Origin of the sequence: Aliarcobacter vitoriensis (genome assembly GCF_048320235.1) — a bacterium.
Lineage (GTDB): Bacteria > Campylobacterota > Campylobacteria > Campylobacterales > Arcobacteraceae > Aliarcobacter > Aliarcobacter vitoriensis.
Genome location: NZ_CP182882.1, coordinates 2,131,826 through 2,189,496 on the forward strand (window position 1 = coordinate 2,131,826; position 57,671 = coordinate 2,189,496).

Annotated in this window: 59 protein-coding genes (2 of these 59 running past the window's edge); 32 read left to right on the forward strand and 27 right to left on the reverse strand. The window is 27.2% G+C overall.

Annotated elements, in window-relative coordinates; translation table 11 throughout:
- Positions 1-726: the 3' portion of a leucyl aminopeptidase gene (locus ACNSOS_RS10600; RefSeq protein WP_418185266.1), read on the forward strand. 702 nt of this gene lie to the left of the window's left edge; only the last 726 of its 1,428 coding nucleotides appear in the window; its start codon lies beyond the left edge, outside the window; it ends in the stop codon at positions 724-726.
- A gap of 26 nt (positions 727-752) precedes the next feature.
- Here ACNSOS_RS10600 and ACNSOS_RS10605 read toward each other — a convergent pair whose 3' ends face one another.
- From ACNSOS_RS10605 to exbB, 3 genes are read right to left on the reverse strand one after another with little or no spacing between them, the layout of a single operon-like run.
- Positions 753-1,424: an energy transducer TonB gene (locus ACNSOS_RS10605; RefSeq protein ID WP_418185267.1), complete on the reverse strand. Its 672-nt coding sequence runs from the start codon at positions 1,422-1,424 to the stop codon at positions 753-755.
- A gap of 3 nt (positions 1,425-1,427) precedes the next feature.
- Positions 1,428-1,805: a TonB system transport protein ExbD gene (gene exbD, locus ACNSOS_RS10610; RefSeq protein ID WP_113893355.1), complete on the reverse strand. Its 378-nt coding sequence runs from the start codon at positions 1,803-1,805 to the stop codon at positions 1,428-1,430.
- Positions 1,786-2,214 (reverse strand): TonB-system energizer ExbB, encoded by a 429-nt coding sequence (gene exbB, locus ACNSOS_RS10615; RefSeq protein ID WP_418186316.1) that lies wholly within the window; start codon positions 2,212-2,214, stop codon positions 1,786-1,788. Before exbB ends, exbD begins: the two co-directional genes overlap by 20 nt.
- Positions 2,215-2,376: 162 nt before the next feature.
- On the opposite strand from exbB, the gene ACNSOS_RS10620 reads away from it, so the two are divergent.
- The 4 genes from ACNSOS_RS10620 to ACNSOS_RS10635 are packed head-to-tail and all read left to right on the forward strand — an operon-like array spanning position 2,377 to position 6,768.
- Positions 2,377-3,591 carry a TolC family protein gene (locus tag ACNSOS_RS10620; RefSeq protein WP_418185268.1) on the forward strand — a complete coding sequence of 405 codons (1,215 nt, stop codon included), beginning with the start codon at positions 2,377-2,379 and terminating at the stop codon, positions 3,589-3,591.
- A 6-nt stretch (positions 3,592-3,597) separates the two neighbouring features.
- Complete coding sequence (locus ACNSOS_RS10625; protein ID WP_418185269.1) at positions 3,598-4,863, forward strand: efflux RND transporter periplasmic adaptor subunit; 1,266 nt, start codon at positions 3,598-3,600, stop codon at positions 4,861-4,863.
- The gene (locus ACNSOS_RS10630; RefSeq protein ID WP_418185270.1) at positions 4,853-5,557 is read left to right on the forward strand and encodes an ABC transporter ATP-binding protein; all 705 of its coding nucleotides are present in this window, start codon (positions 4,853-4,855) and stop codon (positions 5,555-5,557) included. Before ACNSOS_RS10625 ends, ACNSOS_RS10630 begins: the two co-directional genes overlap by 11 nt.
- Positions 5,557-6,768: an ABC transporter permease gene (locus ACNSOS_RS10635; RefSeq protein ID WP_418185271.1), complete on the forward strand. Its 1,212-nt coding sequence runs from the start codon at positions 5,557-5,559 to the stop codon at positions 6,766-6,768. The genes ACNSOS_RS10630 and ACNSOS_RS10635 overlap by 1 nt, the downstream gene beginning before the upstream one ends.
- Before the next feature lie 65 nt (positions 6,769-6,833).
- Here ACNSOS_RS10635 and ACNSOS_RS10640 read toward each other — a convergent pair whose 3' ends face one another.
- A complete protein-coding gene (locus ACNSOS_RS10640; RefSeq protein WP_418185272.1) occupies positions 6,834-7,211 on the reverse strand; it encodes a DUF1360 domain-containing protein in 378 nt (125 codons plus the stop codon).
- A gap of 146 nt (positions 7,212-7,357) precedes the next feature.
- Between ACNSOS_RS10640 and ACNSOS_RS10645 the strand changes: the two genes are divergently transcribed.
- Together ACNSOS_RS10645 and ACNSOS_RS10650 are read left to right on the forward strand one after the other, a co-directional pair.
- The gene (locus tag ACNSOS_RS10645) at positions 7,358-7,813 is read left to right on the forward strand and encodes a MarR family winged helix-turn-helix transcriptional regulator (RefSeq protein WP_418185273.1); all 456 of its coding nucleotides are present in this window, start codon (positions 7,358-7,360) and stop codon (positions 7,811-7,813) included.
- A 235-nt stretch (positions 7,814-8,048) separates the two neighbouring features.
- Complete coding sequence (locus ACNSOS_RS10650; RefSeq protein WP_418185274.1) at positions 8,049-8,837, forward strand: hypothetical protein; 789 nt, start codon at positions 8,049-8,051, stop codon at positions 8,835-8,837.
- 51 nt (positions 8,838-8,888) lie between these two features.
- Here ACNSOS_RS10650 and ACNSOS_RS10655 read toward each other — a convergent pair whose 3' ends face one another.
- Positions 8,889-9,278 carry a phenolic acid decarboxylase gene (locus tag ACNSOS_RS10655; RefSeq protein ID WP_418185275.1) on the reverse strand — a complete coding sequence of 130 codons (390 nt, stop codon included), beginning with the start codon at positions 9,276-9,278 and terminating at the stop codon, positions 8,889-8,891.
- 59 nt (positions 9,279-9,337) lie between these two features.
- The gene (locus tag ACNSOS_RS10660) at positions 9,338-9,889 is read right to left on the reverse strand and encodes a ribonuclease HII (protein ID WP_418185276.1); all 552 of its coding nucleotides are present in this window, start codon (positions 9,887-9,889) and stop codon (positions 9,338-9,340) included.
- A gap of 119 nt (positions 9,890-10,008) precedes the next feature.
- Here ACNSOS_RS10660 and ACNSOS_RS10665 point away from each other — a divergent pair, with 119 nt between their 5' ends.
- From ACNSOS_RS10665 to ACNSOS_RS10700, 8 genes are all read left to right on the forward strand, one after another.
- A complete protein-coding gene (locus tag ACNSOS_RS10665) occupies positions 10,009-12,588 on the forward strand; it encodes an ATP-dependent Clp protease ATP-binding subunit (RefSeq protein ID WP_418185277.1) in 2,580 nt (859 codons plus the stop codon).
- Positions 12,589-12,659: 71 nt separating this feature from the next.
- Positions 12,660-12,794 (forward strand): 50S ribosomal protein L34, encoded by a 135-nt coding sequence (gene rpmH / locus ACNSOS_RS10670; RefSeq protein WP_004509857.1) that lies wholly within the window; start codon positions 12,660-12,662, stop codon positions 12,792-12,794.
- On the forward strand, positions 12,782-13,117 hold the full coding sequence (rnpA, locus tag ACNSOS_RS10675; RefSeq protein WP_418186317.1) for a ribonuclease P protein component: 336 nt from the start codon (positions 12,782-12,784) through the stop codon (positions 13,115-13,117). The genes rpmH and rnpA overlap by 13 nt, the downstream gene beginning before the upstream one ends.
- The gene (gene yidD / locus ACNSOS_RS10680; protein ID WP_418185278.1) at positions 13,114-13,440 is read left to right on the forward strand and encodes a membrane protein insertion efficiency factor YidD; all 327 of its coding nucleotides are present in this window, start codon (positions 13,114-13,116) and stop codon (positions 13,438-13,440) included. The genes rnpA and yidD overlap by 4 nt, the downstream gene beginning before the upstream one ends.
- A 1-nt stretch (position 13,441) precedes the next feature.
- Positions 13,442-15,034 (forward strand): membrane protein insertase YidC, encoded by a 1,593-nt coding sequence (gene yidC, locus ACNSOS_RS10685; RefSeq protein WP_418185279.1) that lies wholly within the window; start codon positions 13,442-13,444, stop codon positions 15,032-15,034.
- A 13-nt stretch (positions 15,035-15,047) separates the two neighbouring features.
- Complete coding sequence (locus ACNSOS_RS10690; RefSeq protein ID WP_418185280.1) at positions 15,048-15,917, forward strand: Jag N-terminal domain-containing protein; 870 nt, start codon at positions 15,048-15,050, stop codon at positions 15,915-15,917.
- Positions 15,910-17,262 carry a tRNA uridine-5-carboxymethylaminomethyl(34) synthesis GTPase MnmE gene (gene mnmE, locus ACNSOS_RS10695; RefSeq protein WP_418185281.1) on the forward strand — a complete coding sequence of 451 codons (1,353 nt, stop codon included), beginning with the start codon at positions 15,910-15,912 and terminating at the stop codon, positions 17,260-17,262. The genes ACNSOS_RS10690 and mnmE overlap by 8 nt, the downstream gene beginning before the upstream one ends.
- A gap of 1 nt (position 17,263) precedes the next feature.
- Positions 17,264-17,674, forward strand: coding sequence for a hypothetical protein (locus tag ACNSOS_RS10700; RefSeq protein ID WP_113893383.1), 411 nt, complete (start codon positions 17,264-17,266; stop codon positions 17,672-17,674).
- Between the two features lies 1 nt (position 17,675).
- On the opposite strand, the gene ACNSOS_RS10705 is transcribed toward ACNSOS_RS10700, so the two are convergent.
- Complete coding sequence (locus ACNSOS_RS10705; RefSeq protein ID WP_418185282.1) at positions 17,676-18,149, reverse strand: SixA phosphatase family protein; 474 nt, start codon at positions 18,147-18,149, stop codon at positions 17,676-17,678.
- Between the two features lie 199 nt (positions 18,150-18,348).
- Between ACNSOS_RS10705 and ACNSOS_RS10710 the strand changes: the two genes are divergently transcribed.
- Positions 18,349-18,951 (forward strand): TIGR02117 family protein, encoded by a 603-nt coding sequence (locus tag ACNSOS_RS10710; RefSeq protein ID WP_418185283.1) that lies wholly within the window; start codon positions 18,349-18,351, stop codon positions 18,949-18,951.
- 3 nt (positions 18,952-18,954) lie between these two features.
- Here ACNSOS_RS10710 and ACNSOS_RS10715 read toward each other — a convergent pair whose 3' ends face one another.
- Positions 18,955-19,428 carry a helix-turn-helix domain-containing protein gene (locus tag ACNSOS_RS10715; RefSeq protein WP_113893387.1) on the reverse strand — a complete coding sequence of 158 codons (474 nt, stop codon included), beginning with the start codon at positions 19,426-19,428 and terminating at the stop codon, positions 18,955-18,957.
- 123 nt (positions 19,429-19,551) lie between these two features.
- On the opposite strand from ACNSOS_RS10715, the gene ACNSOS_RS10720 reads away from it, so the two are divergent.
- Entirely contained in the window at positions 19,552-22,626 is a 3,075-nt protein-coding gene (locus ACNSOS_RS10720) for a flagellar hook-basal body complex protein (RefSeq protein WP_418185284.1), read from the forward strand.
- An 85-nt stretch (positions 22,627-22,711) separates the two neighbouring features.
- Here ACNSOS_RS10720 and ACNSOS_RS10725 read toward each other — a convergent pair whose 3' ends face one another.
- From ACNSOS_RS10725 to ACNSOS_RS10760, 8 genes are read right to left on the reverse strand one after another with little or no spacing between them, the layout of a single operon-like run.
- Positions 22,712-23,779, reverse strand: coding sequence for an AAA family ATPase (locus ACNSOS_RS10725; RefSeq protein ID WP_418185285.1), 1,068 nt, complete (start codon positions 23,777-23,779; stop codon positions 22,712-22,714).
- On the reverse strand, positions 23,776-24,699 hold the full coding sequence (gene pdxA, locus ACNSOS_RS10730; protein WP_418185286.1) for a 4-hydroxythreonine-4-phosphate dehydrogenase: 924 nt from the start codon (positions 24,697-24,699) through the stop codon (positions 23,776-23,778). Before pdxA ends, ACNSOS_RS10725 begins: the two co-directional genes overlap by 4 nt.
- Entirely contained in the window at positions 24,696-25,478 is a 783-nt protein-coding gene (locus ACNSOS_RS10735) for a pyridoxine 5'-phosphate synthase (RefSeq protein WP_418185287.1), read from the reverse strand. The genes pdxA and ACNSOS_RS10735 overlap by 4 nt, the downstream gene beginning before the upstream one ends.
- 9 nt (positions 25,479-25,487) lie before the next feature.
- Positions 25,488-26,900, reverse strand: a complete 1,413-nt coding sequence (locus tag ACNSOS_RS10740; RefSeq protein ID WP_418185288.1) for an anthranilate synthase component I family protein — start codon at positions 26,898-26,900, stop codon at positions 25,488-25,490.
- 10 nt (positions 26,901-26,910) lie between these two features.
- Positions 26,911-27,915, reverse strand: a complete 1,005-nt coding sequence (locus ACNSOS_RS10745) for an SPOR domain-containing protein (protein WP_418185289.1) — start codon at positions 27,913-27,915, stop codon at positions 26,911-26,913.
- A 21-nt stretch (positions 27,916-27,936) separates the two neighbouring features.
- On the reverse strand, positions 27,937-29,451 hold the full coding sequence (gene lysS, locus ACNSOS_RS10750) for a lysine--tRNA ligase (RefSeq protein ID WP_418185290.1): 1,515 nt from the start codon (positions 29,449-29,451) through the stop codon (positions 27,937-27,939).
- A gap of 12 nt (positions 29,452-29,463) precedes the next feature.
- Complete coding sequence (locus tag ACNSOS_RS10755) at positions 29,464-30,168, reverse strand: CvpA family protein (RefSeq protein ID WP_113893403.1); 705 nt, start codon at positions 30,166-30,168, stop codon at positions 29,464-29,466.
- Between the two features lie 58 nt (positions 30,169-30,226).
- Positions 30,227-32,290: a sensor histidine kinase gene (locus ACNSOS_RS10760; RefSeq protein WP_418185291.1), complete on the reverse strand. Its 2,064-nt coding sequence runs from the start codon at positions 32,288-32,290 to the stop codon at positions 30,227-30,229.
- A gap of 113 nt (positions 32,291-32,403) precedes the next feature.
- On the opposite strand from ACNSOS_RS10760, the gene ispG reads away from it, so the two are divergent.
- From ispG to ACNSOS_RS10795, 7 genes are all read left to right on the forward strand, one after another.
- The gene (gene ispG / locus ACNSOS_RS10765; RefSeq protein WP_113893407.1) at positions 32,404-33,465 is read left to right on the forward strand and encodes a flavodoxin-dependent (E)-4-hydroxy-3-methylbut-2-enyl-diphosphate synthase; all 1,062 of its coding nucleotides are present in this window, start codon (positions 32,404-32,406) and stop codon (positions 33,463-33,465) included.
- On the forward strand, positions 33,465-34,910 hold the full coding sequence (locus ACNSOS_RS10770) for a replicative DNA helicase (protein WP_418185292.1): 1,446 nt from the start codon (positions 33,465-33,467) through the stop codon (positions 34,908-34,910). The genes ispG and ACNSOS_RS10770 overlap by 1 nt, the downstream gene beginning before the upstream one ends.
- Positions 34,911-34,975: 65 nt before the next feature.
- Entirely contained in the window at positions 34,976-35,371 is a 396-nt protein-coding gene (locus ACNSOS_RS10775) for a type II secretion system protein (RefSeq protein ID WP_418185293.1), read from the forward strand.
- A gap of 85 nt (positions 35,372-35,456) precedes the next feature.
- Positions 35,457-36,854, forward strand: a complete 1,398-nt coding sequence (gene fumC, locus ACNSOS_RS10780; protein WP_418185294.1) for a class II fumarate hydratase — start codon at positions 35,457-35,459, stop codon at positions 36,852-36,854.
- 18 nt (positions 36,855-36,872) lie between these two features.
- On the forward strand, positions 36,873-37,118 hold the full coding sequence (locus ACNSOS_RS10785) for a hypothetical protein (protein ID WP_113893415.1): 246 nt from the start codon (positions 36,873-36,875) through the stop codon (positions 37,116-37,118).
- A 429-nt stretch (positions 37,119-37,547) separates the two neighbouring features.
- The gene (locus ACNSOS_RS10790; RefSeq protein WP_418185295.1) at positions 37,548-39,461 is read left to right on the forward strand and encodes a TonB-dependent receptor; all 1,914 of its coding nucleotides are present in this window, start codon (positions 37,548-37,550) and stop codon (positions 39,459-39,461) included.
- 513 nt (positions 39,462-39,974) lie between these two features.
- Positions 39,975-41,258 (forward strand): class I SAM-dependent methyltransferase, encoded by a 1,284-nt coding sequence (locus tag ACNSOS_RS10795; RefSeq protein ID WP_418185296.1) that lies wholly within the window; start codon positions 39,975-39,977, stop codon positions 41,256-41,258.
- Positions 41,259-41,304: 46 nt separating this feature from the next.
- On the opposite strand, the gene ACNSOS_RS10800 is transcribed toward ACNSOS_RS10795, so the two are convergent.
- Genes ACNSOS_RS10800 through ACNSOS_RS10825 form a run of 6 tightly spaced genes read right to left on the reverse strand, consistent with a single transcriptional unit; the run spans position 41,305 to position 46,920 of the window.
- Positions 41,305-41,610 carry a hypothetical protein gene (locus ACNSOS_RS10800; RefSeq protein WP_113893419.1) on the reverse strand — a complete coding sequence of 102 codons (306 nt, stop codon included), beginning with the start codon at positions 41,608-41,610 and terminating at the stop codon, positions 41,305-41,307.
- Positions 41,611-41,658: 48 nt separating this feature from the next.
- Positions 41,659-44,115, reverse strand: coding sequence for a ferrous iron transport protein B (feoB, locus tag ACNSOS_RS10805; protein ID WP_418185297.1), 2,457 nt, complete (start codon positions 44,113-44,115; stop codon positions 41,659-41,661).
- Positions 44,112-44,336, reverse strand: a complete 225-nt coding sequence (locus ACNSOS_RS10810; RefSeq protein ID WP_113893423.1) for a FeoA family protein — start codon at positions 44,334-44,336, stop codon at positions 44,112-44,114. The genes feoB and ACNSOS_RS10810 overlap by 4 nt, the downstream gene beginning before the upstream one ends.
- Positions 44,337-44,346: 10 nt before the next feature.
- Entirely contained in the window at positions 44,347-45,960 is a 1,614-nt protein-coding gene (locus ACNSOS_RS10815; protein WP_418185298.1) for a DUF4857 domain-containing protein, read from the reverse strand.
- The gene (locus tag ACNSOS_RS10820; RefSeq protein ID WP_418185299.1) at positions 45,960-46,829 is read right to left on the reverse strand and encodes an ATP-binding cassette domain-containing protein; all 870 of its coding nucleotides are present in this window, start codon (positions 46,827-46,829) and stop codon (positions 45,960-45,962) included. The genes ACNSOS_RS10815 and ACNSOS_RS10820 overlap by 1 nt, the downstream gene beginning before the upstream one ends.
- Positions 46,795-46,920, reverse strand: a complete 126-nt coding sequence (locus ACNSOS_RS10825) for a FeoB-associated Cys-rich membrane protein (RefSeq protein ID WP_418185300.1) — start codon at positions 46,918-46,920, stop codon at positions 46,795-46,797. The genes ACNSOS_RS10820 and ACNSOS_RS10825 overlap by 35 nt, the downstream gene beginning before the upstream one ends.
- A gap of 144 nt (positions 46,921-47,064) precedes the next feature.
- On the opposite strand from ACNSOS_RS10825, the gene ACNSOS_RS10830 reads away from it, so the two are divergent.
- Both ACNSOS_RS10830 and ACNSOS_RS10835 read left to right on the forward strand, forming a co-directional pair.
- The gene (locus ACNSOS_RS10830) at positions 47,065-47,730 is read left to right on the forward strand and encodes a DUF4198 domain-containing protein (protein ID WP_113893431.1); all 666 of its coding nucleotides are present in this window, start codon (positions 47,065-47,067) and stop codon (positions 47,728-47,730) included.
- Positions 47,731-47,741: 11 nt separating this feature from the next.
- Entirely contained in the window at positions 47,742-48,971 is a 1,230-nt protein-coding gene (locus ACNSOS_RS10835; RefSeq protein ID WP_418185301.1) for a PepSY-associated TM helix domain-containing protein, read from the forward strand.
- Positions 48,972-49,086: 115 nt separating this feature from the next.
- Here the strand turns inward: ACNSOS_RS10835 and kcuS are convergent, their stop codons facing one another.
- A complete protein-coding gene (gene kcuS / locus ACNSOS_RS10840; RefSeq protein ID WP_113893435.1) occupies positions 49,087-49,284 on the reverse strand; it encodes a KCU-star family selenoprotein in 198 nt (65 codons plus the stop codon).
- 2 nt (positions 49,285-49,286) lie between these two features.
- Positions 49,287-51,386 carry a carbon starvation CstA family protein gene (locus tag ACNSOS_RS10845; protein WP_418185302.1) on the reverse strand — a complete coding sequence of 700 codons (2,100 nt, stop codon included), beginning with the start codon at positions 51,384-51,386 and terminating at the stop codon, positions 49,287-49,289.
- Positions 51,387-51,556: 170 nt separating this feature from the next.
- Here ACNSOS_RS10845 and ychF point away from each other — a divergent pair, with 170 nt between their 5' ends.
- Together ychF and ACNSOS_RS10855 are read left to right on the forward strand one after the other, a co-directional pair.
- Positions 51,557-52,660, forward strand: coding sequence for a redox-regulated ATPase YchF (gene ychF, locus ACNSOS_RS10850; protein WP_418185303.1), 1,104 nt, complete (start codon positions 51,557-51,559; stop codon positions 52,658-52,660).
- A 23-nt stretch (positions 52,661-52,683) separates the two neighbouring features.
- On the forward strand, positions 52,684-53,514 hold the full coding sequence (locus tag ACNSOS_RS10855; protein ID WP_418185304.1) for an HDOD domain-containing protein: 831 nt from the start codon (positions 52,684-52,686) through the stop codon (positions 53,512-53,514).
- Here the strand turns inward: ACNSOS_RS10855 and recO are convergent.
- Positions 53,509-54,123 carry a recombination protein RecO gene (recO, locus tag ACNSOS_RS10860; protein ID WP_418185305.1) on the reverse strand — a complete coding sequence of 205 codons (615 nt, stop codon included), beginning with the start codon at positions 54,121-54,123 and terminating at the stop codon, positions 53,509-53,511. The two genes, ACNSOS_RS10855 and recO, sit on opposite strands and share 6 nt — an antisense overlap.
- Positions 54,124-54,126: 3 nt before the next feature.
- Entirely contained in the window at positions 54,127-54,396 is a 270-nt protein-coding gene (locus ACNSOS_RS10865) for a hypothetical protein (RefSeq protein WP_418185306.1), read from the reverse strand.
- Between the two features lie 101 nt (positions 54,397-54,497).
- Here ACNSOS_RS10865 and ACNSOS_RS10870 point away from each other — a divergent pair, with 101 nt between their 5' ends.
- The 4 genes from ACNSOS_RS10870 to ACNSOS_RS10885 all read left to right on the forward strand — a co-directional run bounded on the left by ACNSOS_RS10870 (position 54,498) and on the right by ACNSOS_RS10885 (position 57,245).
- Positions 54,498-54,812, forward strand: a complete 315-nt coding sequence (locus tag ACNSOS_RS10870; RefSeq protein WP_113893447.1) for a pyrimidine/purine nucleoside phosphorylase — start codon at positions 54,498-54,500, stop codon at positions 54,810-54,812.
- 114 nt (positions 54,813-54,926) lie between these two features.
- Entirely contained in the window at positions 54,927-55,769 is an 843-nt protein-coding gene (locus tag ACNSOS_RS10875; RefSeq protein WP_418185307.1) for a thiamine-phosphate kinase, read from the forward strand.
- Positions 55,770-55,778: 9 nt separating this feature from the next.
- Positions 55,779-56,840, forward strand: coding sequence for a tRNA pseudouridine(13) synthase TruD (gene truD / locus ACNSOS_RS10880; RefSeq protein ID WP_418185308.1), 1,062 nt, complete (start codon positions 55,779-55,781; stop codon positions 56,838-56,840).
- A gap of 54 nt (positions 56,841-56,894) precedes the next feature.
- Positions 56,895-57,245 carry a hypothetical protein gene (locus ACNSOS_RS10885; RefSeq protein ID WP_113893453.1) on the forward strand — a complete coding sequence of 117 codons (351 nt, stop codon included), beginning with the start codon at positions 56,895-56,897 and terminating at the stop codon, positions 57,243-57,245.
- An 11-nt stretch (positions 57,246-57,256) separates the two neighbouring features.
- Here ACNSOS_RS10885 and ACNSOS_RS10890 read toward each other — a convergent pair whose 3' ends face one another.
- Positions 57,257-57,671 carry the end of a methyl-accepting chemotaxis protein gene (locus ACNSOS_RS10890; protein WP_113893456.1) on the reverse strand. 1,772 nt of this gene lie beyond the right edge of the window, so 415 of the gene's 2,187 nt are visible here — the last part of the coding sequence; its start codon lies off the right edge, out of view; its stop codon occupies positions 57,257-57,259.

Consider the following 57,671-nt stretch of genomic DNA (forward strand, 5'->3'; position numbering starts at 1 on the left):
AAAGGATTAACTTATGATAGTGGAGGATTGTCTTTAAAACCAAGTGATTTTATGGTTACAATGAAAGCTGATAAATCTGGAGCAGTTGCTGTTTTAAATAGTATAAAAGTAATTGCTGAATTAAAACTACCAATAGAAGTTCATGCAATTATTGGAGCAGTTGAAAATATGATTGGTGGAAATGCTTATAAACCAGATGATATTTTAAAAGCAAAAAATGGTAAAACAATAGAAGTTAGAAATACTGATGCTGAAGGAAGATTGGTTCTTGCAGATTGTCTTTGTTATGCACAAGATACAATAAAAAATATAGATTATATTTTAGATTTTGCTACATTAACTGGAGCTTGTGTAGTTGGTCTTGGAGAGTATACAACTGGAATTATGGGAAATAGTGAAAGCTTAAAACAACAAGCTTTGAATTCTTGCCAAAGTTCAGGTGAATATGCTACTAAATTAGATTTCAATAGATATTTAAATAAATGTATAAAATCTGAAATAGCAGATGTTTGTAATGTTTCAAATACTAGATATGGTGGAGCAATAACTGCTGGAATGTTTTTAGACAACTTTATTTATGAAGAAAATAAAAATAAATGGATACATTTTGATATCGCTGGACCTGCTTTTGTAGAAAAACCTTGGGGATATAATCCATATGGAGCAAGTGGTACAGGTGTAAGAATGGCGGTACAATTTGTTAAAGATTTAGTAGAAAAAGTGTAGTTTTTAACTACACTTTTTAATATTTTTTATTGAATTTGATAATCTACAGGAATAGTTATATTCCAAACTTCTCTATCTAACTCATCAGGTATTGGTTCAAACATAGCAATTTTAATTAATAATTCTAATGTTGCTTCATCTAATTTATCAAATTTAGATTTTTTAACTATTTTTACATTTTTTACATGACCTTTTTTAAATACATCAAAATTAACTTCAACTTTTCCTGTCTGATTTAATCTTTTTGCTACTCTTGGATACTCTTTATGTTTCTCAACTTTTGCTTTAACTCTAGCTAAATAAGCATTTTCCAAATTTTGTGTTTGAGCAGGATTTACATTTTTCTTAATAGGAACATCTGCAACAGGAACTTCTTGTTGTACAGGAGCTGCTTCTACAACCTTCTCAACAGGTTTTTCTATAGGTTTTTGTTCTTTTTTTGGTTTTTTAGGCTTAGGAGGGACTTTTACGGGTGTTGGTTTCTCAACAACTGGCTCTGGTTCAGGTTCAGGCTCTGGTGGAGTTGGCTCTGGTTCAGGTGGAGGAGCCATTTCTATTGTTGATAAAGAGATTGTTGTAACCTCTTCAGTTGCTTTATCTGTTATAACAAAAGCATTCGCAAAAACAAAAAATGCAAAAAATCCAACTATTGCATAAGTTATACTTGTAATTATGAATGAACTTTGATATCTATTCATTTTTTACTTCTTTGTCACTATTGAAATATTTGAGTATGTATTTTTTTTCAGCATATCTAATATATTTACAAATGATTCAAATTTTGTATTTTTATCTGTATGTATATGTACAGGTGTTTCTACAGATTTTTGTAAAATTTGTTTTTCTAATTCTTCAAGTACAATAGGAGTATCTTCTAAGAAAAACTCACCATTTTCATTGATTACTATCACTATTTCTTTATCTGGTTTAAGTTGTTCTGCACTACTAGAATTTGGCAAAGCAACAGGGATAATACCTCTTGTAATAAATGTTGAAGTTAATAAAACTATGGCTAAAAGTACAAGTAAAACGTCAATAAACGGAATTACATTTATTGAATCATATTTCTGTAGCTTCATAATCACTCTCCAAAACTTCTGCTGATCTTCCTAAAATATTATACATAACCATTGAAATTATAGCAACAACAAGTCCAACAGCAGTTGCTTTTAATGCTAAAGCTAAACTTTCCATAATTTTGGCTGCATCAATTTCTCCACTTCCCATTGTCATAAATGTAAGCATAATAGCTAAAACAGTTCCTAATAATCCAATATAAGGAGCATTTGACGCAATTGTCCCAATTATAGTTAAGTGTTTTGTTAAAGCCACATCCAAAGCTTTTTTAGTTTTATATGTTTTCACATCAATCTTTTTATAAAATAGTACTCTTTCTACAAAAAAGAAGAATGCAACAAAGCTCATTACAACAAGTAAAGCTATAACTCCATAATCAACTAAATGCTTTAGTGTCTCTATATTTTCCATCATAATTTTTTTCCTCTACGCTAAAATTTTTGTAATTATAATCAAAAAACTTTAATTTTATATTAATGATAACTATCATAATGTAAGGATGAATTAAAAATTTGTTAAAATACCGTTAAAAATCAAAACTTATAATTCCACATCAAAATTTAAGGACAAAAATTGCATAAAATATTTTTATTTTCAATATTTTGTAGTATTGCTTTAGCAAATACAAATAATTTGGATATTTTACAAAAAGATAAAAAAGAGTTAAGAGAACTTGAAAAAGAGTCAATACAAACAGATTATGATATTTTGAAAAACGATTGGATAGGAACTATCGATATAAGTTCAAGTGTAAATAGAAATCATAATTTTGATAAAGATAGAACAGATGATAGTAGATATGGTAAATCTGCAAGGATAGGTTTTTCTCAAGATATTTTTAGGTCTGGAGGAATTTTACTTTCAATTGACTATGCAAAAGATAAATTAAAGTATGATTTATTATCTTGGGAAAATCAAAATCAGCAAATTCTACAAACTATTTATACTACTTTGTTGGATATTAAAAAACTAAAGTTACAAATTGCACAAAGTAAATATAGATTAGAAAATAGGGATATTGAATTAATAATCAAAAAAATTCAATATGAAGCTGGAAAAACTGATATTATTGAATTGAATAATGCAGTTATGTCAAAAAATAACCAATACAAAGAAAATATCAGTTTAGAAAATTCTTTAAAAGAAAAAGAGTATGAATTATCTAAATATACTGAACTTAAATACGATGAGATAGAAATCTTGGATTTTAGTGAAGTTTCAAAAGATGATTTTATAAATAGCAATTTGGATATTTTACAAGAAGATTCAAAAGTTGAGATGTTAAACACAAATTACAAAAAAACAAAAACAAATTATTTGCCAAAAGTTTCGCTTTCAACAAATGCTAATTACAATTCTAGTGATAGTGATTTTAGTAGAATGTCAAGAGATACAAGAAAAGATGATGCACAATCAACTGCTAGCTTGACTCTTTCTATGCCACTGTTTGATTATAATCGTTCAAATAAAATACAATTAGCTAAAATTGATTATTTAAAACAGAAAATACAAGTAAATGATTTAAAGAACGAAGTAGCATATGATTATGAACAGATTTTGAATCAAATTGATACTTACGAAAAACATATCAAAACAATTGAAGAAAATATCAAATTATATGATGATTTGATATCAGCAAATCAAATTTCAAATGATGCTGGAATGACTTCAGAATTTGATTTAGATATTCTAAAGAATACAAAACTGATAAACGAATATGATATGATAATAAACGATATAAATATCAAACTTCAATATGCAAAATTATATTTCAAAATAAAAGGTTAATCAACAATGAGCAATGAAAATTTAATAAATGAACTAAATAGTTATGAAACAAAAAGTTCAAAAAAATTATATATTTGGGTAAGTACAGCAATAGTTGTAGCTTTTATTTTTGCATATTTTTTTATATTTAATTCAGCAAATAAAACAACAAAAGTTGAGTATGTAACAAAGGCTGTTGAAAAAGGTGATTTATCTGTAATTGTAAGTGCAACAGGAAATATAAATCCAACAAATAGTGTTGAAATAGGAATAGAAGTTTCAGGAACAATAAAAGAGATTTTTGTTGATTACAATGATGAAGTAAAAGTTGGACAAGTTTTAGCAAAGCTTGATACTGTAAAACTACAATCACAAGTTGATAGCTCTTTGGCAGCTTTAGCAATAGCAAGAGCAAATTTGAAAGAGAGTGAAGTAAATGTGAAAAATAAAAAGGTTTTATATGATAGAACTTTAAAAATGTACAATGAATCAAATGGAAAATATCCATCAAAAAATGAACTTGATGATTCTAAATTTTCTTATGAAGCAGCTTTGGCTTCTCTTGAAGCAACAAAAGCAAAAGTTTTACAATCTGAATCAAATGTAAAAACAGATAAACAAAATCTTGAAAAAGCTTCTGTAAAATCTTCTATTGATGGAATAGTTTTAAATAGAGAAGTTGAAGTAGGGCAAACTTTAGCTGCAACTATGTCTGCGCCAAAACTTTTTACATTGGCAAAAGATTTGAAAAGTATGGATTTAATAGTAAGTATTGATGAAGCTGATGTTGCTGATATTAAAAAAGATTTACCAGTTACATTTACTGTTGATGCATATCCAAATAGAACATTTTATGGGAAAATCAAGCAAGTAAGATTAAATCCTATTGATTCAAATGGAGTTGTAACTTATGAAACAGTTGTTGAGGTAAATAATGAAGATTTAGTATTAAAACCAGGTATGACAGCAACAGCAAAAATTGTTACAAAAGATAGTAAGGATAATATTTTGGTTCCAAATAGTGCATTGAGATTTAAGCCAAGAATTCAAGAACAAGCAAGTAGTGGTCCTGTAAAACTTGCTGGTCCAAATATGCCAAATAGACCAGGACCTGTTACAAAAGATTTAAGTAAACAAAATTTATCTCCTATTTTTATATTGGAAAATGGGCAACCAAAAAGAGTTATGGTAAAAATTTTAGATACAGATGGAAAGTCATCAGCTATTGAATCAAAAGATTTGAATATTGGAGATTTAGTAATAATTTCACAAAAGAGTGATAATGCAAAATAAAAAGACAATAATTGAATTTAAAAATATTGTTAAAAGTTATGGAAGTGGACAAAATATAACACATGCTCTAAATGGAGTAGATTTAAAGATATATGAAGGTGAATTTGTTGCTATTATGGGAGCTAGTGGAAGTGGAAAATCTACATCTATGAATATGATTGGTTGTTTGGATAAACCAACAAGTGGAGAGTATTTATTCAATGGAATAAATGTAGAAAAACTAAACAGAAATCAAATGGCTCTTTTAAGAAGAAATTATTTAGGATTTGTTTTTCAAGGGTTTAATCTCCTTGGAAGAACTTCAGCTTTAGAAAATGTAGAACTTCCTTTGATATATAGAAAAGTTCCAGCAAAACAAAGAGAAATTTTAGCTACTGAAGCTTTAAATAAAGTAGGGCTTGGAAGTGTTATAAAAAATACTCCCGCAGAACTTAGTGGTGGACAACAGCAACGAGTCGCAATAGCAAGAGCAATAGTTACAAACCCTTTAGTTTTACTAGCAGATGAACCAACTGGAAATCTTGATAGCATAAAAAGTATAGAGATTATGAATTTATTAAAAAAGTTAAATGAAGAGTCGAAAATAACTGTTATTATGGTAACTCACGAAGAAGATATGGCAGCTTATGCAAATAGAATAATCTATTTTAGAGATGGTCATATAGAAGATAGTTTGAAAAAAGGATTTAAATAATGTTAGTGAATGCTTTTTTAATAGCTATAAAAGAGATAAAAAGAAATATTCTTAGATCAGTGCTTACTATTTTAGGAATTGTTATAGGTGTTGCTTCTGTTATAGCTATGGTTATGATAGGTGATGGAACAACTCAAAATGTACGAGATAGTATTACAAAACTTGGAAGCAATATGCTAACTTTACGAGTGGGGCAAGAAAGAAGAGGTATTCCAAGAGAAGATAATAGTTCAAAACCATTTACAAATGAAGATATTGTAGCTATAAAAAGTGAGGTTGCAAATATAAAAGCAGCTACATCTGAAGGCTCTTCACGAATGAATATAGTTTTTGGAAATAAAAGCCATGCTGCAAGTGTTATAGGTACAGATAATGACTATTTTATAATTAAAGAGTGGGCTTTACAAGATGGACGAACTTTTGAAGATAGTGAAATCGCAAGTGGAAAATCATCTTGTATAATTGGAACAACAATAGTAAAACAACTTTTTGGCGATGAAAATCCAATAGGTGCAAATATAAGATTAAAAAATATTACTTGTAATGTAATAGGTGTTTTAGAGTCAAAAGGAGCAGCGGCTTTTGGAAATGATCAAGATGAGATAGTTATTGTTCCTGTAAGTATGTTTCAGCGAAAAATTTTGGGTAAGAAAGATGTTTCATCTGTAATTATATCAATTACACAAGAGCAATATATTGAAGACGCAAAAACAGATATAACATCGTTAATGCAAGAGCGTAGAGCGATAAAAATAGGAGAAGCAGATAATTTCCATATTCGAGATATGAAAGATATTTTAGAAACAATGACATCAACTACAACTATGCTTACATATTTGTTGGGTTCTATTGCTGGTATTTCTTTACTTGTTGGTGGAATTGGTATTATGAATATTATGCTTGTTTCTGTAACTGAACGAACAAGAGAAATAGGTACTCGACTTGCTATTGGAGCTATGGAAAATGAAGTTTTAATGCAGTTTTTAGTTGAAGCGATAGTTTTATCAACTTGGGGTGGGATTATCGGTATTTTCTTGGGGCTTGGAATTGGATATGGAGTTGTAAATGTTATGCAATTACCATTTATCATAAATGAGCAAATAATATTGATTTCCTTCGTATTCTCTACATTAATAGGAGTTGTGTTTGGATATTTTCCTGCACGAAAGGCTGCAAGATTAAATCCTATCGAAGCTTTAAGATATGAGTAAAACATATTAATCTCTTTAAAATCATTCATTTCCAAAATATAACTTGTAAATGAATGATTTAATTATTAGTTAGTTTTCATTTTCTCTAACATGGCTATTTCTGCTTTATGTCGATTCATTGCAAGAATTTTAACTTTAAAAACAAACCCACTAAATAGTGTAGAAAGTCCTATTATAAAGAAACTTGTTACTACAAAATTTATAAAGAAATTTTCAGATGGAACTAATTGTATATGATATAAATATACAAATATAAAAACAATCCAATGTGAAAGACAATAAAAACAAGAAAATAGGTATCCAAAGAATTTACTTTTTTTATTTAGAAATTCTCTTAACGGACGAGTTACTTCTGTTTGTGTAACGGTAATAGATATAATACTTGTAGCAATAGCTAATATACAGCTTAACCAAATACTTTCCAATGTAGGTACGAATAACATAATTATATTCCTTATATTAAAATTAACTATAAAATAATAGTTGATAGAATTATATCAATATTTAACTAAATAGTTAACTCATTAACTATTTAGTTAAATATATAATAGAAATTAAAGTTTAATTTTAAAAAATGTATACTCCAGATATGAAAAATAATTTAAAAATTCAAGATTGTATAATAGATAGTGTTTCGAATGTTTATCTAAGATTTAAAAAAAATATGACACAAAAGCTTAAGAAATATAATTTGACATTTGAACAAAGCCAAATATTAAAATTATTATTTGACAATCAAGCAATTAGCCAGAGCGAAATTTGTAAAAAAACTTCATCAGATGCTTCAAATATAACTATGATATTAAAAAGAATGAATGAAAATGGGTATATTGAAAAGTCTCAGCACCCAAAAGATAAAAGAACGACTATTATATCAGCTAGTCAAAAAGCATTGGATTTAAAAGATGAATTAGATAGAATTTCGGATCATAATTTATGTTGTTTCCTTGATAATATTTCAAAAGAAGAATACCAAATTGCATTAAAAGTTATTAGAGAAATGAATAGACAATTATTACAAGAAGAATTTAATAAACTAATATAATTATTTTAAATATATTTTTCCAAATTAATATTTCATATTTATATAAAACTCATCTTGATTATAAGAACTTTACTGGAGTTATAGATAAAAAATAAAATTTATTTATTTGATTTAGAATATTAACATTAGGAATCTATATAAAAGAAATTAATAAATTTGTTAATCTTAAAGACTTACTTTTTATTAAACTTTAGCTTTAAAACAAAATGATTAGTAGCACTTATAGGTATAAAAAATGAAAAATCTAGTAGTATTAATTTTAATAAGTTTTTTATTTGTTGGTTGTGTAGTAAAAGAAGAAGGATATTTATCAACTACAAATATGCTTGATAATATAAGGATTTCTAGTAAAAGACAAGTTTTGTCTGTAAGTGCTCCAAATAATATGAGCATACCATTTACTGGGAAAGTTATCGATCATTTAGATAGAATTGTTTTGATTCGAGATATTCCAGATGAGATGAAAGAGATGGTGCATATCAAACATTCATCAGAAACATATCTTTTTCATTCTAATAAATATTTCAACAAAGAAAATCTTGAACTTTTTGAGAAAGAAGTTAATGAAAATAAAAATATTATAGAATATACTAAACGCTATGGAAAAAGATACAATAGAGCTTTTGTAGATTATATAGATGGAATGAAATGTAGGACATTAGAGTGGAATGAACTTTCTAATATATATAACACTTCTACTGGTAAAAAGAAAATAGTTACTCAACTGTTTGAAACTTATTGTAGCTTTTATAGTTTAGAACCAATCCAAAATACATACGAACAACTTTTACATTTATCATATTCATACAGCTATAATCCTGAGAATAGTATATTTAAAAATAATAATGAAACAAAAGAACAAATTTTAAAAAATATGCAAAATCAATTTAACCAAGATATATATGAAATATTTAACTCTATAAAAATTGATGTTATGGATAGAGAAAGAATGAAAAAAGAAGGTTTACTATACGATAGAAAGTATGAAATAAGAAACTACATAAAGGAAATATCTGAAAATTAGTTTTGATTTGAATAATTCCAGAGTTAAAACTTCAGAATTATTCAAAATAATTTATTTTAGAATAGTTACTGTTCCATTCAAAGGAATAATCTCTCTATCAATTTTCAAAAAAGCATTAACTTTTTTATCTTTAAGATTCAGAACGATACTTACACCAAGTCCATCTGCTTCAACCCAAGATACAAAATATACATTTTCACCAAGCTTTTGCATTTTATATGCTTCATCAGATTCTCTACCAGTTTCTTCGCCTTTGATAGCTTTCCAGTGAAGTACATCATCTGATTTATACTCTACACGATAACCAGCTGTTCCATAATCATATTCGAAAATTTTACCCGCTAAACTTACTTCATCTTTTGTTTCAATTTTATTATCACAACCACTAAAAGCTAACATTACAATTAAAAGAATTGTATAAATATTTATTTTTGATTTCAAATTTGCTCCTTAATAAAATAAAATTTAATAACTATAACCAAACTTAATATAAAATATTATTAAGTTTCACCTAAAGCTTTTAATTTAAAAGTGTGTCTATGGATATCACTTCTTCCAAACTCTCTTATAGCGTCAATATGAGCTTTTGTCCCATAACCTTTGTGTTTATGAAAATCATATTTAGGATAAAGTGGTGAAATATTGTCCATAAATCTATCTCGACTTACTTTTGCTAGTATTGAAGCAGCACTAACTTGGGCATATTTTGCATCTGCTTTTATCTCTTTTTGTAAAGTTTGTATCCCAAAATTCGTATTTCCATCCATCAAAAATGAGATTGTAAACTCTTTTAGATTTTCCATTATCTCTAAAATAGAGTTTTTTATACAATAGCTTATACCTTTTTCATCTATTTCTTTTGCATTACTAAAAACTATATGATATTTTGATTTCTCAATTATTTCATCAAATAATTTTTCTCTTTTTTTTTCACTTAAAACTTTTGAGTCATTTAATCCAATAATCTCTTCTAAAAGTATAACTCCAGCAACTACCATTGGACCTGCAAGTGGTCCTCTTCCAGCTTCATCAATTCCACATAAATTTTTCATAAAAGCCTTTAAATATTTTTTAAAAAGTATTATAATAAAAGATATATTTCTATTAAGACTTGACAAAGATAGACTAAAGTTATATAATTTTATTGGCAGTTAAATATAAGGAGTGCTAAATGAATGAAAATATATTTGAAAAAATGACAAATCAACTAGCTGAAACAATAGATTCTAGTGTTGCTTTAGCCTTACATAATAAAAATCAAGAAGTACAAATTGTGCATATACTTTGGGCTTTATTGACAAATACAAATTCAGTATTAAATCAACTACTAAATAAAATGAATGTAAATAAAGTAGCTATTGAACTTGAAGCAAAATCAAATGCAAGTAAACTTCCAAGTGTAAGTAGTGTTACAAAAGAGAATATAAAACTTTCAAGGGAGCTGTATGAAAGTTTTCAAAAAGCACAAGGACAAATGGCTAGTAATGGAGATAAATTTATAGCTATTGATACTTGGCTTGTTTCAAACTTTGATAATCAAACAATAAAAGATGTTTTAGGAAAATATATAGATTTAAAAGAGGCAAAAAAAGAGCTTGAAGCTATGCGTGCAGGGAAAACTATAGATAGTAATAGTGGCGATGATAACTTAGAAGCTTTAAGCAAATATGGAATAGATTTAAACAAAAAAGCAATTGATGGTGAACTTGACCCTGTTATTGGAAGAGATGAACAAATCACTAGAATGATGCAAATTTTGATAAGAAAAACAAAAAATAATCCAATACTTTTAGGAGAACCAGGAACTGGAAAAACTGCAATTGCAGAAGGTTTAGCACAAAGAATAGTAAATAAAGATGTTCCTACTTCACTTTTAAATAAAAGAGTTGTAAGTCTTGATATGAGTGCTTTAATTGCAGGTGCAAAATATCGAGGAGAGTTTGAAGATAGACTAAAATCTGTTATTGATGAGGTTAAAAAAGCTGGAAATATAATTTTATTTATTGATGAAATTCATACAATCATTGGTGCAGGTGCAAGTGAAGGAAGTATGGATGCAGCAAACATCTTAAAACCTAGCCTTGCTCGTGGTGAACTTCATACAATTGGTGCAACAACTTTAAAAGAGTATAGAAAATATTTTGAAAAAGATGCAGCAATGCAAAGAAGATTTCAACCAGTTAAAGTTGATGAACCAACTGTAAATGAAGCTTTACAAATTTTAAGAGGTATAAAAGAGAGACTTGAAACACATCATAATGTAACTATAAATGATAGTGCATTAGTTGCAGCAGCAAAACTATCAAATAGATATATAACTGATAGATTTTTACCTGATAAAGCAATAGATTTAATAGATGAAGCAGCAGCAGAACTTAAAATGCAAATTGAGAGTGAACCAACTGCACTTTCAATAATTAAAAGAGAGATTCAAACTTTAAATGTTGAAAAAGAAGCTCTTAAAATGGAAAAAAACAAAAAAAATGAAGAAAGACTTGTTGAAATAGAAAAAGAGTTAGCAAATAAAAATGAAGAGAAACAAAATCTTGAGGCTAGATTTGAAAATGAAAAACAAACATTTAATGCTACAAGTGAGCTAAAAGCAAAAATTGAAGAGTTAAAAACAAAAGCAAATATTGCAAAACGAGAATCAAAATTTGAAGAAGCAGCAAAAATAGAGTACGGAGAAATCCCAGCACTTGAAACAAAAATCAAAGAAAACTCTGAAAAATGGGATAGAATGCAAAAAGAGGGAACATTGTTGCGAAATAGTGTTGATGAAGAATCAATAGCAAGTATAGTTTCAAGATGGACAGGAATTCCAGTTAATAAAATGATGGATAGTGAAAAACAAAAAGTTTTAAAAGTTGAAGAAGTTTTAAAACAAGATGTTATTGGACAAGATGAAGCTATAAAAGCAATTAGCAGAGCAATTAAAAGAAATAAAGCAGGACTTAGTGAAACTTCAAGACCAATAGGAAGCTTTTTATTTTTAGGACCAACTGGAGTTGGAAAAACTGAAAGTGCAAAAACTTTAGCAAAATTCTTGTTTGATGATCCAAAATCTCTTATAAGATTTGATATGAGTGAATATATGGAGAAACATGCTGTTTCAAGACTTGTTGGAGCAGCTCCAGGTTATGTTGGATATGAAGAAGGTGGACAATTAACTGAAGCAGTACGAAGAAAACCTTATAGTGTTATTTTATTTGATGAGGTAGAAAAAGCACATCCAGATGTATTTAATATTTTACTTCAAGTTTTAGATGATGGAAGATTAACTGACAATAAAGGTGTTACAGTTGATTTTAAAAATACAATTATTATTTTAACTTCAAATATAGGAAGTGCAAGAATAATCGAAATTAACGATAAAGAACAAAGAAAAAAAGCAGTTTTAGATGAATTGAAATCTCATTTTAGACCTGAGTTTTTAAATAGGCTTGATGATATTGTGATATTTGAACAATTAAATTTAAGTGCTATTACAAATATTGTAGATATATTATTTAACAATATAAAAGAGAAAGTAAAAGAGAAAGATATAACTATATCTTTAACATCAAAAGCAAAAGAATATATTGCTAAAATAGGCTTTGACCCAGTTTATGGAGCAAGACCATTAAAACGAGCTATTTATGAAATAGTTGAAGATAAACTTGCTGATTTAATCTTAGAAGATAAGATTTTTGAAGGAAGTAAAGTGGAATTTGATATAAAAGATGATGAAGTTGTTGTAAAAATATCTTGAAACTAAAGATAATTTAAGTAAATTTTACCTATAATCCACAACTTATTTCGCAATTTTGAGGAAAAACTAAGATGAAAAGAACATATCAACCCCATAATACTCCTAGAAAAAGAACTCACGGGTTCAGAGTAAGAATGGCTACAAAAAATGGTAGAAGAGTAATTAATGCTAGAAGAGCTAAAGGTAGAAAAAGATTAGCTGTTTAAGCAAAGAGTATAGATTAAATACTCAAAGAGATTTTTCAAAACTATACAAAAGCGGCAAAACTTGGCATACGCCAAGCTTTGTCGCTTTTTTTAATTTACAAACTACAACAAAAATAGCTTTTGTTGCTTCTAAAAAAGTAGGAAATGCCGTTGCACGGAATCTTGCAAGAAGAAGAATGAGAGCTGTACTTTTAACTTATGACAATAAAATAAAAAATGGTAATTATATCTTTGTTGCAAAATCATCAATCAAAGATAGAAATTTTATAGAACTAAAAAAAGATTTTGATTTTGCTATAAAAAGATTAGAACTCCTTAAATGAGAGCCTTTTTTAAATATTTAATAAGGTTTTATCAAAAATATTTATCAGTAATTTCTTTTGGCTCGTGTAGATATTATCCAACTTGTTCACAATATGCACTATGGCAACTAGATAATAATGGGTTTTTTAAGGCATTTTATTTTACAATAGTACGCATTTTAAAGTGCAATCAACTTTTTGATGGTGGATTTGATTATCCAGTTATAAATAAGTTGAGATTTAATCAAAATATCAATTATAAAAAAATAAGAATAATATATTGGTATGTTCCATTAAAAAATGGAAAGTATTTAGTAGTAAAAAACAGGGAGTGGAAGAAATAGAATGAGTAATTTGAATCAAAGTAATGGTATGCAAAAGCGACTTATACTAATGACAGTATTGGTTTTTGTATTTTTTATAGCGTATGAGTTTTTGGTTTTAAAGCCACAAAAAGAAGAGAGAATGGCTCAATCTAAAATTGAGCAAGAGCAACAACAAAATCAAGCACCAGAAGTAGTTAGTACAAACACTACTACTCAAGTAAATAGTGCAGATGCACCAATAGTTGATGATAAAGCTAGTCAAAATATCATTACTACAATAAAAACAGCAAAAAATATTATTGAAATAGATAATTTAGGAAGAGTTGCACAAGTAACTTTAATGGAACATCAATATAAAGATGAGAATTCAAATCAGATTAAATTATTTAAATCTAATCAATTAAAACCATTAGAAGTTAGATTTAGCAATAGAAATATTAATAACGAAGCTTTTAAAGTTGATATGGTAGCAACTTCATCAAATGTTGATGCAACAACACAACAACAAGAATTAACTTTAACACAAAATCTAAGTGGTACAGTTTTAACTAAAAAATTTATTTTCTATCCAGATGGACATTATGATTTAGAAGTTACTTCTACAAATAATGAACAATTTTTTATCACAAATGGATTTAGACCAGATGTAATTGCAGATATGTATGCAGTTCATGGCTTTATGGCAAAATTAAATGATGATAGTCTAGAAGTTATAGAAGATAGTGATTTAAAAAATAATAAAGATTTAATAGGACTTAAATTTATATCAAATTTTGATAGATATTATGCAACTGTTGTTTATAATTTTCAAAAATCTTTAGCTATTACTCTTATGCCTGATGAGAACAATAATCCACAAGCATTTATTCACGGAAATAGTGCGATTAGTTTTAGTGGATTTATGGGACCAAAAAATTATAAAGATTTAGAAGCTTTAAACAAAGAGTTGATAGATGTAATTGATTATGGTTGGTTTACATTTATTGCAAAACCTATGTTTACTCTTCTTCAATTTATTCAAAGTTATGTAGGGAACTGGGGTTGGACTATTGTTATTTTGACTATTTTGATAAAACTTGTTTTATATCCTTTATCTTATAAAGGTATGGTGTCTATGCAAAAACTTAAAGAATTAGCACCAAAAATGAAAGAGATTCAAGCTAAATATAAAGATGACAAACAAAAACAGTCTATGCATATGATGGAACTTTATAAAAAACATGGTGCAAATCCAATGGGTGGTTGTTTGCCATTGCTTTTACAAATTCCAGTGTTCTTTGCAATATATAGAGTTTTAATTAATGCTATTGAGTTAAAAGGTGCAGAGTGGATTTTATGGATACAAGATTTAGCAGAGATGGATCCATATTTTGTATTACCAATTTTGATGGGTATTACAATGTATATTCAACAAAAAATTACACCAACAGCAGTACAAGATGAATTACAAAAGAAAATATTCCAAATGCTACCAATCATATTCACATTCTTCTTTATATGGTTCCCAGCAGGATTAACTTTATATTGGTTTGTAAATAACTTATTTACTATTGCTCAACAATATACTATGAATAGAATATTTGAGAAAAAAAGAGTCGCAAAAGCTAATTAAGTAGGAAAAATTGATGAAGAAATTTGAAGCTGAAAGTTTAGAAAAGGTTTATGAACTAGCGACTTTGGAGTTTAATTGCTCGATTACAGAACTTGTAATCGAAGTAATTCAACAACCAAGTAGTGGATTTTTAGGGTTTGGAAAGAAAAAAGCAATTATTTGTGCTTATTGTAAAACTCAAAAAGAACAAGATAGTTTAGTTACAAAATCTTATAAAAATAAAAATGTAAAAATAGAAGATGTAAGTTCAAGAATAGAGAGTTCAAATCAACATATATATGAAGAACCAATAGTTGAAAAAGATTTGGAAATTGTTACAAAAGTTCCAAAAGTTGAATCAAAAGAGAAGATTTTTGATAATTTTTATGGAGATAATTCAGAAAATGAGATTTCAAAAATTATTATAAAAAAGTCTAAAGAAGATATTTTAAAAGAGGTAAAAGATGGTTTAAATCTTTTATTTGATACAACTTGTTTTAAATTAGATGATATAAGAGTCTCTTTTTATGATAATGAAACTTTGTATATAGAGTTTTTAGGTGAAGATTCAGCTTTACTTATAGGAAAAGAAGGTTATAGATATAAAGCTCTATCATATATTTTATTTAATTGGATAAATGATAAATATGGTCTTATGTTAAGACTTGAAGTTGCAGAGTTTTTGAGAAATCAAGAAGAAGCTATATGTGCATATCTTGATCCTGTAATTGAATTGATAAAAGAGAAAGGTAGTTTTAAAACAAAACCTTTAGATGGTATTTTAGTTCATATTGCACTAAAAAGATTAAGAGAAGAATTCCCTAATAAATATGTTGCGGTTAAAACAAATATAAAAGGTGAAAAATATGTACTTGTAAATGAGTACAAGCAAAAAGATGAGTGAATATACTTTAGATGACACTATTGTAGCTATTGCTACTGCTTCTGGAATAGGCTCTATCTCAATAGTGCGAGTTTCAGGAGAAAAAGCTCTTGAAATAGCTTTAAAAATATCGAAGAAAGATATTTTAAAGCCTCGTTTAGCAACACTTTCATATCTACATAATACTAATGATGAACTAATAGATGAAGCTTTGATTATATATTTTAAAGCTCCTTTTTCTTTTACTGGAGAAGATATTGTTGAGTTTCAGTGTCATGGTGGGATTGCTATTGCAAATTTAGTAGTTGATACTGTCTTAGATTTTGGTGCTAGAATGGCAAATGCTGGGGAGTTTTCAAAAAGAGCTTTTTTAAATAATAAAATTGATTTGAGTAAAGCAGAAGCAATATCAAAAATAATAGAGGCAAAAAGTAGTGATGCTGTAAAGTTGTTGGCTAGACAACTAAAAGGTGAGTTAAAAGATTTTGTCGAAGATATAAGAGAAGATTTACTTTTTATGTTAGCTTATACTGAAGTTAGTATTGATTATGCTGAAGAAGATTTACCAACAGATATATTTGAAAAAATAAATCAAAAGATTGAAAATATCACAATAAAATTATCAAACACTTTAGATGCTAGTCGTAGAAGAGAAGGTATGTTAAGTGGCTTTAAAGTTGCAATTATTGGAAAACCAAATGTTGGAAAATCAAGCCTTTTAAATAAACTTTTAAACTACGATAGAGCAATTATTAGTGATATTGCAGGAACTACAAGAGATACTATTGAAGAGAGTGTCAAAATGGGAACTCATATTATAAAAATAGTTGATACCGCTGGTATTAGAGAAAATACAAGTGATATAATAGAGCAAATTGGTATTGAAAAATCTATTCAAGCTATAAATGAAGCTGATATTGTGGTTGCTTTATTTGATAATAGTAAAATTTGTGATGATGAAGATGAAAAAATTTTAAATCTTTTAAAAGATAATAGTGATAAAAATATTATAAAAGTTTTAAATAAATCTGATTTAGAAAACTCTTTTGATAAAAGTAAAATTATTGATTTTATAGAGATTTCAACAAAAGACAATATAAATTTACTTATTAAAAAAGTTGAAAAAATATTAGATGAAAATACACAAGAAGATGAATTAACTTTAGTTTCAAAAAGACAAATAAAAAGTGTTGAAAACTGTTTAGAAAATATAAACTTATCTAAAAATCCACTGCATAGTGGAGAATTAGAGTTTTTTGCACATTTTATAACAGAAGCATTGTATGAAATATCAAACATTACAAGACCTTATGAAAATGATGAGATGCTAGATGTAATGTTTGGTGAATTTTGTTTAGGAAAATGATATGAAAAAATTTGTAATTTTTATTTTACTTTTGACTTCAACAACTCTATTTGCAGATAAATGGGATAAATTTTTAAACGATAGTGGTTTCCCAAAAAAAGTTGTTGATGATGGAAGCTTAGTAACTGGTAAGATTTTTGATGCGGTTGTAAGTTATCAAATCAAAAATAATGATGGTATAAAAGGCAATTTTGAAAATAGTGATAGTGCAAAAATAACTATTAAAAATAAAAAAGGTGAAGTTTTGACAACAAATGAGTTTTTAAATGTCAAAGAACTTAGAAACTGGGGTAAAGATAACTTTGTAGAAATCTTCTCTTTTGTAATTGGTGATAGACAACTCGATACAAAAACTTTGATGGAACTTACAAATTTGGCAACAATTGCATTGATGGATAAGAATATAAAGTAAGCTATTTTTTATAGCTTACTAAATTTGCATTTGTTTTATCTATATCTATCCAACTATTGCAATTAAAATCTATTTGCATAATAGCACCTTCTTCAAACTTCTCTTTAAATCCAACTAAAGTTAAAGCTAAAGCTGTTAAAGATGGATTATGACCAACTAAGAGCATAGTATCAACAGTGTCATAAGTGTAAGTGATAGTTTCGATTAGTTCATTTACAAATGCCATATATAAAACTTCATTTAGCATAATCGTTTTATCATAAGACAACTCTTGTGCAAAAATTTCAGCAGTTTGTCTTGTACGTATAGCTGGACTTGCTACGATTAAATCAATATTGTGATTTGACAAAGCTAACTCTCTTGCCATATCTTGAGCTTTTTGTTTCCCTTCTTGGGTTAGTTCTATATCATAATCATATTCGTTCAGATTTTCACGATTTTTTGTAGTATGTCTTACGATAAAAAGTCTTTTCATTTTCCCCTCAAATTAATAAAAATTACTGATTTAGCTTGTATTTTGTCATTTTAACCATACTTTTATAAATAAAATATAAAAATTAAGTAAACAATTATTAGAAAGTGAGATTATCTTGAAAAATCTTTTAAAAACAATATTTTTTAGTTTGATATTTATATTTTTATTTGTGATTTTATATATTTCAAGTGAGTTTATATTGTCAAGAATTAGTCAAAATTATGAATTAGGTGGTAGTGATTATAAAATTTTTATAAAATCAAATGGTGTTCATACAGATATTGTACTTCCTTTACAAAATGATATTTTTATTTGGAGTGAATATTTTCCTTTTGAAGATACAAAAAGTAAAAGTGATGATTTTGAATATATCTCGATTGGATGGGGAGATAAAGGGTTTTATTTGGATACTCCAACTTGGGCTGAACTAAAAGTTTCAACAGCACTTATAGCTGGAACAGGACTTGGAAATGCAGCTTTTCATATCACATTTTATAAAGAGATTTTTGAAGATGATTTAACTTACTCTATAAATATTTCCAAAGAGCAATATTTGTCAATAGTACAAAGCATAAAAGAGTCTTTAAAATATGAAAATGATAAACCAATAAATATAAAAACAACTGCACAATATGGAGAAAATGACTCTTTTTATGAAGCTAGTGGAAGTTATAGCATATTTCATACTTGTAATACTTGGACAAACAGTGTTTTAAAAAAAGCAAAGCTACCTGCTTCAAAATGGGTGGCTTTTGATGATGGAATTTTGTATCAATATGAGAAATTTAAAAATAGTAAGTAGTTTTTATTTAAAATCTATATTATCCAATGTTTTAAATTCTTCTAATCTATCAATTAGCTTATTTATAAAACTAGTTGGAGCATATTTTAAAAGTTCTTTTAACTTATAAAAATCTACATTAGAATCTTCTTTTAAATTATTATTTATTTTATTATCAATTAAATTCTTAAAATATTCAAAATCAACTTTATCGACTTTTTGAATATTTTTTACAAAATAATTGATATATCTTTTTTTTGAATAATTTGAGGTATCAAAAAGTTCTTGTTCTGTTATATTTAAAACATCTGCAATATATGGTATTAATTCTATTGGAATAGTTATCCTTCCTGATAAATAACTATAAATAGTATTTTCAGATGGTATATTACCAGTTGTTTTTAATTTTGGCTCTAAATCTCTTAATTTATTTGAAAAATTTCTTTTACTTATCTTTTGTTCTTTTAAAATATAGTTTAGTTTCTCATAAACTTCCATTTTACACCCTATTTTTATAAGTATACTAATAAAATAAATTTGCTTATTAGTAAAACTATATTTGCTTTATAGCCCAATAAATTTTGCAATTATTATAAATATCTAAAAAATAAAGGATAAATTATGATAGGTGCATTATGGACTGGAATATCAGGATTAGCTTCACATCAAACAGCTTTAGACAATGAATCAAATAATATAGCTAATGTTAATACAGTTGGATATAAATCAGGAAGAGTTTCTTTTGCAGATCAAGTTTACCAAAATAGTATTGGTAAAGGATCATTTGTACAAGATGCAGAAAAGATTTTTGAAACTGGAAGTTTCAAACAAACTGGAGTTTCTTATGATATGGCACTTTTAGGTGATGGATTTTTTAAAGTCATAAATAAAAATACTCTAGGAACAGCCGAAACTTTTTATACAAGAGCTGGAAATTTTAGAATGGGAGAAAGTGGTACTTTACAAACAGCTGGAGGAGATGAAGTTCAAGGTTGGATAATGAATGCTATTGATCCAAAAAATGATGTAAAAAGTACAAATCACAATATATCAAGATTTACATCTGATTATGTTAAAAATGTTGGAGATGCTATAATAAGACACAAAGATTATATAGAAACAATAGCTGGAAAAACTACAAACTTTAATGAAACATCAAAATCAGATGCTGTTGCAGTATTTAGTGGTGCTGGTCAAAAAACACAATCATCAAAATTGAAAGATATAGCTTTAGCACAAGAAAGTTATGATAAATGGCTTCAAAAATATCAAGAAGACCCAAATGCTATATCTAAAAATTCAACTTCACAAATATCTCAAATAAATTTTAAAACAGGATTGCCACCAGTATCTCTTATAGGTAAAGATGGAGATCAAATAGAAGTGACAATTAATGGTACAGTATATAATCAACCTTTTGTATTAACAAAAACAACAGAAGATTATAGACAAAAAATTTGGGACTCTTTAAGTGGAAGTGAGAGAAGTTTACATGGATTACAAGAACCAAGTTCTATTTTATCTTTATCAGATATAGATGCACAAATAGCAATTGCAGCCTATGATAAAGCATCAGGTAAAATAGAAACATATAAAGCTTTAGCAGATAAAATATCAAATTCAGGAGAAGGTGGATTAGTTGCATATATGTCTGTAAATACTTCTAATCCAAAAGCTGATGTTTTATATCCTAATGGAACATATGAAGAGTCTACAAAAATATCAGATATGCTTCAAGGTGTTATCCAAGTTGAATCTTTAATTCCTGGAAAAGAGTTTAAAATAACTTCTGTTAGTGAGATATTAGGAGGAAGCAAAACAACTGTAAAAGGTTCATATCAATCTACAGCATTGGCTATTGAAGGATCAGGAAAAGCAGCTCTTGAAAATGCAAGAGATGCTCTTTCACGATTGGTTAGTGGAAATCAACAAAGTGTATATACAACACAGGATTTATATGGAAGTGCTGGTATGCCAACTTTAGATAGAAGTTATACTTTTAGCATAGATGTATATGATAAAGATTTAGAGATGGTTATACCTGTACCAAATGATGGAGGAACACCTCCAAATGCAGTTCCTATTACAATTCCAGCAGGTGCAACAATTGATGAAATAGTAGATTCTATAAACAATCTTACAACTACAACTGGAAATCAAATAGGTGATTATATAGTTGCTAAAAATCAGAATGGGTATTTAGTACTTGAAACTACTAAATCGAATTATGATTTAGAGTTTGAACCAAAATTAAATATTTTACCAACAGTGAATTTAAATGCTTTGGTTGATAATGCTGAATATAGTTACAATATTAAAGTAAATGGTCAAACAATTTCAGTATCACCTATTACAGTTGGAAATATATTAGATAATACAGCAAAACAAACTATATATGATCAAATAAATGCAGCAATAACTGCTTATAATTCTTCAAATCCTGGACATACAATAGAAGTTAGTCCATTGACAAATGGCACGTTTACATTGACTTCAACAGATAGTTTAGAAGCAAATTTAGTAGTAACAAATCAAGGTACACCAATTAATCCCACAACTACTGGTCATATAGCTGGAACGGCTACTCAACTTGAGACTAGTACTTTGACATTTACTCCTGTTACTCCAGGTGTAAATACACTTACAGTTGCTGGAAAAACATTTAACTATAATGCTACTGCGACATCTACTGTATCAGAGATAAGAGATTCTTTATTAGCACAGATAAATAATGACTCTGATTTAGCAAATTTAGTTACAGCAACTTCATCTGGAACTGATAGTATACGATTTGTTCAAAGAAGCTTAGGAAATCCATCAATTCCTAGTGATTTAGGACTTTCTGGAAGTGGAACAGCTACACCTGATATAGCATTTAATGCTGGTACTCCTTCACAAATAGATGTTGATTTTGATTTAGACCCAGCTAGATCTAAATCTGTATTTACTTTAAATCTAGCTGGAGTTCCATCTATTGAAGTTGAAACATCTGACTCTGATACAGTTGCAAATGTTTATTCAAAAGTTATGGCTGAGCTTGGTAAATATGGTTCAAGAGTAACAGATAGATATACTATAACTCAAACTGCTTCTGGTATGCAAATTGTTGAAAAAGCTTCACCTACTGGTTTCTCACAAGCTGTTAATCCAAGCACTGTAAGTCCGAGTGCAACTTTGGTTGATTATCCACAATGGAAATTAAATGCAGATTTAATAGAGACAAATCCTGATTATTCAGGAAGAAAAGGAGCAGGGGCTGAATTTATAGAAATTACAACTAGAGTTGATCAAATATCTTCGCACGATAGTTTACAACTAAGACTTGATAAACTAAATATTTCAGATAGTAAATTTGGTGCATTTAGAGTAGATTCAACAGGCTTAGTTACTATCAATGATAATGGAGTAGAAATCGCAGTTGGACAATTGGCAATTGCAAGATTTACAAACAATCGTGGACTTGAAGCAGTTGGAGAGAATAATTTTAAACAAACTAAAGAGTCTGGAACAGCAGTATATAGTATAAATAACAATAATACTGATGGAGTAAAAGGACAAGCTTTAGAGTTAAGTAAAGCAGATTTAAGTGAAAGCTTAGTAAACCTAATGGTATTTCAAAGAGCTTTTGAAGCAAATGCAAAGTCTATTACAACCTCAGATGAGTTATTAAGTACTCTTATCAACTTAAAAAGATAATTTTTAGCATAAAAAAAGCAACCCTTGACCAAAGAGTTGCTTTAAGCTGAAATATTATCAAAATATTTTAAAATCTATCTTAATTTTACCCTAAAGCCCACTCATAAAATGGAATAATATCTATTTTTATATCACTATTTTTGATATTTTCTTGGTTTGAAATGGTTACTATTTCTATTTTTTTAACTTGTAGTTCTATTGCAATTTTTATAACTTTTTTTAGTAAATTTGCATTTAGATTTGAGTTGAAAAATGGTATAGCTATAACAAAGAGATTTTGTGATTTTATATAAAAATCTACATTATCCAAATAGTAAATATCTTGCTCTTTTAAGAGTTCTAAAAAGACCATATTTGTAAACTCATTTTTAAATTTTTTTGTAAAGCTTATTGCACTGAAAAAAGCATGATTGTAAGAGTATATTTTTTTTAGTGATTTATCCTGATTGTACTTTGGTATAAAAAATATTGTTCTTTTATCTTCAAACTCTTTACATACCTCATAAAATCTATCTTTTGAAACTCTTATTTTTGTTTTTAAAGAGTTGAAAAGTTGAAATATTGATTTTTTCTCATCTATATTCTCTATTAGAATTTTAAATATTTCATAATCTACACTATCTTTTACTCCTAATTTTATTATCTCTTGAAGTCGTTGATTTCTTTTTTGTTCATCTATATTTATCAGTTCTGCAAAATTTCCATATTTTAAAAAGCTATTAAAACTTTGTGTTATATTTTGGTGTTTATTGTCAAAAAGTAAATACTCTTCAAAATCTAAAGCAAACAAATTTATCTTTGAAAAGCCTTCTATTTTAATATTTTTTGATGATGATATGATAATGTTCTCACAATTTGGTAAGCTAAAAATATCATCGATATTTTCTAAAACTAAAACTTTGATACTATTTTTATCTATAAATTCTTGTAAAAATTGTAGTTCATTTTTTATATAGCTATTTTTTAAATCATTAAAGTCAATATAAAGATATTCATCTGTTTTGAAGTTTGATAAAAAATCATAAATTAGATAGCTTTTCCCAGTTTTCCAAGCTCCACAAATTATAGTTTTGTTTTTTGTTATCTTCTCTTTTCTTTCTAAAAAGTTTATTTTTGAGAAGTTTATTTCATAATTTTCTTCTAAAAGCTTCATCTTTTGCTTAAATTTATAGCCTCTTTTACTGCATTTATGTAGCTTTGAGTATTTATTTTCTCATTTTTATAAGCTATATTAAAGGCTGTTCCATGATCAACACTTGTTCTTATAATTGGTAAATTCAAACTTACATTGATACTTTCATCAAAGTACAAAGCTTTTAGTGGAGCTAATCCTTGGTCGTGATACATCGCAACAAAATATTTAAAGTTTTTTCTTGACATTGGAGAAAAAGCTATATCAGGTACTAAAGGACCTTTAAATATATTTTTATCACAATATTTATTTGCTTTTTTTATAGCTTTAAAAATTTCTACTTCTTCATCCCCTAAAACACCATTATCTCCAGCATGAGGGTTCAATCCTAAAACGGCAATATTATCACTTTTTACATTTTTGTAAAAATCTACTAAAAATTTTGTTAAATCTTCAGATTCTATTTTTTTTGATACTTTTTTTAAAGGGATATGTTCTGTAAAAAGTGCAACAAACATTTTTTCACATCCTAACATCATAATTGCATGTTTTCCAAAATAATCTCTTAAAACTTCTGTATGACCTTTGTATCTTATATCTGCTTTGTTCCAAGACTCTTTATTTATTGGAAGGGTACAAATAGCATCTACCTCTTTTTTACTTGCTAATTTTATAGCATCCATAAATGAATTATAAGAGTATTTACCAGATTTTTTTGAAACAATTCCAGCTTTTATATCAAATTCACCTTTTGTCTCAAAAAGTTCAAAATTTTCTGGAATTTCAATATTTAATAGTTTTGAAGCTTGAAGAAGCATATTTTTATTTATACAATATATTGGTTTACAAATAGGAGATATTTCACTGTGTGATTTTAGAGCTATTTCTATACCAATACCATTTAAATCACCGATGCTTATAGCAATTTTTGGTAAATTCACTTTGAAATAATCTCTTTCATATCTTTTATAGCACTTGCCAAACCTGTAAAAACTGATTTAGCTATGATACTTTGTCCTATATTTAACTCTATAATTTCTGGAATTTGGCAAATTAAACTAACATTTTGATAATTTAATCCATGTCCAGCTGCAACTTTTAATCCTAGATTTGAAGCAAAATTTGAAGCACTTTTTAAATCTTCTAAACTTTTATCAAGTCTGTTTTTTAACTCTTCTTTACTTAATTCCAACTCTTTTATACTATGATGAGTTGATTTTATGTTTGTATAAAGCATAGCATAAATATTTGCAAAACTTCCAGTATGAAGTTCTACAAAATCAGCTTCTAGCATATTTGATAACTCAATTGATTTTATAGTTGGGTCTATAAACAAAGATACTTCAATCTCGTGTTGTTTTAACTTTTCTATTGTTGCATTTATTTTATCAAAATTCTTTTCTAAATCAAGCCCACCTTCAGTTGTAACTTCATCTCTATTTTCAGGGACTAAAGTTGCTCTATAAGGTTTAAGTTTACAAACTATATCTATTATATCTTCATTTATAGAGCATTCCAAATTTACTGGAAGATTTGATTGTTCAATTATAGCTTTTGCATCATTGTCATGAATATGTCTTCTATCTTCTCTTAAATGTATAGTTATTTGGTCAGCACCATTTAACTTGCAAATACTCAAAGCATCAAGTGGATTTGGGTCATTTATCTTTCTAGCTTCTCTCAAAACTGCAATATGGTCTATGTTTACACCTAAAAGCATAATTTTCCTTTATGATAAATCTTTTAATGTTGCAATATTTGCTGCAAGTTTATTGTGAACTTCTAAGTATTCATCTTCATTCTTTGAATCTGCAACAACACCAGCTCCTGCTTGAAAAATTACTTTATCTTTTGTAAGCATTGTTGTTCTAATAGTTATAGCACTATCCATATTTCCATCAAATCCAAAGTAAGCTACACTTCCAGAATAAAAACTTCTTTTTATTCCTTCAAAGTATGCTATTAATTCCATTGCTCTTATTTTAGGAGCTCCAGTCATAGTTCCAGCTGTGAAAGTTGCCATAAATAAATCAAACATATCATACTTTTCATCAAGTATTGCTTCTACATCTGAAACTATATGCATAACATGAGAGTATCTCTCAATTCTCATCAAATCTGTTACTTTTACACTTCCAGCACGAGCTACTCTTCCTACATCATTTCTTCCTAAATCAACAAGCATCAAGTGTTCTGCACGCTCTTTTTTATCATTGATTAGTTCATCTTCCATAGCTAAATCTTTTTGTGGTGTTGAACCTCTTTTTCTAGTTCCTGCAATTGGACTTAAAAGTATTTGACCATCATTTAATCTAACCATTGATTCCGGAGAACTTCCTGCAATAGAAAAATCTTCAAACTCAAGAAAATACAAATATGGACTAGGATTTTTACTTCTTAATGCTCTGTAAAAACTAAAATGATCAACAATAGCACCTTGAATAAATCTATTTGACATCAATATTTGAAAAACATCACCACTTTTTATCATCTCTTTTGATTTTTCAACCATAGAAAAAAACTGCTCTTTTGAGTAGTTAAATTTACCTTCATCTAAAATTTGTGCTTTTTTTACTGAAGTATAAGAGTATGGTTTTAAAAGTTCATTTTCTATTTTTTCTATGTAATTTTTATATTTTTCAACAGAAGTTAAAATAACTAATTTTGAAGTTTTATGTGAATAGGCTAGGATTATATTTGGACGAATTAAATCCAAATCAGGAATATTAAACTCATCTTTTAAATTTTGCATAGAAACTTTTAGCTTTGGTTCAAACTCTTTACTTATGTCATAACCAACATTCCCTATAAATCCATCTATTAGACCAATTCCTAATTCATTTGATTTATTTTTGTAAATCTCTTTATCAAAATTTTTATAATATTTTTGTAAAAATTTTAAAGGATTACTCTCTACAATATTTGTTTGTCCATTTTCATTTAGAAAATAGCAAGTATTATCCTTGTACCAAATTCGCTCTCTTGCTCCGATGATAATATAAGAAAAATTACCATTATTTGAAGAGCTTATAGTACTTTCAAATAAAAAAGTAATTTCATCTTTATAGATATTTTTTACTTTTTCATATATTGATACAGGAGTAAATTGGTCTAAAAATAGTGTTTTATTATAAAAATTCATAAAACTATTCTTACTGATTTACTATAAAAGTATTTTGTATATTCAATCTACTTTTTATAGATGAAACTTCATTTTGTGCTGCTGTTCTTGAGTTATAAGGACCTATTAACACTTTATTGAAAGTTTTTCCATTTACAGTATCTTGAATAATCTTGTATGAAAAACCATTTTTAGAAATACTTTGCAGATAACTATCATTTGGTCTTTTTGAAAATGCTCCAATTTGTACAAAAAAACCACTTGCAGATGAAGATACCTCTGAACCACCTTTCCCTTCAACTAAATCTCTAATAGATTTTTTAGGTTCACTTGTAGTTTTAGCAGTTGGTTGCTTTGGTGTTTCTACAGTTTTTGGAGTTGAAGCTTTTTTTTCTTCTATTTTTTTAATAGTATCTTCGATAGCTTCATTTGATATTCCATCTTCTTGTTTTATCTCATTTAAAGGTGCTTGTATAGAAGAAGTTGTTGTACTTTCTTGCTCTTTCATTGCATCTAATTTATCTGTTGAAGTGCTAGTATCGTTTATATTATCACCATCTTTTTTTGCTCTATCATCAAGAATTCTTTGATATCTATCTTCTATACTATTACTATTTTCAGATAATGTTTTCATTTGAGAAGAATCAGTATTGTTTGATGTAAATGAATCTTCTTTTTTACTATCACCAGATAAAAGTCTTATAATAATAATTGTTAGTAAAAATAATACTACAAGTACAATACCTAATATTAAGTATTTTTTCTTGTTATCTTCTTGATTACCTAATGGCTGATTTAACATAATATTATCAAATTCATGATTGCTTTCATCAAATTCAATATTTCTTTGTAATCTATCCATCTCATCTATATCATTGTTATTCATACCCTTATATGCATTGTTCAGGTTGTTTGTAAGATTTATATTACCCATAGATATCCTCGTTTCATCAAGTTCATTTAATTTTTTCTCTAGTTCATCTTTTTCTTGTTTTAGTTGAACTTTTTTTAAAAAATCATCTCCACTTATTTGCATAGCGTATCCTTGAATTAAATTTTACTCTTCATCTGCTAGAAGATCTATTTCTTGTTTTATTGGTTTCATAGCTGGGAATAATAAAACATCTCTTATTGAGTGTTGATTTGTAAGCATCATTACAAGTCTATCTATTCCTATTCCTTGTCCAGCTGTTGGAGCCATACCATAAGATAGTGCATTTACAAAATCTTCATCCATTTCGTGTGCTTCATCATCTCCACTATCTTTTGCAGCCATTTGACCTTCAAATCTTTGAAGTTGATCTAGTGGGTCATTTAACTCACTAAATGCATTTGCTATTTCACGACCTGCAATAAATAATTCAAATCTATCTGTTAAATGTGGTTTTTCATCACTTCTTCTTGCAAGTGGTGAAATCTCAACTGGATATTCTGTAATAAATGTAGGATTTATAAGTTTACTTTCAACAAACTCATCAAAAAGAACTCCTTGAAGTTGCCCTAAATTTAATTTATCATTTGCTTCAAGTTTATTTGATTTTAAAAACTCTAAAATTTTTGTTTTATCTTCAACTATATCTTTTGGAACATCACCAATTTCATATAAAGATTTAATTAGTGGAATTTCACTAAACTTTGTAAAATCTATTTTTAAATCTCCATAAGGCAATGTTGTAGGAAGATTTAAATGTTCAAATAAATATTCAAAATATTCAATTGTCAATTCAATTAAATCTTTATAAGTTTTATAAGCCCAATAAAATTCAATAGATGTAAATTCTGGATTATGAGTTGCATCCATTCCCTCATTTCTAAAATTTCTGTTTATTTCAAAAACTGCTTCAAATCCACCAACTATTAATCTTTTTAAGTATAGCTCAGGTGCTATTCTTAAAAATCTATCAATACCCAAAGCATTGTGATGAGTAACAAATGGTTTAGCATTTGCTCCACCTGCGATTGGGTGCATCATAGGAGTTTCAACCTCTAAAAAGCCTTTGTTTTCAAAAAATCTTCTAGTTAAAGATATAACTTTACTTCTTATGTGAAATGTTTTTCTTACTTCACTATTCATAATTAAATCTAAATATCTTTGTCTATATCTTAGCTCTTTATCTTGAATTCCATGAAATTTTTCAGGAAGAGGAGAAATAGCTTTTGTAAGAATTTTTAAATCATGAACATGAAGAGATAATTCTCCTTGCCCTGTAACAAATGGATATCCACTAACTTCAATGATATCACCAACTTCTATATATTTTTTAAAAACATCATTATAAAAACCCTCTTGAAGATTGTCTCTTGCTACATAAACTTGAAGCATTCCACTTTCATCTTCTATTTTTAGAAAACTTGCTTTTCCCATAAGTCTAAAAAATTTAATTCTACCTGCAATTGTATAGTTTCTATTTTCATCTCTTTTTGATTCAGTTTTAAATATATCACTATTTACATTTATATATTTAGAAATAGTACAATCTCTATGACTATCATTTGCATAGGGATTTACTCCTATTTCTTTTAAGTTTTGTGCTTTTTCTATTCTTTGTTGTATAAATCTATTTTCAAACAATTTTAAAATCCTTTATTCATTTTCTTTATTTTGATTTGCTATATCTCTTAATTGTTCTTTAGCATCATCTATATTTTCTTTGATATTATCTTGAATTATCTCTTGAGTTGAATCTTTTATATCATTCAAATTTGAATCAATACTCTCTTTTATTTCTTCTTGAGTTGTAGATATATCAACTTCTCCATCAGTAACATTTTGTATAGTTTGATCAACACTATTTATTAAAGCAGAAGTATCAAGTTTGATGATATATGAACCAACATCTAGTAAATATGGCATCATAATAGAATCTTTCGTTTTTTCTTCAATCAATTTTTTAAATGAATTAACTTGATATAGTGCGTAAGCTATGATTGAAAAAACTAAAAATATTTTTAACATTCCAAATACAAGTCCAAAAATTCTATCAATTATTCCTAAACCACTTGCACTAAATATTTTACTTACAACAATACCAGCAGCATAAACTATAAGAAAAATAGCTACAAAACCAACTATGAATCCAATTAGCTTTATAGTTGCTTGGTTCTCTAAAGCTAAGATAGGTGCTACAAGTCCACCAACTTCACCTGAAATCCTTGAACCTACAAAAACAGCCCCAACAAGCCCTAATATTCCAAATACCTCTTTTATGAAGCCTCTAAAAAGTCCTTTGATACCAAGTAATAAAGTAAAAAGTATAATAACTAAATCAAAAATTGCAATATCATGCATAGAACAGTCCTTTTATCAATAATGCGAATATTTTATCTAAAAAAATCAAAAGAGAAGTTTAACTAAAATCTATAATAAAGTTTAATCCTATATTTTTTACTCCATTGTAATCAAATATCTCATTTTTTAAATCAATTTTGAAGTTAAGATTTTTTACAAATACTTCTTGAACTATATATAATCCTAATCCTGTACCAAATGATTGATGTTTTGTAGTAAAATATGGTACAGTGATTTTTTGTATTATACTTTCATCTACTCCACCAGCATTATCTTTTATAGATAGTTTATTGTTTTTTAAATTTATAAAAATAAATCTATTATCTTCTTTATTATTTTGTATAAGAGCATAAATTGAATTATCAAGGATATTTAAAATTGCTTCTGTAAAGTTTCCATTGTTACAAGTTATCATCAAGTCTGTATCGTGATTGAATTTACAAATAATAGAGTTTTTTTCAAAAACCGAAGATAAAAACTCTATTATTTGTTCTGTTGATTCAACAATTGATATATTAGAAGTTTTAGTATCTTTTGTAAAAAAATCAGTAAAATTTTCTATTGTATTTGATAATTTTTGTGTATTTTCTATAATTTTTTCACAAGATTCATCAAATTCGGTTTTACTTAGATATTTCAGATGGTTTTTTAGTTTAATTCCACTAGCAATTGTAGATATTATTCCTAAAGGTTGTCGCCATTGATGAGCAATATTATTCAATGTATTTGTTACAGCATTTATTTTTGATTGTTGAAATATAGCTTTTTGTTCATTTATCTCTTTTTCTCTTTGTAATATTTCTTTTGTAATATCAATAAAAGTAATTACAATAGTTAAGTCTATCTTAACTTGAGATGTTTTTACATTAAAATGTCTTAGCTCATTATTAGAATCTTTTATAGCTACTTTAAAACTTTTATCTTGATTTTCAAATAAATACTCTGCCCAATTTTTACCATTATAATCCTTATGAACTATGTACTCTTCACTATCTAAATTCTCAAAAGAATTACAAATACATACATATTTATTCCTAAATTCTTCTATATTTTTTACTAAAGGAAAGAATTTAAAAAGTTGATTGTTTGCATCAACTATTTTTTTACCATCAGTGATGATAATTATGTTTGGTTGAGAATCTAACAAAATCTTATTTTTTTTGTCTTGGTATTTTATTTGTTTAATGTAATAGGCTAATATGAATGTAAATATAACAATAAGTGCTATTATAGAAGCCATTATACTTTGTATTTTTATATATCTTATATTTTCTATATCAATGCTACTTAGTTCAATAAAATTTAGTATGTAAGCTAACTCTTTCTTATCTTCATCAAAAAGTGGATATTTTGAAATTAAATAATTATTTTCTACAATATAATCATCTATTTTTATATATTTTTCAATTCCATTGTTGATTATATAATCATATATATTTTTATTTATATTTGGATTTACAACATAATAATCATCAATAAAAAGATTTGATAATATAGGGTATTTCAAATTTTTATTAATTTTTTTGTCACCGATAATTATAGTATTAACTCCATTTTTTTGTAAATCGTCTGAAATTGAATCAAAATGTGTAATAACTTCTAAAGCTCCATAAAAATTGTTATTTTGATCAAATATAGGAGTTCGTGCTTTTATTCCTACATTAAATAATCCTGCACTTATTGAAGTTGAAATATTTTTTATAGCAGATATTTTTTGTAAATCACCTCTAAATTGAATTCCATCTTTTATTTTTGTCCACGATCTATAGATACTATTTCTATCTTTATCAAAAATTTGAATCCAAATATTTTTATATTTAGAATTGATTTCTATTAATTTTGCAATCTCCTTGTAATTTAACTTATGAAACTCTTTGTTTTCTATATTTTTGTATAGATTTTCATCTTTAGATAGTGCTATGGCAATGGCTAGAGATGTATTTTGTTTATCACTTATTAAATTTTGAGTTTTTTCAAAAATATTTTTATGTTGAGAGTCATATACTGATTTTAGAAGTTCTTTTTGTTTGTTATTTATGTAGATATTTGTTAAAAAAATTGCAAATATAGTTGATATAATGAATGCTATTCCAATTAAATAAAAGTTCTTTTTTCTTTCCAATATTGTTCACTTATAATAAATTTTTTTCTTTCATTTATAAGCATATAGAATAACATCTTATTAATAAATTAAACTTCACTTTTATTTAATTTATTTTAGATAAAATCCCACTTATGATAAAAAGATACCCAACAAAACAAATAAAAGTAGGAAATGTCCTAATTGGTGGTGATGCACCAATAAGTGTACAATCAATGACATTTACAAAAACATCAGATGTTAAAGCAACTGTTGAACAAATTACAAAATTACATTTTGCAGGAGCAGATATTGTAAGAGTTGCAGTTCCTCATATTGAAGATGCTAATGCACTAAAAGAGATAAAAAAACAAGTAAGTTTACCAATAGTTGCAGATATACATTTTCACTATAAATTGGCATTGATTGCTGCTGAAGTTGTAGATTGTATTAGAATAAATCCAGGAAATATTGGAGATAAAAAAAGAGTTCAAGAAGTTGTAAAGGCTTGTCAAGAACGAAATATTCCAATAAGAATTGGAGTAAATAGTGGAAGTTTAGAAAAACAGTTTGAGCAAAAATATGGGCAAACTCCGCAAGGTATGGTAGCTTCTGCTGATTACAATATCAAATATCTTGAAGATTTAGGATTTACAGATATAAAAATTTCACTAAAGGCTTCTGATGTTCAAAGAACAGTTGAGGCATATAGAACTTTAAGACCTATGAATAATTACCCTTTTCATCTAGGTGTTACAGAAGCTGGAACACAATTTCACTCTACGATAAAATCATCTATTGCTTTAGGAAGTTTACTACTTGATGGAATAGGGGATACTCTAAGAGTTTCTATGACAGGAGAACTTGAAGAAGAGATAAAGGTTGGACGAGCAATACTAAAAGATGTTGGAATTTCAAAAGAGGGATTAAATATAATATCTTGCCCAACTTGTGGAAGAATAGAAGCTGATTTAGTAAATGCTGTTTCTGAAGTTGAAAAACGAACTGCACATATAAAAACTCCACTTGATGTATCTGTTATGGGATGTGTTGTAAATGCTATTGGTGAAGCTAAAAGTGCTGATGTTGCTATTGCTTTTGGTAAAGGAAGTGGTTTAGTGATGAAAAAAGGTGAGATAATAGCAAAATTAAGTGGAGATGCTCTAATAAATAAATTTATTGAAGAAGTTGAATTCGAAGCAAAAAGAAAATCATAATGGATAGTATTTATAGTATAAATATTGAAAGAGCAGTTTTAAGCTCAATCTTTTTTAATCCAGAAGAACTTGAAGATATTCTAGGTGTTTTAAAACCAAAAGATTTTTATCTTCCTGCGCATAAATCTATTTTTGAAGCTATGATAAAGCTTCATAATGATGGTATGCCAATAGATGAAGATTTTATAAGAAATAAAGTAAATTCTAAAGATGTTGATGATTCAGTTCTACTTGAAATTTTATCTGCAAATCCTATTACAAATACTCAAGCTTATGTAAAAGAGATAAAAGATAGTGCTGTAAAAAGAGAGTTGGCAACTTTAGCTACAACTATCAAAAAAGTTGCTATTGAAGAAGAAGTTAGTGCAAATGAAGCACTTGATACTATTCAAAGTGAATTATATAAAATTTCTACAAATAGTGCTACAAGTGAACTAAAAGATATGCAAACAGTTACAAATGATACTTTGGCATATATTGAAAAGATGAAAAAACTTGGAAATAAATATTTAATAGGACAAACAACAGGTTTTGACTCACTTGATAAAAAAACAACAGGTTTTAATGAGGGGGATTTGGTAATAATTGCTGCACGTCCTGCTATGGGTAAAACAGCACTTGTTCTTAATATGGCACTAAAAAATGTTGAAAAAGGAAAAGGTGTAATATTTTTCTCTCTTGAAATGCCAGCAGAACAACTGATGCTAAGAATGTTATCAGCAAAAACTTCTATTCCATTACAAAATCTTAGAAAAGGTGATATGGATGATAATCAATGGACAAATTTAAGTGCTGCATTTGAAGATTTAAACTCAAAAAAGCTTTTTGTTGATGATGGTGGAAGCATAAATATAAACCAACTTCGAGCAAGAGTTAGAAAATTAGCACAAAATGAAGACAATAATATAAGTTTAGTAATCATTGATTATTTACAACTTATGCAAGGACTTGGAAATAAAGATAGACATCAGGAAGTTTCAGATATCAGTAGAGGTTTAAAGATGTTAGCAAGAGAGTTGAAAATACCAATTGTTGCTTTATCTCAATTAAATAGGGGACTTGAAAGTAGACCAGATAAACGACCAATGTTAAGTGATTTAAGAGAATCTGGTGCTATTGAGCAAGATGCTGATATTATTATGTTTGTTTATAGAGATGATGTTTATAAAGAAAGAGATGAAGCACGAAAAGAAAAAGAGGCTAAAGATAAAGGAGAAGATTATAAATCAAAATTCCAAAATCGACCTGTTGAAGAAGCTGAAATTATAATTGGAAAGCAAAGAAATGGACCAATAGGTACTGTTAAACTAGATTTCCATAAGACTTTAACTAAGTTTATTGATAAAGATAGTTTTGGTGGTGAAGCTCCAATTGAAGTAGTGTTTGAAAATATAGCAGATATTCAAAAAGAAACAAATATAGAAATACCAATAATTGATATTTAAAATTAATATTTTATTAAGAAATAATCATTTAAAATGAAAATGCCATTTTAATTCAAGGAAATTATATGAAACAGGCATTTTCGTTGCTAGAAATAATTTTTGTTATAGTTATCTTAGGGATAATTGTATCTTTTGCTGCTCCAAAACTTATGGATACAAAAGATAGTGCATTGGTTTCTACTCTTAAAAGAGATGTAAATACAGCTGTAAACTCTATTCAAAGTTATTATTTATTAAATCAAAAAATTGAAGATCTAAACGATACTATGAATATAAGTAGTACAAATTGGAATATTGAAAAATTAAAAATGAGTGATAAAAACGCTTGTATTACTTTGGAAGTAAAAACTGTATCAAATAATGTAGTGATTGATTTAAAAATAGATGGTCTAAAAGATAGCACTATTTGTAAGAAAATAAGAGATAGTGGATTGGTTTCAAAAGAATATGAAGTTTATTAAAAAATAGATTTCATCTAATGAAGATTTAAGAAAAAATGTACAATAATGATAATGTATATTACAACTTAGAATAAATAGGAATAACATGGATTACAGAATAGAAAAAGATACGATGGGTGAAATCAAAGTGCCAAAAGATAGATATTGGCAAGCACAAACAGAAAGAAGTTTAGAAAACTTTCCAATTGGTGATGAAAAGATGCCAAAAGAGGTAATCGAAGGTTTTGCATATTTGAAAAAAGCTTGTGCAATTGTAAACAATAAATTAAAAAGACTTGATGATGTAAAAACAAAAGCTATATCTCAAGCTTGCGATGAAATCATTGAAAAAAAACTTGATGGTGAATTTCCTCTAGTTGTTTGGCAAACTGGTTCTGGAACACAATCAAATATGAATGTAAATGAAGTTGTTTCTTCAAGAGCTAGTGAGATCTTAGGTGAAGATTTTAGAATTAAAAAAATTGTTCATCCAAATGATGATGTAAATAAAGGACAAAGTTCAAATGATACTTATCCAACTGCTATGAGAGTTGCTTTTGTACTTGATGTAGAAAAAAGACTTATTCCTGCAATAAATATTTTAAAAACTACTTTAGAAAAAAAAGTTAAAGAATTTGAAAATATTGTAAAAATAGGAAGAACACATTTACAAGATGCAACTCCACTTACTTTAGGACAAGAAATATCTGGGTATGTAGATATGTTAGATAAAGCTTTAGCACAAGTTGATGATGCTATGAAATATATAGTTGAACTTGCTATTGGAGGAACTGCTGTTGGAACTGGTCTTAATTCTCATCCAAATTTTTCACCAATGGTTTGTGATGCTTTAAATGATTTAACAAAAACAAAATATTCTTTTAAATCTCATCCAAATAAATTTCATGCTTTAACTGCTCACGATGGAGAAGTGTTCTTAAGTGGAGCTTTAAATGCTCTTGCTTCAAATTTGATGAAATTTGCAAATGATATTAGATGGCTTTCTTCTGGTCCAAGATGCGGAATAGGAGAACTAAATATTCCTGAAAATGAACCAGGAAGTTCTATAATGCCAGGAAAAGTAAATCCAACTCAAAGTGAAGCTATGACTATGGTTGCTGTGCAAGTTATGGGAAATCATTCAACTATAAGTATAGCTGCAAGTCAAGGAAATTTTGAATTAAATGTATTTAAACCAGTAATTGCTTTAAATTTATTGCAATCAATTAGATTATTAAGTGATACTATGGTTGCATTTAATGATAATTGTGCAGTTGGAATTGAACCAAATTTAACAAATATCAATAAATATTTACAAGATTCTCTTATGCTTGTAACTGCACTAAATCCATACATTGGGTATGAAAAAGCTGCACTTATAGCAAAAACAGCACATAAAAATGGTACAACACTTAAACAAGAAGCAGTAAATCTTGGAATTTTAAGTGAGCAAGAGTTTGACTCATATGTTAAACCAGAAAATATGATAAAACCTAGTCTATAATCAAGGAAAATTAAATATATGAAAGAATTAGAGAAGGTTTTTTTAATCGATGAGTTTGAAGAAGGTTGGGGGATGGAAGCGATAGATGTTTGTGAAGAGCAGCTATTTGACTATTGTACTGAAGTTTTGTTTATACCAGATGATAAAATAGATGAATTAAATATGATTGACAATGAATTGGAGATTGTATTAAAGGATTTAGAAGAAGATGATATAAATGAAGATTGGTATGTAAACCTTTTAAAACACTCAAAATTTAACTAAAATTTTAGATAACTAAAGTAAAACTTTAGTTGTCTATATCTTACAAAATTCAAGAAGTTAAAATACAAATTTCTATCTAAATTGAATTAAAATATAAAAATAATCAAAAATAAAACTTTTAGGACATTTTTTAGCCACTTTTTTTTATTACAATACTACTTTCTATTACATACTAGTAGTAGTTATTATAATTATATAAAGGAAGAAAGATGAAAATAAGACTAGCTATGTCTGTTGCTACAATATTGACTTGCGGGGGGGGGTAACCTATTAAGTGCTAATGAAACTACAAGATTAGATGAGATTTCAGTAACTGAAACTTCACATAAAAGTGGAAGTAGCGAAAATGGTTATGTAGCAAAAGAACTAAAACAAGTAGGATTTTGGGGCGAAAAATCACTTCAAGATACACCTTACTCTATGAGTGTTATGTCTAGCGATTTAATAGAAAATGTAATCGCAGGAGATATTGACCAACTTTATAAGATGAACCCAGTTATTCAAGAATCAACACCTACAACAGTTTTCACTTATCCCGTTGCTGTAATAAGAGGATTTGGTTCAAGTACAAGTGCAGTTGATGGTATGAAAATGTCTTCATATACTTATGGTACAAGTACAGAAGAGATTGAAAGATTAGAAATTATGAATGGTTTATCTGGCTTTATGTATGGAGCTGGGAATGTTGGCGGAATAACAAATTATGTACTTAAAAGACCAACATATAAAAGACTTACAAATTTAACTTTAGGTAATTATGGTGGAGAGCAATACTATGCTCATATTGATTTAGGTGATAAGATAGATGAAAAAGGTAAATTTGCATATAGATTAAATGCCGCTTATCAAGATGGTGAAACTTCAAAAGATGATCAAAATGTAGAAAAGAAATTAATAAGTGGAGCATTAGATTGGAATATAACAGATAATTTTCAACTTCAATTAGAAGCAGCACATAAATTTTATAGAATAGATAGACCTGATAATAGATTTTATACACAAGGAATTTCTGGTTGGCCAAAAGCCTTTGATAATAAAAAAACTTATTCACAAGATTATACTTATAATCAAACAAAAACTGACAGAGTTGGATTAAACTCAACTTGGGATATAAATGATATTTTTACACTAAGAACGGCTTATATGTATAAAAAAGATAATAGAGAATTTATAATTAATTATCCTATTTATACTCCAAATGGTTGGACAATGTATGATCCAAGTAAAACTTCTCCTTATGATACTATTTCGCATAGTGTTTATACTTATTTAGATAGTAAGTTTGATACAGGAACTATTTCTCATAAATTAACTTTTGGTATTTCAGGAGAAACATATAAAGAAGAAAAATATGTAAATACTTGGATAGAAGATAGCTCTTATATAACTCCAAATGGATTAACTCTTGATGAATTTATGAATTTACCTTCACCCAATTTTTCATCAGATTATGGTTCTAAATATAAAGCAAATGAAACAACAAATACAAATATTATTATTGGAGATGATATTACTTTTAATGATAATTGGAGTGCTTTAGTTGGATTTAATTATACAACAGTAAAAAATAAAGTTTTTAATACTTCAGGTACACGAACATCAAAATATGACGAATCAGAATTAACTCCAACTTTATCTTTAATCTATAAACCTTTTGAAGATTTAACAACTTATGCTAGTTATATAGAAGGTTTAGAAAGAGGAGGAACTGTACCTGACGATGCAAATTTATATAATAACCCAGGTGAAATATTAGACCCATATGTAAGTAAACAATATGAAGTTGGTGCAAAATATGCTATTTCAGAAAATTTACTTTTAAATTCATCTTTATTTAGAATTGAAAAAGCAAATTCTTATGATGAAACAACATCGAATGGTAAAATAACTAGAAATCAAGATGGACTACAAATTCATCAAGGATTAGAATTAACTGCAACTGGAAAAATAACAGATAATTTAACAATTATGGCTGGTGGAACATTGATGGATTTAGAAGTAGATAAAGTTACAAATCCAAATTTAAAAGGTAAAAAACCAACTGGGGTTGCTACTAAAATGGCAAAACTTTATGCAGAATATAATCTTCCATTTTTAAGTGGTTTAACATTAACTGGTGGAGCATACTATACGGGTGGTAAATATCAAGATTCTTTAAATAAGAATAAAATTGATGGTTATACTATTTATGATGCAGGTTTAAGATATAAAACAAAATTAGATAAGTTTCCAACTACTTTTATAGTTAATGCAACAAATATAACTGGAGAAGATTATTGGGCTACAACTAATCAACTTGGTATTCCTAGAAATATTGCATTTTCTATGAAAATGGAGTTTTAAATATTTAATATAAAGAGAGTTTTGCTCTCTTTGTACTTTTAGGCATGGGTTTCAAAGTATTTATTTAATTTTGAGATTAAAATTTCGATACAAAAAATATACTTTCCTTTTGTACTTTGGAACTCATACTTAAGGGTATAGAATATATTTTCATAGTTAAGAAAGAAAATAACAATGTTATTTTTTTAATTTTATACTAAACTAAAAGTCTTCAATACCTAAGGCAAAAAACTTGGTCGTTTAAGTCTTACAATATTAAAAAATTTCTAATAATTGTTATTATTTTAAGATGTTATTAATTATCTTTTTATTAATATTTATCTTACTTTTAATTATCATGTAACAATTACTAAAATTACAATGTCTTTATATGTGCTATTGATAATCTTTTTGATAAACAAATTACAAATTCAGACTATGGTAAAACACTTGATGGAAGAAGGTATAATGTAGGAATGAAATTAGATTTTTAGAATCTAATTTCATTTGATAAATAAAAAATTAAGGATAAGTATGAAAAAAAGAGATAGTGGATATGTGATAGATACATCTTATCCAGTTTTCTTTTATAAAGAGATGCAACCACTTTGGTTAAAAAGTGTAGTAAATTTTTTGGGTTTTAAAACACCAAATATTGAAAAAAACTTCTCTTATTTAGAGTTAGCATGTGCAACAGGAATAAACTTAATTGTTTGTGCTATAAATAATCCAAATGGATATTTTGTAGGGATTGATTTTAATAAAGAACATATAGATAAAGCAAAGAAATATGCAAATTTAATAGGACTTAAAAATATAGAATTTATACATTCTGATTTTGCTACATTTTTAGCAATAAATGATAAAAAATTTGATTTTATAGTAAATCATGGTACTTTCTCTTGGATTACTCCAATTCATCAAAAAAACATATTAGATATCGTTTCAAAATCTCTAAATGATTTAGGAATATTTTATCTTCATTATATGTGTTATCCTGGTTCTGGTTCTTTACTTCCCATTCAAAAACTACTTAATTTAGTTGATCAGCATAATTCAAATTCTTCAATTGATAGTATTGAAATAGGTAAAAAACTATTTTTTGATTTAAATGAATCTGGAGCTTTTGTAAATAACCATAAAATAGACTCTATAATAAAAACTTTTGAAAATAATAACTCATATTTAGCTCATGAATTTTTAACTGATTATTGGAAACCTTTGTATAGTGTAGATGTACATAATATGGTTTTTCAAACTACAAAAACTACATATTTAGGTAGTGCAAATCCATGTGAAAATATTGATAATATAAGTATTCCTTCTAAAATGCAAGATATTATAAAAAATACAAAATCTCCAGCTTTAAAAGAGTATTTAAAAGATTTAGCTAGAGATACTAAGCAAAGAGTTGATATATTTCAGAAAAATCCACAAATGTTTCAAAATGAAGAACATATAAGTACCATCAATCAAATAAGATTTAAACTGCTTCCAAATTCACCAAAAAGTGGAGATGTAAATTTTAAAACTCCAATAGGAGATATAAAAGCACCAAAAGAGATAATCTCTCCTATGTTAGAAAGTTTAGCAAAAAAAGATATGAGTTTTGAGGAGTTATTAAATTTGAATAGCTTTAAAAATAATCCTATATTACTAATAGAGACAATCTTTCTTTTAATGAATTCAAACTTTTTACATCCTATTTCAAATAATGCAAAATTCGTAGATTTAAATTTAGTTAAAAAATTTAATGACGAAATGGGAAAATATAGTATTAAATTAAAGCTTTTTAGTGATTGTGGAACAGCAATATGAAAAAAGATAAGTAGTTTTTTTCTACTTATCTTTTTTATGACTAAGATTAGTTAATATCTTTACTTTTTACAATAACTTCGTGACCTTCACCACCATCTAAAACAGCATTAAAATCACCAGTTGGTTTATCAAAAGTTATTTCACTATTTTCATCAATTTTTGTTTGAAGAATAGTTTTACCATCTTGAACTACTTTAAAATTTACTCCACTAGCACTACTTCCATCACTAAATCCACCTTCACAAGTGATAGTGTTGTCACCATTGTCAAAACAACTCATTAAAGCTGAGTGTCCAAAAGCCGAACTTGTTGCGAATAGTATCGCAGCTGAAAATATAGTTTTTTTAATCATTTTTTATCCTTTTTATTAAATTAAATTTTGCATAAGTTAAAATTATTTCTAAGATTTATTTAATCCTCCTTTCCAATTTATAAATTTAGTAGGGAAAAGTCCTAAAACTAAAGTTATAAGAAGTACAGAGGAGTAAAAATAAATCATAGCTTCAAGTCCACTCCATAAATAAATATTTCCTAAAGTAAAAATTAATGAAGATACTACAAGTCCCAAACCAATAGGGAAAAAGATAGCAAATAACATCCAATTAAAACTGTTTGTTTGCATTTTAACAACTATCATAGTAGCAATACAAGGTGGAGTTAAAAGCATAAAAATTATAATTGATGTTGCGTGAAGAGGTGTATATCCACTATTTTCTGCCATTGCTTCTTCTGCTCTTTGATTATCTGCTTTGTTGTTTTCATATAAGCTTCCTAAAGTTGCAACGGCACTTTCACGTGCAGCAAATGAGCTTAAAAACGCTACATTTATTTTCCAGTCAAACCCTGCATATTTACTTATAGGTTCTATTGCTTTTCCTGCCATTCCCAAAAGAGAATTTTCAACTTTTTCATTTTTTATTTCTCTAAGAATAGTTTTTCTATCATTTGATAATTTTCTTAAAGCTGTATTTATCTTTCTTGCTTCAGCATTTTTTTCAGGATTTATAAATAAGTAGAAAAGTTCATTCTTAGCTTTGAAATTATCATCTATGCTACTTGAAGAACTTGTCATCTTTTTTGTTCTATAGTTATCATACATATTTAAAAGTTCTGATACTTTTTCTTTTGAATTTATATGTTCATAGTATGATAAATCTTTTATCTTTGAATCAAACTCTATTAAAGCTTTATTTGACATATCATCAAATTTTATTTTTGATTCATCGCTAAGACCTGGAAATTGTAATAAGGCAAAAAGTACGATAGCAACTGCTAAAACGATAGTCACAACTTTTTTTATATATACCCAAACTCTTTGAGAAGAACGAATTACAATACCTTTTAAAGTTGGTAGATGATATGGTGGAAGTTCCATAACAAATGGTGCTGTTTCTCTATTTTTTAAAACAGTACTTGTTAAAATTTTTGCAACAATTAATGCTGTAAATACTGTTGCAGTTGATATGAAAAACATCATCAATGCCATATCAGGTTTAAAAAATGCACCTAAAAGTAGAGTATAAAATGGAACTTTTGCCAAACAGTTCATATATGGAACAGTTAAAACCGTTGCCATCCTAGCTCTATCATCAGCTATTCCTTTTGTAGCCATAACGCCTGGAACTGCACAACCACCAACCATTGCTCCTCCAAGAACTAAAGGAAGAGTTGATTGTCCATGAAGTCCAAACTTTTTAAATACTCTATCAAGGATAAATGCCATTCTTGGCATATATCCAACATCTTCCATAATAGCAATTAATGCAAAAAGTATAAAAAATATTGGAATATAATTTAATAATGCATTTGCACTATTTATCATCCAAATAGCAAAATCACTTATCATGGGAACTTCTGTAAAATTTGCTTCTGGAGATATATCTATAACAAAGTTTTTTAAACTTGCTAATATTGGCCATGTATAATCTGTAAGTTTATATCCATAAACTATTGATATTTGATAAACTAAAAACATCAAAGCAAATAGAATTGGTAATGCTAAAAATCTATTTAGAATTATTTTATCAGCTTTATCTGTGAAAGTTTCTTTTCCCTTTTTTTCTTCTTTTACATTTTTTGAGTATATGATTTCTGCACTGTCATATCGAAAAGTTGCCAAAAATGTTGTTATGTTTTTATTGTATTGTTCTTTAAATTTATTTCTTGTATTTTCTAATTTTTCATCTATATTTGAAATATTTTGTTTTAGATAATCGATAATTGTTGTATCATTTTCCAAAGCTTTGATAGCTAACCATCTTTTTGATATATTTAAATTTGAGTCTTCTATTTCATTTTCTATCTCTTTTATATAGTTCTCAAATTCTTCATAATTTAGTTCAAATTTCTCAAATACTTCTTGTTTCTCATAAACACTAACAATAGATTTCATAATCTCATCACCGCCAATGCCTTTAGAACCACTTGCTTCTATAACAGGGCATTTTAACATTGAAGAGATTTTTTTACTATCTATTTTTATACCTCTTCTGTTTGAAACATCTATCATATTTAATACTACAACAACAGGTAAGCCCATCTCTAAAAGTTGAAAAGTTAAATATAAGTGTCTTTTTAAATTTGATGCATCAATAACATTTACTACAATGTCTGGTTTTTCATTTATTATAAACTCTTTTGCAACTTTTTCTTCTAGTGAATATGAACTAAAAGAGTAAGTCCCTGGTAAATCTACCATTTCTATTTTATAATCTTCATATCTAAAAAAACCAGTTTTTTTATCTACGGTTACACCTGGATAATTTGCAATTTGTTGTTCAATTCCGCTTACAAGATTGAAAATTGTGGATTTACCACAGTTTGGTTGACCTGCTAATACCGCTCTTATTTTTTTCATATCATCTCTATTTCTATTAAATTTGCTTCACTTTTTCTAAGTGTTAAGTTATAGTTGTGTATTTTTAATTCCATTGGATCATACAATGGTGCTTCTCTTATAATTTCTAATATTGTTCCTTCTACAAAGCCCATATCAAGAAGTTTATAAAGTAGCTTTCCTTGGGCATTGAGTTTTATAACCTTAACTTTACTTTTTTCTTTTACTTCATTTAGTAACACAAATTCTCCTTTAATCTTCAAATTTTATCTCATTTAATTTTTGCAAATTATCTTTTGAAAATCTTACTGCAAAATAGTTTTTTCCATCATCATATCTTACAAGATAATGAGTTGGTTCAGAAATAAATCTTAATCTCATATTTTTATAATCAAACTTTGGTAAATCAAGTTTTTTAAATTCAAAATCCCAAGATAAAAGATAGAAGTTATTATTTTTATCTATTGCATATCCACTAAAATTTTTTTGTCTATTTTCTGAAATATATATGTACTCAACTTCTATATCTTTATCTTTTTTTATCTCTTTTAAGATTATTTCATTATCGTATTTTCTCAAATTAAACATTTTATTGTCATTGTCTATGATCAAATAACCCAAATCAAAAGGTTTTATATTTGTAGGTTTTCCAAATATTTTTTTGGCTGGGAATACAAAGTTTAACTCTTGTAAATTTTTACTTAGTTTATTAGAAAAATCTTCTAAATATTTATTGTCAAAGTCATAAATTTTAACTTCTTTATCGAAGAAACCAAAAAATTCTTCTGCAAATTTTATCATAGCAATAGTGCTTTGAGGATTAAAAAGTGGGAAAAAGTCTATTTCTTTTTCTTCTAAATATCTTGGCTGATAATCAAAACTTAGTTTTGTATCTCTTATCTCATTTTTATTGAAAATCCTATCTTTTATCACAACTGGAAGTCTGTTTTGAAGTTCTAAATTACGATAATAGACAAAAGGAAGTGTATCTTCATACTCTTTTTGAGAAAAAGTTTTACTATTTTTTATTCCATATTCAAACTGATGTGCTCCAAAATTTTTTTGATATACAAAATCTTCTACAATATCTGAATAAAAAATATAATATTTATAAAACTCTTTTTGGTAGTTTTTCTCATAGTTTTCATATGAAAAATATATAAAAATAGTTAAAAATATTGCAAACGCACTCGTATATATTTTGCCTAATCTTTGATGTTTTATACTATAAAAACTGTCAAGAAGAATAAATGGAGAAAATATTATTAATGCAAAAAATAGACTAAAATCTTGTATAAAGAATCTTGATTTTATAGATAAAAAAATAAATAATATAAAAATTAATAGTTTTAAAATAAAAACTTTTTTATTTTGTTCAATTATTAGTGCTGAAACTAAACTATATGAAATAATTGATATTAAGGCAAAAGTAAAACTATCTTTTATCATAATTTCAACTAGCTCTTTTGGATAATATTGATTATTTATCACTAAAAGTAAAATAGAAAATAGTGTGCTAAACAATAATATGATAATTATTGAAATAGTTACATGATAAAAGGTGATTTTAGTCAAACTCAATGGTAAGTGAATTGTGAGTTTTACTCTTTTTTGAATAATTTCTGGTAAAAATTGTGCAAATGCAAAAGTAATTCCAAAAATTATATAAAAATATAAAAAATATGAGTAAGGTTTATTTTCTAATTGAGCAAATTTGTACCACATCATACTTTCAGGTTCTATTGTTGAAAATTCAAAATTTAATTTGAAATAATAATATGACAATAATATAATATAAAATATTATAGATAAGATTAAAAAATATTTGAGTTTCATAAACTCTTTTAAAAAAATTGATTTAAGCATTAATATTTTCCTACATATCCCAAAAATTTTTCTTCAAAATCTACTTCTAATTCTTCTAAATTATTAAATCTCTCAAAAGTAAATATTTTTTTATAATCTTTTAAATTTTCAATTCTATGAATATTTTTTAATTTTAATTCTTCATCATTTGATACTTTATAGCATCTAAAATTTGATATAAAATCTTTCATAGTAGTTTTATGTACATTTCCACCTCTTTGAATAATTGCAATATCATCTATTAAATCAACTAAATCACTCATAACATGAGAAGTAATAAGAACAGTTTTGTTTGTTCCTTTTACATAATCTTTTAAATAGTCAATAAAAAGTCTTCTATATCCAGCATCTAATCCCATAGAATAATCATCAAGAATTAAAAGTTTTGCATCTTGAGCAAATAAAAGTCCTAATACAACCTGAGATTTTTGTCCAAAAGATAGAGTTGATAATTTTTGATTATAATCCAAATCCATAAGATTTATTAAATCATAAAATATTTTTTTGTTCCAATTTTCATAAAAAGGTGAAAAAAAGTTTTCTATTTCATTGATTGTCATAAAATCATAAGATATAAATCCTTCATATAATAAAGCAATATTTTTTTTATTTTCAGCACTTAAATTGTGTGAATCTTCACCAAAAATTTTGCATTTACCATTTTGTGGTTTTAAGAACCCCATTAAAATATTTATAAGTGTTGATTTTCCTACTCCATTTTTCCCCAATAATCCAAAAATAGTTCCTTCTTTTATTTGAATATTAAGATTTGAGTATATTTTTTTGTTACCATAAGCGTATGATAAATCTTTTATCTCTACAACCATAATAATATTATTTTTTGTCTGTTTTACAAGAATTCTTTCCATTCCCACAGTTACAACCGCTACTTTTAAAAAGTTTTATATATAAATAATAAGCTGCACCTAATGCAATAATACCTAAAAAAATATTTTCCATAATATATTCCTAAAATTAAAATAGTTGTAGATTATCAAAATTAACCTTAAGAAGTACAATTTTGATAATAATTGCTAATTTGTTAATATAGCGTTAAGGTTGATTTAGTAATATTCTATTCTAAAATAAAACTAGGAGTAATCTATGAAAAAATTTGTTTACAGTATGATGTTATCATCAGCAGTAGTTGTAGGTGCGAGTGCACATGAAGTTTGGCTAGAGTTAGATAGTAAAAAAAATGAAGCTCAACTATTTTTTGGACATTTTGATATCAAAGAAAAAGAGAGTGGTGAAAAATTTGCAAAAATTAAAGAAGGTGTTGCTTATCCAAAAGATTTACTAAAAGATGTAAAAAGAAACGATAACAATGTTACATATACTTTCTCAAAAGCTACTGATGTTGTAGTTGTAAGAGAAGATGCACCAAGAAAAAGTAGAGCAGAAGGAATTACTACAAAAAGAATATCTTATTCAAAAGCTGGAATTACAAGTAAAGATGCTATTACAAAATTTGATATAGTTCCAGTTGATGCTAGTAAAAATATTTTTAAAATTGTTTTTGATAATAAACCTTTAGCAAAAACTAAAGTAACAGCTATTTCTCCTACTGGTTGGACAAAGACTTTCTCTTCTGATGAAAAAGGTGAATTTACTGTTGAAACACCTTGGAAAGGTGGTTATCTTTTACAAACATCTTTTGAAGATGAAACAAAGGGTGAAGAAGATGGTGTAGCTTTTGACAAAACAGTTCATGCATTATCTCTTAATATTACAATAACACAAGGTTTACCTTGGGAAGTTAAAAAGTAAAAAGGTAATTTATGCATAAAAAACTTTGGTTTCAGCTTCACTGGCTTTTAGGAATTGTATTTGGGGTAACTTTAATCCTCATTGGAATTTCAGGAGCAGTATGGTCTTATCAAAAAGAGATAATGAGATTAATAAATCCAGATACTTATACAGTGCAAATTCCACAAAATAAAGAAATTTTAACTGTACAAGAGATTTTGGAGAAATATCAAGAACAAAATCCAGATAGAAAAATAAATAGTATATCTTTTTCAACTGACAATAGTTCAAGTGTTTCTATGAGTTTGGCTTCTCTTGATCCAAATAATAGAAGAGGTGAAACAATATATTTGAACCCATATACAGCTGAAGTTTTACCAGAATTAGTAGGTGGTGATTTCTTTAATTTTTTCTTTAGACTTCATAGATGGCTTACTTTTTCTGGAGATATTCAATATATTGGTAAAAATGTTGTAGCGATTTCAACTATTGCTTGTATAGTTTTAGTTATAAGTGGGATAGTTATTTATTGGCCAAGAATAAAACATGCTTTTTTGAAAAGTTTTACTTTTAGTTTTAAAACTAAAAAAAGAGCTTTTTTATCAACTATGCATAGTGCTGTTGGTTTATGGCTTATTATTCCATTTTTGCTTATGTGTTTAACTGGGCTTTATTGGTCTTATGATTGGTATAGAAATGCTATGTTTACTGTTATGGGAGTTGAACAACCCAAAAGGAATGTAGCTCCAACACCACAGCAAGCACAACAAAATCAGCAAGGACAAAATCAACAAGCTAGACAAGGGCAAGAAGGGCAAAGAGGACAAGGTGGCGGAACACAAAGAGAAATTCCAAAACCATTTTCATTTGTGGATGCACAAAAAGCTGTTGATATTTTTAACCAAAAAGTTGAAAAAGATTATGTAAATGCGAGTATTAGGCTAACTCCAACAAAAGATACTATTTATACAATTTCATATAGATTTGTAGATGCAACACATTTCAGAGAGACAAACTCTATGGATATTGATATTGCAAAATCAGAAGTTTTAAAAGAAGCAAAGTATTCTGATAAAAAATTAAATGAGAAAATTATGAGTAGTATGTTACCACTACATAGTGGAGAATTTTTTGGATGGATTGGTCAATTAATATTTTTTATATCTTCTGCACTGATGTCTTTATTTGTAATAACTGGATATATGCTTTACTATGATAGATGGAAGAAAAAAAGAGCTAAAGAGCAAAAATTAAGAGGGTAGTTTAAACTACTCTTTTATTCTGTATTTAAAATTATCAACTTAATCTATTTTTTAATAACTCTTAAAAAATGAATTTTAAGAGTTATAATTTTGATAAAACTTTATCCTATATTAATTAACAACACTTTTTAAAGCCACCACTATTATATCTTCTATCTAAAGCTTCATTAAAAAATTCACCACGCGATAAAACTTTCTTATCAGGATGGTTTCTTTTCATATGCTCAAGATATTTCTCATAGCTAGAAAGCCCCACAAGGGGATGAAAAAACTTTTCAGATTTTTCATAAAATGCTTTTATTTGTTTTAACACTTTTAAGCCTTTTGAAGACTATCTAGTTTAACATAAGGTGTTTCTTTTAATGGAATTTTTATTCTTCCAAAACAAATTCCTAAAGTTGCAATAATTACTAAAGTTGTAGCAAACATAAAGAAAATAGCTAAAACAGCATTTATTATATTTGAAGTTTTAAGTTTATTTGCAATTGATATATCTGCATTAGCTTTATCAATATCAGCTTGTTCAGTTAATGTAGGAAGTTTAGCTTCTAAATCAGCAATTTTTTTAGCTTGAATTTGTGCAGTTGCTACGTGACTTACAGCATTATGAACTCTATCTCCTTCTTTATAAGGAAGAACTTTTTGAATTCCACCATACATTGTTGCAGTTAAAACAAATATTGCAGGTAATACTGTAACCCAAGTATATTTTGCTTTACCCATTTTAAATAATATTGCAGTTCCTAAAAGTAAAGCCATACCAGCAAGCATTTGGTTACTTACTCCAAATAATGGCCATAATGAGTAAATTCCACCTCTTGGATCAATAGTCCCTTGATATAGGAAATATCCCCAACCAGCAACACTTAAAAATGTTGCTATAACACCAGCAGCATAATTATGAGTATTTCCTAATGGTTTATAAACATTTCCTAATATATCTTGAACCATAAATCTGCAAGCTCTCGTTCCTGCATCAACAGCAGTTAAAATAAATAAAGCTTCAAATAAAATAGCAAAGTGATACCAAAATGCCATCATATCTATTCCACCAAATAGTTCATGTAATATTATTGCTACTCCAATAGCAAATGTAGGAGCTCCACCTGTTCTTGAAAGAATAGTTTCTTCCCCAATATTTTTAGTTAAACTAATAATCTCTTCTGGTGATACACTAAATCCCCAACTAGAAATTGTACTTGCAACTTGAACTATATCTGTACCTATAAATGCTGCAGGAGCATTAATAGCAAAATATAAACCAGGATGTAAAATAGTTGCACAAATTAAAGCCATAATTGCAACAGCACTTTCCATAAGCATTGACCCATATCCAACAGGAAGAGCATGAGTTTCATTTTCTAACATTTTTGGACTTGTTCCACTAGAAATCAAAGCATGGAATCCACTAATAGCTCCACAAGCAATAGTAATAAATAAGAAAGGGAAAATAGCTCCCGCAAAAACCGGACCACTTCCATCAAAATATTGCGTATTTGCTTTTGGCATTTGAATATCTGGAGCAACTATAACAATAGCAAAGGCCATTAGTACAATAACACCAATTTTCAAAAATGTTGAAAGATAATCTCTAGGTGCAAGTAAAAACCATACAGGCAAAATTGCAGCAGTAAAACCGTAAGCCATCATAATAAATGCTAAAGTTGTAGCATCAAAAGTAAATCTAGCAGCCCATACTGGATCAGCAGCAATTACACTTCCATAATGAATAGCTAAAATTAAAAGAATAAACCCTATAACAGAAGCCTCTCCAACTTTACCTGGTCTTAAGTATCTCATATAAATACCCATAAAAATTGCAATAGGTATAGTCATAGCAATAGTAAATAATCCCCAAGGAGACTCTGCCAGTGCTTTTACAACAACCATTGATAAAATCGCAATAATAATAAGCATAATACCAAAAATAGCAATCATAGTAACTGCACCAACAAAAGTACCTAATTCATCCTTGATAATTTCACCTAAAGATCTTCCATCTCTTCTTGAAGATATAAATAAAACTACAAAATCATGAACAGCTCCTGCAAATACACCACCTACTAAAATCCAAAGCATAGAAGGTAAGTATCCCATTTGAGCAGCCAAAATAGGACCAACTAATGGACCAGCTCCCGCAATAGCAGCAAAATGATGTCCAAATAAAACAGACCTATTTGTAGGTACGAAATCTCTTCCATCATCGTGAATCATAGCTGGAGTAGCTCTATTTTTATCAAGTTCTAAAACTTTATAAGCAATAAATCTACCATAAAATCTATAACCAATCATATATATACAAACAGCTGCCACAACTAAATACATAGCAGAAACTGTTTCACCTTGTTGAAGTGCTAAATACCCAAAGCAAACAGCCCCAAGTATTGCAATTAAAAGCCAAAGAATCTTGTTCATTGTACGACCTCGCATAAAATAAAATGTAACGATTTAGTATAGCACAAATATATATAAACAATTAATATTATTTAATAAAGAATTCAAATAATTAATTTGAATATAATATTTACTTAAACAATAAGACAAATTCTATTATAATGGTTTAAAATATTAATAAAAGGTGAGATATGGGATTAGGAGTAGGTATAGTAGGACTTCCAAATGTAGGTAAATCAACAACTTTCAATGCTTTAACAAAAGCACAAAATGCAGAAGCACAGAATTATCCATTTTGTACGATAGAACCAAATAAAGCGGTAGTTCCTGTTCCAGATAAAAGATTAGATGAATTAGCAAAAATTGTAAATCCAGATAAAATTCAGCATTCAACTATTGATTTTGTGGATATAGCAGGATTAGTAAGAGGTGCAAGTAAAGGTGAAGGATTAGGAAATCAATTTCTATCAAATATTAGAGAAGTTGAAGTGCTTTTACACATGGTAAGATGTTTTGATGATGGAAATATAACTCACGTTGAAGGAGATGTAAATCCTTTAAGAGATATTGAAATTATTGAAACAGAGCTAATTTATGCTGATATTACACAATTAGAGAAGAAAATAGAAAGACTAAAAAAACAAGCAAAAGGTAGTAAAGAAGCTGCTTCTCAACTTATAATTGCTGAAGAGTTGTATTCTCATATTGGAGAATTACAACCAGTAAAAACATTTGAAAAACTTGATAATGAAGCTTTCGTAATTTTAGATAAAGAACTTAGATTTTTATCAAATAAAGATGTTATTTATGGAGCAAATGTTGATGAAGATTCATTATCTAATGGTACAAATAAATATGTTGAAATGGTAAAAGAACATGCGAATAGTGTTAATGCTGATGTTATAGTACTTTGTGCAAAAATAGAAGAAGAGCTTGTAGGTCTTAGTGATGAAGAAGCTAGTGAATTTTTATCAGATTTAGGTGTACAAGAGTCAGGTTTGGAGCAAATAATTCAAAAGGCTTTTGATAAATTGGGACTTATGAGTTATTTTACTGCAGGTAAAGTAGAAGTAAGAGCTTGGACTATAAGAAAAAATACAAAAGCACCACAAGCAGCAGCTGTTATTCACAATGATTTTGAAAAAGGATTCATCAAAGCAGAAGTTATATCTTTTAGTGATTATGTTGCAAATGGTGGAGAAAGTAAGTGTAAAGAGTTGGGAAAACTTAGACTTGAAGGTAAAGATTATGTTGTTCAAGATGGTGATATAATGCATTTTAGATTTAATGTATAGAATATATTAAAGGAATCAAGATTGTGCAACTAGAAGCTATACTAAAGAGGGTGGAAGCTCTTCCACCTTTACCTAGAACTGTAACTGAAATTGAAGAATTTAGAAGAAAAAGTGATAAAGAAATACTTGATTTACTTAGTATTATAGAAAAAGATGCTTTGATAGTAACTAATCTTTTGAAAATATCAAATTCTGCTATGTTTGGATTTCGTTCAAAAGTAGAAACTCCATTAAGAGCAATTAGCCTTTTAGGAATAAATTTTACAGTATCTATTGCCATATCAACAAGTACTCAAAAGCTTCTAAAATCTAGTTTGGAACCTTATGGTGTAACAAATAATGATTTTATGAAATCATCAAATATTTCGTCAGTTTTAGCTAATCTTTGGCTTAATAAATTTGACCCATCTTTAAAAGAAGAGATAATTCTACCTGCACTATTACAAGATATAGGAAAATTTATTTTAGCAGATTTTATTAAAAGTGAAAATAAAGATACAGATTTTAAAAAAAGAATACAAGAACAAGATTATAGTTTAGAAGATATAGAAAGAGAGTTTTTAGGAGTTACAACATCTTACGTTACGGCTCAAGTATTTAAACATTGGAAACTTAGTACAAATTTAATTAACTCAATAGAATTTATAGATGATATAAGTAATGTACAAGAAAATTTTAAAAAAAGAGCTCAGATATTAGATGTAATCAAAACAGCATCAAATATCATAGAACCTTTAAGTCAAAAAAGTATAGAAAAGGCTATAAAAAAAGCAAAAATATATAATTTAGATACAAATAGTCTACAAGATGCTATAAATATATTGAAAACTAGAATAGATGAGGTTATATCATAATCCAAGTAGGATTATGTCCCATAACTTTTCTATATCTTCATCATTTAAATTAATTGATGATTTTGTAGAAAAAAGTTCTTTAATTTTATCTAAATTAAAACTTTTTGCTTTTATACAACTTATATGTGCAGGAATAAATCCTCTTATCAAAGAAAGTTCATTTTCTATTGCTACTTCACAAATTAAACATTCAAAATCAAAATGTAGACGTCCTTCATATTCCAAAATATATATGTATGACTCAATTATTGCTCTTAAAACATTTTGTTTTTCTATTTTCTTAACTAAATTCTCAAGTACATAGAAATAGAATCCATCTAATTCTTCTAAATCTTTTAAATGTGCATAAAAAAGTTTCAGATACCTTTGCCAACAATACATTTTTTGAATGTTTAATATCCAAGGAAATCCTAATTGCATAACATCTTTAAGTCTTGAAATATTTGATTTAGTTCTTTCTAATTCAAAATCAATTTTGTATCCAATATTTATATTAGAATGTCTAGCTCCATAAAACCTATATGACGTTACAAGTTCATTTTCACAAAGAATTGTAACTATCAAATCATCATCTTTTACAGGTTTTATATCGATTATATATCCTTGCATTCATCAATCTTCTTCTATCAAACTATTCTCTTTCATAGTATTAATTTCTTCTATTAATTCTTCACACTCTTCATCAGATAATTCACCATTTTCTAGCTCTACAAGTAAAGATTCAAACTCTTTTTTCATCTCTTGCATATCTAATAATTCTGCTTTAATCTCATCATCATCTTTTTTTGAAGCTATAATTTCAAATAAATCATCAATATAATCTTCAATTTCAACTAAAACATCATCTTTTATTAATGTTTCTAATTCTTTTTGAATACTCATTTTACACCCTTTTGTTAAATTTTTTTTGATTATAACAAAAGAATACTACTTTTTTAATATTTTATTGATATAATTATTAGTAATTCAATTAAGGAGAGTAAATGGCAGATTTTAAAGGCGTTTCAATAGCTAAAGCTGCAAATATTTTATATGGTGGGAATATCACTAGTAGATCGATTACATTTGAAGATGGTTCTAAAAAAACTCTAGGAATAATGCTTGATGGTGAATATGAATTAAATACTGTAAATAAATCAATTATTGATATACAAAGAGGAAATTTAGAACTACTTTTACCTGCACAAGAGTGGCAAGTATTTGAAGGACCTGCATCTTTTGAAATTCCTGCAAACTCTAAATATAAACTAAAAGTAAATAGTTTAGTTGATTATTGTTGCTCTTTTGTTAAAGCTTAATATTTTTCTTACTAACAATGCGAAAAGTCGCATTGTAGAGTAGGCTTTTAAATTTTTATACTTCAATATTTTAAAAATCTCAAATTTTTTGTTTAGCTTTGATATAATCTTTTTATGAATAAAGAAGATTATTTTATAAAACATATTTCAAATAGTAAATATATTGGTGATGATGGAGCTTTTATAGATGGATTTGTTTACTCTATGGATGCTTTTTTTGAAAATGTACATTTTAAAAAAGAGTGGATAGACAAAGGTTTTATAAGCCTAAAACAAATTGCTTATAAATCGATGATTGTAAATATTTCAGATGCAATAGCAATGAATGCAAGACCAAAATATGCTCTTATAAGCATTGCAATTCCAAATAGTTTCAAAGAAGATGATTTAAAAGAGTTAGCAAATGGATTCAAAAAAGCTGCAAAAGATTTTAATATTGAAATTATTGGAGGAGATACTATTGAGAATTCTAAACTTGATATTTCTATTACAATTATTTCAAAAACAAACAATCCAATATATAGAAGTGGTGTACAATTAGGTGATTATATTTTGTATACTGGAAAGCTTGGTAATTCTAAAAAAGATTTAGAAAGCTTGTTGAATGGTAAAAAAATTAAAAAAGATTCAAAGTTTATAAAACCTATTTTGAGAGCAGATTTTTTTTATGAAGCTTCAAAATATATAAATGCTTCTATGGATATTTCAGATGGACTTTTCTTAGATTTAGAAAAGTTTTCTATTGCTTCAAATGTTGGATTTGAAATATTTAAAAAAATAAAAGAAGATGTAGGTGCTTCAGGAGAAGAATATGAGATACTATTTTGTGTTTCTCAAAAAAATTTAAAAAAAATAGAAGATATTGCAAAAAAACATAAAACAAAGATAAATATTTTTGCAAGAGCAATAAAAGGAAGCTACAGAAGTAGTTTTTCAAATCACCATTTTAAAGAATAAGGAAAAAATTTGCAATTACAGAGATATTTAAATCATTCAAAAATAGATGTTGTATTTAAACAAAATAAAGATGATTTTGTTGTTACAGAAGTACCACTTTACGAATTTAGTGGAAGTGGAGAACACTTGATAATAAAATTAAGAAAAAAAGATTTAGCAACTTGGGATGCAATAGAGATATTGGCTAGATTTTTAAATTGTAGTACAAGAGAGTTTGGATATGCAGGATTGAAAGATAAAAATGCTATGACAATACAGTATATTTCAGTACATAGAAAATTTGAAGAAGCTTTAAAAGACTTTTCAGAGGAAAATATCAAAATACTTGAAACAACATATCATAACAATAAGATAAAAATAGGGCATTTAAAAGGAAATAGTTTTTTTATAAGACTTAAAAGAGTAGGGCTTGTAGAGAAAAGAAAAATTGAAGAAGCTTTGAGTCAAATTGTAAATTTTGGAATGCCTAATTACTTTGGATTTCAAAGATTTGGGATCAATGGGGATAATTATTTAAAAGGAAAAGATATAGTTGAAGGAAAATTGAAAGAGAGAAATAGAAACCTAAAGCAGATGTATATAAATGCTTATCAAAGTTATCTGTTTAATTCTTGGCTTTCAAAAAGAATAGAAATTTCAAAATTAATAGATACATTTGAACCAAAAGAGATTTATGAAAAGCTAAATTTTACTCTTGAAGATGTAAAAAGAGCTAAAACTCAAAAACATCCTTTTAAACTTTTAAATGGAGATTTATTATCTCACTATCCATTTGGAAAAATATTTACAATAGAGAATGTTGAAGAAGAGGGTGAAAAATTTTTACTTCGTGATAGAGTTCCAACAGGACTTCTTAGTGGTAAAAGAGTAAAAATATCTGAAAATTTAGCTTTTGAAATAGAAAAAGAGTTCCAAGTTGAAATACCAGAAGATGGAGCTAGAAGATTTGCTTGGATTTTTCCTGAACATTGCGAAAGTAACTATAAAGAGGATAAAAATTGGATGGAATTACAGTTTTATCTTCCAAAAGGCTCTTATGCAACAGAATTAATTGCAGAGATTATACACTAACTAATTAAGATATATTTAGTTAATATGAATTTATATTTATAACAAGGGAAAATAATGAAATATGAAGAGCTTATTACAGAATTATGTGAAGTTATAAAAGAGACAGAGAATGATTCTATTTCAATTTTTAATAATATAGAGGATATTTCTAAAATAGTTGATGATTTGGACATGCCAATTCATAAAAGAGAAAAAATAGAAGAATTTGTATCTAATATTTTTGGACTTTTACAAAGACAAGATTTACATAGACAAACATTAGAAAAAGTTGTAAATTTTGTATGTGATAACAACAATATTGACAAATCACAGTATAATTTTGCTTGTAGTGGAAAAACTATATATGCTAAAGAAGATAGTTTAAATGCTGATGAATTAGAGGAACTGATAAAAAGTATGCAGTAATAAAAAAGGATTTAACCTTTTTTATTACCAACTTTTATACTATCTAAACTATTAAAGATATCATTTGTACTTTTTTCAACTTTACTTGCTTTGCTATTTAATATTTCATTTTTTTCTCTATTTGAGTTTGAATATACTAGCTCTTGTAAACTTTTATTAAATATAGTATCTAAATGTTTAATATTTTCTATCGTGTCATTATCTTTTATTTTATTAGAATTTTGATTGTTATTCAACCAATCTTTTATAAAGCTATTATCATTTATAGTAAATGATTGATAATTACCAAGTTTTGAATAAATCTCATCTTTACTCTTTAAAAGATTTACTTTTAATAAAGCTGTATCAAATACTAAATCTACATCAGAAACTTTATTTAAACTATCTTCAATAAACGAAGCTCTTGAAGCTGCTGTTACAAGTGAA

Coding starts and splice junctions, on each gene's coding strand:
- exbB (WP_418186316.1), bottom strand. CDS start 2,214: ATGGAAAATATAGAGACACTAAAGCATTTAGTTGATTATGGAGTTATA.
- ACNSOS_RS10790 (WP_418185295.1), top strand. CDS start 37,548: ATGTCTAGCGATTTAATAGAAAATGTAATCGCAGGAGATATTGACCAA.
- ACNSOS_RS10690 (WP_418185280.1), top strand. CDS start 15,048: ATGAAGAAATTTGAAGCTGAAAGTTTAGAAAAGGTTTATGAACTAGCG.
- ACNSOS_RS10885 (WP_113893453.1), top strand. CDS start 56,895: ATGAAATATGAAGAGCTTATTACAGAATTATGTGAAGTTATAAAAGAG.
- ACNSOS_RS10650 (WP_418185274.1), top strand. CDS start 8,049: ATGAAAAATCTAGTAGTATTAATTTTAATAAGTTTTTTATTTGTTGGT.
- rpmH (WP_004509857.1), top strand. CDS start 12,660: ATGAAAAGAACATATCAACCCCATAATACTCCTAGAAAAAGAACTCAC.
- recO (WP_418185305.1), bottom strand. CDS start 54,123: ATGCAAGGATATATAATCGATATAAAACCTGTAAAAGATGATGATTTG.
- ACNSOS_RS10845 (WP_418185302.1), bottom strand. CDS start 51,386: ATGAACAAGATTCTTTGGCTTTTAATTGCAATACTTGGGGCTGTTTGC.
- ACNSOS_RS10720 (WP_418185284.1), top strand. CDS start 19,552: ATGATAGGTGCATTATGGACTGGAATATCAGGATTAGCTTCACATCAA.
- yidC (WP_418185279.1), top strand. CDS start 13,442: ATGAGTAATTTGAATCAAAGTAATGGTATGCAAAAGCGACTTATACTA.
- ACNSOS_RS10625 (WP_418185269.1), top strand. CDS start 3,598: ATGAGCAATGAAAATTTAATAAATGAACTAAATAGTTATGAAACAAAA.
- ACNSOS_RS10870 (WP_113893447.1), top strand. CDS start 54,498: ATGGCAGATTTTAAAGGCGTTTCAATAGCTAAAGCTGCAAATATTTTA.
- ACNSOS_RS10665 (WP_418185277.1), top strand. CDS start 10,009: ATGAATGAAAATATATTTGAAAAAATGACAAATCAACTAGCTGAAACA.
- ACNSOS_RS10820 (WP_418185299.1), bottom strand. CDS start 46,829: ATGGAAAGAATTCTTGTAAAACAGACAAAAAATAATATTATTATGGTT.
- ispG (WP_113893407.1), top strand. CDS start 32,404: ATGATAAAAAGATACCCAACAAAACAAATAAAAGTAGGAAATGTCCTA.
- ACNSOS_RS10745 (WP_418185289.1), bottom strand. CDS start 27,915: ATGCAAATAAGTGGAGATGATTTTTTAAAAAAAGTTCAACTAAAACAA.
- ACNSOS_RS10735 (WP_418185287.1), bottom strand. CDS start 25,478: ATGCTTTTAGGTGTAAACATAGACCATATTGCAGTTTTGAGAGAAGCT.
- ACNSOS_RS10700 (WP_113893383.1), top strand. CDS start 17,264: ATGAAAAAATTTGTAATTTTTATTTTACTTTTGACTTCAACAACTCTA.
- ACNSOS_RS10865 (WP_418185306.1), bottom strand. CDS start 54,396: ATGAGTATTCAAAAAGAATTAGAAACATTAATAAAAGATGATGTTTTA.
- ACNSOS_RS10645 (WP_418185273.1), top strand. CDS start 7,358: ATGAAAAATAATTTAAAAATTCAAGATTGTATAATAGATAGTGTTTCG.
- ACNSOS_RS10725 (WP_418185285.1), bottom strand. CDS start 23,779: ATGAAGCTTTTAGAAGAAAATTATGAAATAAACTTCTCAAAAATAAAC.
- ACNSOS_RS10630 (WP_418185270.1), top strand. CDS start 4,853: ATGCAAAATAAAAAGACAATAATTGAATTTAAAAATATTGTTAAAAGT.
- ACNSOS_RS10660 (WP_418185276.1), bottom strand. CDS start 9,889: ATGAAAAATTTATGTGGAATTGATGAAGCTGGAAGAGGACCACTTGCA.
- ychF (WP_418185303.1), top strand. CDS start 51,557: ATGGGATTAGGAGTAGGTATAGTAGGACTTCCAAATGTAGGTAAATCA.
- ACNSOS_RS10775 (WP_418185293.1), top strand. CDS start 34,976: ATGAAACAGGCATTTTCGTTGCTAGAAATAATTTTTGTTATAGTTATC.
- ACNSOS_RS10830 (WP_113893431.1), top strand. CDS start 47,065: ATGAAAAAATTTGTTTACAGTATGATGTTATCATCAGCAGTAGTTGTA.
- ACNSOS_RS10705 (WP_418185282.1), bottom strand. CDS start 18,149: ATGAAAAGACTTTTTATCGTAAGACATACTACAAAAAATCGTGAAAAT.
- mnmE (WP_418185281.1), top strand. CDS start 15,910: ATGAGTGAATATACTTTAGATGACACTATTGTAGCTATTGCTACTGCT.
- yidD (WP_418185278.1), top strand. CDS start 13,114: ATGAGAGCCTTTTTTAAATATTTAATAAGGTTTTATCAAAAATATTTA.
- ACNSOS_RS10835 (WP_418185301.1), top strand. CDS start 47,742: ATGCATAAAAAACTTTGGTTTCAGCTTCACTGGCTTTTAGGAATTGTA.
- ACNSOS_RS10740 (WP_418185288.1), bottom strand. CDS start 26,900: ATGAATTTTTATAATAAAACACTATTTTTAGACCAATTTACTCCTGTA.
- ACNSOS_RS10755 (WP_113893403.1), bottom strand. CDS start 30,168: ATGCATGATATTGCAATTTTTGATTTAGTTATTATACTTTTTACTTTA.
- ACNSOS_RS10825 (WP_418185300.1), bottom strand. CDS start 46,920: ATGGAAAATATTTTTTTAGGTATTATTGCATTAGGTGCAGCTTATTAT.
- exbD (WP_113893355.1), bottom strand. CDS start 1,805: ATGAAGCTACAGAAATATGATTCAATAAATGTAATTCCGTTTATTGAC.
- ACNSOS_RS10800 (WP_113893419.1), bottom strand. CDS start 41,610: ATGATTAAAAAAACTATATTTTCAGCTGCGATACTATTCGCAACAAGT.
- ACNSOS_RS10715 (WP_113893387.1), bottom strand. CDS start 19,428: ATGGAAGTTTATGAGAAACTAAACTATATTTTAAAAGAACAAAAGATA.
- fumC (WP_418185294.1), top strand. CDS start 35,457: ATGGATTACAGAATAGAAAAAGATACGATGGGTGAAATCAAAGTGCCA.
- feoB (WP_418185297.1), bottom strand. CDS start 44,115: ATGAAAAAAATAAGAGCGGTATTAGCAGGTCAACCAAACTGTGGTAAA.
- ACNSOS_RS10785 (WP_113893415.1), top strand. CDS start 36,873: ATGAAAGAATTAGAGAAGGTTTTTTTAATCGATGAGTTTGAAGAAGGT.
- ACNSOS_RS10640 (WP_418185272.1), bottom strand. CDS start 7,211: ATGTTATTCGTACCTACATTGGAAAGTATTTGGTTAAGCTGTATATTA.
- ACNSOS_RS10815 (WP_418185298.1), bottom strand. CDS start 45,960: ATGCTTAAATCAATTTTTTTAAAAGAGTTTATGAAACTCAAATATTTT.
- ACNSOS_RS10635 (WP_418185271.1), top strand. CDS start 5,557: ATGTTAGTGAATGCTTTTTTAATAGCTATAAAAGAGATAAAAAGAAAT.
- ACNSOS_RS10605 (WP_418185267.1), bottom strand. CDS start 1,424: ATGAATAGATATCAAAGTTCATTCATAATTACAAGTATAACTTATGCA.
- ACNSOS_RS10795 (WP_418185296.1), top strand. CDS start 39,975: ATGAAAAAAAGAGATAGTGGATATGTGATAGATACATCTTATCCAGTT.
- ACNSOS_RS10770 (WP_418185292.1), top strand. CDS start 33,465: ATGGATAGTATTTATAGTATAAATATTGAAAGAGCAGTTTTAAGCTCA.
- ACNSOS_RS10875 (WP_418185307.1), top strand. CDS start 54,927: ATGAATAAAGAAGATTATTTTATAAAACATATTTCAAATAGTAAATAT.